Below are 57251 nucleotides of genomic sequence, written 5' to 3'. Positions count from 1 at the left end.
AAATTCAGCTGAAAAACTAAAAAAATCATTAATTAAGCGTTATCCACGTTTGGCTATTCCCGCGTTTATCTCTTGTATTATTGCCTACCTCGTGTGTTTCCTTCCTGTCGATGTTACGCATGTTTCTGAATGGGGGGCAGCTTTGGCAAATCCTCATCCAAAATTAAGTATAGCTTTGTATGAGGGTAGTATCGGAGCATTTTTATTTGGGGACTCAAGCTATAACTGGGTGTTGTGGACGATGCAGATTGAGCTGCTCGGTTCATTGGTAATTTATTTCGCCAGTTATTTTTATAGCAAACGACCGATGCTTGCAGGTCTGTTCTTGCTGTTGAGTATTGCGACAGCCTATACGATTTCACAAACTGTATTACTCGGTATCCTGAGTTTTATTTTAGGTATGGGTTTACTTCTATATGCATCAGAATTAGCAACAGGCCTATCTGTGTTGCTATTCACGCTGGGGCTATATTTCTGTGGTGCGCATAACGAGAGTTTGAGTTATCGGATTTTTGCTCAATTTTTAGGTGAGCAAACCTACGATTATCTGAATTTTATTGGCGGTTTTTGTATCGTGTATGCGGTATTAAAAGGCAAATGGTTAGCACAATTTTTTGATTCACCATTTTTAGTTTTCTTAGGCAAGATCTCATTTTCTATTTATTTAATTCATCTTGCTGTGATTTATGCTTTAGCAATTCCTTGTTTTAATCTATTTCATATTCAATTGGGTTTTTCGTATTGGGTAGCGGGTCTGTGGGCGAGTTTGTTTACAGTGATGATAAGTATTGTTTTAGCTACTCCCTATAGTCGCTATGTGGATGATATTGCAATTAAAGTCTCTAGTAGGCTTACAAAGATATTTTAATTTCACAGTATTCATTTCGTCCTCAAACGATTCGTGACGATCAACTGGATCAACTGAAAGCCTTGGATATTATTCCATCTTTCTTCTCATTGCATACGTTCTATTGGGGGATTGGCATCGTCAACAAAACTTAGGTGAGGCGAGAGCAGCACGCATTTCACCAACGGCAAGTGCTTTGAAGAAACAGCTTATTTTTACAGAGCATCATGATGCACCTGTTGTGCCGCCGAATAGTTTGATGATGTTAGATGCAACTGTAAATCGAGTGACACGCAGTAATTATGTATTAGGTGCAGATGAGTGCGTGAGTCCCTATATGGCTTTAAAATCGATGACGGATTGGGCAGCTTATCAATATTTTGAAGATGAACATAAGGGCACGATAACTTAAGGGAATCTGATTTATCAGAAACTGGGAAATTAGATAAACCAATAAAAAACCAGCTTAATCAGGCTGGTTTTTTATTAAGAACGGCGGCTTAAGGCTTAGATATTATCTAAGTTAATGCCTAAACGTGCAGCAACTTCTTCATAAGCCTCAACCACACCACCTAAACCTTGGCGGAAACGGTCTTTGTCTAATTTTTTCTTGGTGTCTTTATCCCATAAACGGCAACCGTCTGGAGAGAATTCATCACCCAATACGATACGATCGTGGAATACACCGAATTCAAGTTTGAAATCAACAAGAATCATATTACCTGCATCGAATAATGCTTTCAGTACATCATTCACTTGGTAAGTCAGTTCTTTCATTTTTTCAAGTTGAGGTGCTGTTGCCCAACCTAAAGCAATTGCTTGAGATTCATTGACCATTGGGTCGCCAAGCGCATCATCTTTGAAGAACAATTCAAATGTTGGTGGTGTTAACTCTTTACCTTCTTCAACACCTAAACGGCGGCATAATGAACCTGCTGCGTAGTTACGAATAACACATTCAACAGGGATCATTTGTAATTTCTTCACAAGCACTTCTGTTGGAGAAAGTAACTTTTCAAAATGAGTTTCGATACCCGCTTCAGCCAACTTTTCCATGATGAAGGCATTAAAACGGTTGTTCACCTTGCCTTTACGATCTAGTTGCTCGATTTTTTCGCCATTGAATGCTGATGCATCATCACGAAAGACTAAAATCAGGTGATCAGCATTATCTGTTTCATATACAGATTTTGCTTTACCAGTATAGAGCAAGGTTTGTTTTAACATGGGGGAACCTTTTGAAAAAGTATGCCTAGTAAACGACTAGGCTGGCCAATTTTGGTAAATCTGGGTTAACACTTCAGCTGCAACGGCAGGGTCTGCAAATGTTGTATCAAGTTTGAATAGCGCAACTGTATTGCTTGAGCCTACAGCCGATAATTTAAGTAGGTAATTTTGATCACCTACCTTAATCGTTGCTTCATAGCCATTTTCTGCTTGTGAAATAACTTTGTAGTTGAGGCTGCTCAAGGTTGCAAAAGTATATTGCCATGCACTTGCTGTCGGGCCATCAACTTTGAGTAATGGGTTTTTATTCCCATCAGTGACAAGCTGTGGACGACCCACTGTTGAAGCGGTTGCTGAAGTATTATCGGCTGAATTTTGCATCGCTTTTGGACGAGGCAATGCATAGCGGTTGCCACTTTCATTTTCAAGCTTTGGTGCATGCTCAATTGCAAGTGGATCAACCGTAGGCGCTGGATACAATGGCGTAAATGGTCTTGCCGTTATGCCCTCAGGAAATTTGAGTGGTTCAAGTGCTTGTGCTTTTTTATAATCTAAAGAATGATTATTGAGGGCAAAACGACCACAACCAGCCAAACTTAAAGCTGAAATGACTAGGACAACACCAAGACGTAATTGCATCATAAATTGCTCGTATTAAATAATTCCCGCAGCTTTTAAATCTGTGCGGAGCGGTTCACGATATTGTTGTGCTAGAGCGGTTAATGGTAGGCGAATACCTGTACCAATTGAGCCCATCTCATGCAATGCCCATTTCACAGGAATTGGGTTTGATTCGCAAAACAAAATATTGTGTAGATTTGCAATTTGTTGATTCAAGCTTTGTGCTTTTGCTTTATCTCCAGCTAACGCAGCTTCACAAATTTCGCTCATTTGCTTTGGTGCAACATTGGCTGTTACAGAGATATTACCTTTTGCACCCAGTAAAATCAGTTCCCAAGCAGTTTCATCATCACCTGAATAAACAGCGATTTTATTATTTAAACCTTCGATGAGGGCTTGACCACGTGGTACGTCGCCTGTTGCATCTTTAATACCAATAATGTTTTTAACATCAGCAAGACGAATAACGGTTTCGTTTTGCATATCGACACCAGTACGACCTGGTACATTATAAAGAATTTGTGGAATATCAACGGCTTCAGCAATTGCTTTGTAGTGTTGATATAAGCCTTCTTGTGTTGGTTTATTATAATATGGCGTAACGAGTAAGGCCGCATCAGCACCTAATTCTTTTGCAGCTTTAGTCAATTCAATCGCTTCACGCGTTGAATTTGCACCTGTGCCTGCGATAATTGGAATACGTTTGTTGGCTACACGAATCACTTCTTTGATGACTTGTGTGTGTTCTTCCATGCTTAATGTAGACGCTTCGCCCGTCGTGCCGACCGCAACAATACTATGTGTACCTTGTTGGATATGCCACTCAACGAGCTTCTCAAGACTCTTCCAATCTACGCTGCCATCTTCAAACATAGGGGTGACGATTGCGACAATTGAGCCTTGAATATTCTGTGCTAGCTGAGTCATTTTAAAAAACTATCCTATTTTCCCATCCGAGATTGAATTAGTTGAAACGAAATATTGGATGGTTGCAGTATTTTGATTGGTCATCCAACAATTCGATCGGGTCGAATGACAATTACGCAAATTATGACTGATCGGAGGCATAAGAACAATATGCTTTAGTCAAACTGTGGAAAACTTTAATTCATCTTTATCTTGAATCGTTTTCATCTTTTGTAAAAGTGAAAACATGAGTAGCCAGAACATAATCAGCAGGGTATTGTAAAAATACAAGCTTAAAACTGGAGCATGCTATGCAGACACAAACTCATCATGTCGCATTAATTGTTGTTGATGTCCAAAATGGATTTACTCCTGGGGGGAATTTGGCCGTTGCAAAAGCAGATCAAATTATTCCGATTATTAATCAACTTGCAAAAAAGTTTGAGCATATCGTGCTGACACAGGACTGGCATCCTGAGCAACATATTTCTTTTGCAGATAATCACGACGATAAAGTACCGTTTGAAACCATTGAATTGCCGTATGGTACCCAAGTGTTATGGCCGAAACATTGTGTTCAAGGCACTCACGATGCGGAATTTCATCCTGATCTGGATGTTCCAACTGCACAACTGATAATTCGTAAAGGCTTTCATGCCGATATTGATAGTTATTCTGCTTTTATGGAAGCAGATCGTAAAACTCCAACAGGTTTAAAGGGTTATTTAACAGAACATCAAATTGATACAGTATATATCGTAGGGATTGCCACAGACTTTTGCGTGGCGTGGACCGCCTTAGATGCTGCACAGATGGGCTTTAAAACTTATGTCATTGAAGATGCCTGTAAAGCGATTGATTTGGATGGTTCACTAGAAAGCGCATGGCAAAGAATGTTAGAGCAGGGGATTGAGCGTATTCAATCGACTACAATTTTGTCATAAGCTTGAGCCGCTTGATCCAAAGGCGTTAAACTTATAAAACTGATAAATCAATATCAGTTAAACTCTAACTTCAGACAGAATTGAGCGTTTTATGTCAGTCGAACTTGATGATTTTGATCAGAAAATTATTCATTATTTACAAATGAATGGAAGATTAGCTAATCAAGAATTAGCAGAATTGGTGGGATTATCAACTTCTCAATGTTCACGTCGTCGTATTCAGCTTGAACAAAATAAAATTATAACGGGTTACTATGCGCAAATCGCATTAAGTGCAGATCCGACACCGATCATGGGTATTATTGAAGTGAAATTGCAAAACTACAATGATGCGACACACGATCGCTTTGTTGAGTTTCTTTTAAATGAACCTGCGGTGAAAGATATTCATAAACTCACAGGAAGTTATGATTTTGCACTGAAGGTTGCAGTCAAAAGTTTAGATGAAATGGTCAAATTGATTGGGATTTTGTCATCTAGTAACTTTGGCGTCAGTAATTTAAATACATCGATTGTGTTGGAAAAATTAAAAGAAAATGGGATCGCGATTAAGTAAAAAATCTTTCTCTTAGATGAATACCATTCAAACTGAAGCATTCGACGTTGTTGCATAAAGATTATTCAAAAAAGGATATTTTGAGTATAAATTGCATTTATGGTGAAAATATAAGAATAAATTGCGAAATTTGAATAAAAATGATCAAATATACCATGTCTTTCTTTGAAAGATCTTTCTCCCTGCTGTTTTTCTCCTATTGAGTTGTATCCTTATGAATACCGATCAGAATATATCTTTGGTCAGTCCAGTCATGCCTGTGATTGACCAACACTCTAAGATTGAAGATGGATTGGCCATGTTAATTGGTACATTCATTCTATCGTTTGCCATGAATTTATTGCAGCAAGCAGGGATTATGACAGGTGGTACAGCGGGCTTATCGTTGTTGATCCACTATATTACCGACCTGAAGTTTGGCATCTTATTTTTCCTGATCAATATTCCATTTTATTATTTTGCTTATAAAAAAATGGGCATGGCATTGGTCGTCAAGACATTTATTGCCGTTGGATTATTAGCTGGTTTTACTGAAATTATTCCTCATTTTTTTCATTTATCTAGTGTAAATCCAATTTATGCTGCGATTTTTGCGAATGTGTTGATGGGGGTAAGCTTTTTGATTTTATTTCGCCATCGTTCAAGCTTAGGAGGCATCAACCTCTTGGTTCTATATTTACAAGAACGCTTTAACATTCCAGCAGGTAAAGTACAGATGGGAATTGATGTTACCATCTTATTAGTTTCGTTGTTTTTCGTAGATTGGAAATTGATTCTAATTTCAATTTTAGGGGCTGTTATTTTAAATTCAATTATTCTTTTGAACCACAAAAGCAGTCGTTATGTGGCTTAAATCTGATCATCAATGGCAATAAAAAAGGAGGGCTAACCCTCCTTTTTTTATTTTGTAATTATTCGACTGTTACGCTCTTGGCAAGGTTACGTGGTTGGTCAACGTCGGTACCACGTAATACAGCAACATGATACGAGAGCAATTGCACAGGAATACTGTACACAATTGGTGCTAACCATTCATTGACGGCTGGAACATGAACGACATGTTGGCGATCTTTACCATGAATACCACTGTTTTCATCAGCAAAAACAAATAATTCCCCACCACGAGCTTGAACTTCTTCCATATTCGATTTTAACTTATCGAGCATTTCATCTTGTGGAGCCAAGATCACGACAGGCATCTCATTGTCTACTAAAGCCAATGGACCATGCTTCAACTCGCCAGCCGCATATCCTTCAGCATGAATGTATGAAATTTCTTTCAGTTTCAATGCGCCTTCTAGAGCGATAGGGAAGTGTGTGCCACGTCCTAAGAACAAGCAGTGGTTTTTCTCAACGAAGAGTGCTGATAGACGCAGAATTTCAGTATTGCCTTGTAAAGTATCTAAAATTACTTTCGGGCAATGCCATAGCGCTTCTGTAATTTCCTTCAATTGAGCATCTGCAAGACGTTGTTTAACTTGACCAATTTTTAAGATCAACAACATCAATGCTGCAAGTTGAGTGGTAAAGGCTTTGGTTGATGCAACGCCGATTTCAGGACCTGCAAGCGTGAGTAAATGATGATCTGTTTCGCGAACCATTGATGAAGTGGCAACGTTACAAATCGTCATGGTGCTGATGTCAATATTGTTGGCTTTAGCACGTTTTTGGGTTTCACGTAACGCGGCTAAGGTATCGGCTGTTTCACCAGATTGAGAAATACAGATATACAGTGTATTTGCCACAATCACTGGGGTGCGATAACGGAATTCACTTGCAATCTCAACTTGGCAAGGGACGCCAATCAATTGCTCGAACCAGTATTTTGCAATCATTCCTGCATGGTAGCTGGTACCGCAGGCAATGATTTGTACTTGCTGAATTTTGTCAAAATCCGCATTGGCATGTTGAAGAAAATCTTCACGCAAATTATTGCCATTTAATGCTTGTGAAATCGTTTGCTGAATCGCTTCTGGTTGCTCATAAATTTCTTTGAGCATGAAATGCTTATATTCGCCTTTTGATGCATTGCTGACGGTTGCATCTAGTTCTTTGATTGGACGTTCAACACGGGTTCCATTGACAAAAACTTCAATACTCGTACGTGTTAAGCGCGCAATATCACCTTCTTCGAGATAGACGAAGCGATTAGTAACAGGTAATAAAGCCAATTGGTCTGAACTAATAAAGTTCTCGCCAATACCTACACCAATCACCAATGGTGAACCTTCACGCACAGTGATCAGTTCATCAGGGTGTGCGGTATGCACAATACCCAGTGCAAAAGCGCCTTTTAGGCGAGGAATAACGTTTTGTACAGCTTCAAGTAAGCTATCAGTTTGCTTTAAAGCATCGTTGACAAGATGAGCAACAACTTCAGTATCTGTTTGTGAGGTAAAGATATAACCTAGCGCTTGTAATTCATCTTTAAGCTCTTGGTAGTTTTCAATAATACCGTTATGTACAACAGCGACATCACCTGAAACATGTGGATGAGCATTATTTTCAGTCGGTTTACCATGGGTTGCCCAACGGGTATGTGCAATACCTACATTACCAGTCAAATGCTGCTCAGATACTGCTTCAGCTAAATTTGCAACTTTACCTACACGACGTTCGCGTAAGATTTGTTGATTATTCAATAACGCTAAACCCGCAGAGTCATAACCGCGATATTCCAGACGTTTTAATCCTTCAATCAGAATATCAGTTACACATCGTTCAGCAACGCCACCAACAATACCACACATAATTTTATCCTCTTATTTTTTCAGTTTTTGGGGGCGCTGATAATTTGCTTTTTCAAACTGTTTTGATCGTTCAACAGCTAAACTATGCTCTGCCACATCTCGAGTTAAAGTTGAGCCTGCACCTGTGGTTGCACCTTGAGCAATTTTAATTGGTGCAACCAATGAGTTATTGGTACCAATAAATACATTGTCTTCAATCACAGTACGATGTTTATTTGCGCCATCATAATTACAAGTGATGGTTCCTGCACCAATATTACAATCAGCACCTATATCTGCATCACCTAGATAAGTAAAGTGATTGGCTTTAGAGCCTACACCAATATTAGAATTTTTAACTTCGACGAAGTTGCCAATATGCACATCATTCGCAAGATTTGCGCCTGGACGAAGACGGGCGAAAGGACCGATTTGAGTGTTTTCTCCAACGATCGCATTTTCAAAAATGCTATAGGCTTGAACTTTAGTACCTGCCGCAATACGAGTATTTTTTAAAATACAGCCTGCGCCAAGTTGAACGTTGTCACCTAATTCGCAATCACCTTCAATAATGACATTAACATCAATTTGTACATCTTGACCACATTTCACAGTTCCACGTAGGTCAAAACGATTTGGATCAATTAAATGTACGCCTTGTTGCATCAATTCTTTTGCTTGCTGTTGCTGAAATTGACGTTCCAAAGTTGCAAGTTGTAGGCGGTCATTCACACCTTCAACTTCAAATTCAAGCTCAGGTTGAATTGAAGCAATTTCTAAGCCATCCGCAACAGCCATTGCCACGATATCCGTAAGGTAATATTCACCTTGAACATTGTTATTAGACAGTTTTGGCAACCATTGATGTAATTTGGCATTACTTACACAATAAATGCCCGTGTTGATTTCTTGTATTAGACGCTGTTCGTCATTGGCATCTTTATGCTCAACAATCGCTTGAATCTTATTTGCTTGACGAACGATACGACCATAGCCTGTTGGATTTTCAACATTTAGGGTGATCATACCAATACCAGATTGGCTAGAAGCTTCAAGCAACTGCTCAAGCGTGCTTTGACGAACGAGTGGAACATCCCCATATAAAATCAAAGAAATACCATCTTGAGGTAATACAGGGAGAGTCATTTGAACAGCATGACCTGTTCCTAACTGTTCTGCTTGTTCAACCCACTCTATTTGTTCAGCAGCAAAGCTTTGCTTAACGAGTTCACCACCATGACCATAAATCGTAATAATATTTTGGGCATGTAATTTTTTTGCAGTTTGAATCACATGTCCTAAAAGTGGACGACCTGCCAATGGTTGTAATACTTTTGGTAGTTGTGAACGCATTCGCGTTCCTTTCCCCGCTGCAAGAATAATAACAGTTGTTGACATAACTAACTCTAATATCAATGGTTTAAGTCAAAAAATAAAAATGAATCATAAAAATACAAAGCGCAGCCCAAAGACCTGCAATGATGTCATCAAGCATAATCCCTAGACCACCAGTAACTTTTTGGTCTGCCCAACTAATCGGAAATGGTTTCCAGATGTCAAATATACGGAAAAAAATAAAACCGACAATGACCCATAACCAATTTAATTGCTGTAGATAGAGCAAGGGTAGGAGCGTAATAGATTGTCCTGCAAATTCATCCCACACAATTCGACCATCATCGTGTACATGAATGACTTTCGCTGTTTGCCCACAGATGTATATGCCCACCAAAGACATGATAAAAATTGCTAAAACACTCAAATTAAAACCGAGATATAACCATAATGGTGTAAATAACAATGCAAATGCAGAACCAAATGTTCCCGGTGCTTTAGGACTGAGACCAGAACCAAATCCAACCCCGCAGAAAACGATGCAGCGATCGAACCAAGTCATCTGTTTGAAGTGAATGGGAGGCTTATGCAAAATGTTGGTATCCATGAATTTGTAGTGGGTAATTTTCACCCATATACTCAAATAACAATCCAGTTTGTTGGGTAATTTTGCCAATTATTGTAAGCGGAACATCTAATTGTTGTCGCCACAGTTTTTCAAAATTTTGCGGTGATATTGTAAAGCACAGCTCATAATCATCTCCACCTGCAAGCGCATAATGCAAAGCTTGTCTCAAATCTAATTGTTTTAGTGAATAATCTATCGGAAGCTGCTCAAGCTGTAATGTTGCACCTACTTTTGAGGCGTTCAGAATATGTCCTAAATCTTGTGCGAGTCCATCTGAAACATCAATCATACTTGAGGCTAAACCTTTTAGCTGCTGTCCCAAGTTACAACGTGGCGTTGGATAATCTAAGCGTTGTTGCAGAGGATGTCCTAAGTGTCGTAATCCAAACGCGGCATCACCAATCTGTCCACTAATACAGACATAGTCGCCGACTTGTGCACCTGATCGGGTAATGGCCTGACCTTGTTCAATCCAGCCTAAAGCGGTGACACTTATAGTGAGTTGGGTGCTTTGAGTAGTATCGCCACCGATTAGGCTAACACCAAATTGATCGCAACAATCAAAAAGACCCTGACTAAATCCAGCCAACCAGTCATGATCAACGGTAGGGAGGCTGAGTGCGAGTAAAATACTATGGGGTTTTGCACCCATTGCGGCGAGATCAGATAAATTGACCGCGACACTTTTCCAGCCAATGGCATGGGCAGAGGTATCTAAGGGAAAATGTCGACCAGCAACCAATGTATCTGCACAGATCACGAGTTGTTGTGAGGGAGGAGGGGTAACAATGGCTGAGTCATCACCGATACCTAAACTGACATCAGATTTTGATGTACGTTTAAAGTACCGCTCAATAATTGAAAACTCAGCCATGCAACATCAAGCCTATTATTTTGCTTGTTGTTTTTCAGCTTCACGAAGCTTTGATGAAAGACGGTCTAATACACCATTGATGTATTTATGGCTGTCTGCACCACCAAAGTGTTTTGCTAGCTCAATTGCTTCATCAAGTACAACGCGGTATGGAACTTCGAGATGATCTCGTAATTCATAAGCACCAAGTCGTAAGGTTGCAAGTTCTACACCATCTAGTGCAGTTAACTCACGATCAAGTACAGGGATGAGTAACTCATCTAAAGCTTCATGTTGAGCAACCACTTGAGTGAGTAATTCATGGTAATAGTTAAGGTCAACTTTGTGCATCGCATTTTCTACACGTGTACGTGCTTCAATTTCATGGACAGGGTTATGACTCATTTGCCATTCATAAATCCCTTGTACAGCAAAACGACGTGCTTTGCGTTTCGCTGCATAAGCGGCCTGAAGTGTTTGCGACATGCTTTAAATTGCCTTTAATAAGTTAACCATTTCGATTGCAGTCAATGCAGCTTCGCTACCTTTGTTTCCTGCTTTCGTACCTGAACGTTCGATTGCCTGTTCAATGCTGTCTGTGGTTAAGACACCATTGATCACAGGCATTGTGCTTTCAAGTGCAACTACACCTAAACCTTTCGCACATTCACCTGCAACAAAATCAAAATGTGGTGTACTACCACGGATCACTGCACCGAGTGCAATGATGGCATCAAATTTGTTTGAAGCCGCTAATTTTTTTGCAACGATAGGAAGTTCCCACGCACCTGGTGCGTGAATAACAGTAATCGCATCTTCTGAAACGCCATGACGTTTTAAAGTGTCGATCGCGCCTTCAAGTAAATGTTCAACTACGAAGCTGTTGAAACGTCCTACTAAGATCGCATAACGACCTTCGCTTGCGAGATGTAATAAACCTTCAATTCGGCGAATTGCCATAGCAACCTCGATTATTTTGCTGTGATTTGATCGGCAGTGATATATTCCACTACCTCTAAATGAAATCCTGATAAAGCATTGAAACGAAGTGGAGAACTCAACAACTTCATTTTCTCAACACCAAGATCACGTAAAATTTGTGCACCGACACCAATTGTTTGATATTGCTGCGATAGAGCTGCATTTGATTTCAGTGGTTTTGGTTGGTTCAAATGATGAATGGCATGACCTAAATCTTCCAAGTGATCTTGTCCAATCCAAACCAATACACCACGGTCACTTGCAGCAATCGTTTTCATTGCAAGATCAAGATTCCATGCTGGAGAACCATCGGCTTTATTAAGCTTTAAAAGATCACGAACAGGGTTGAAACCATGGACACGAACAGTGGTCACGCCTTCTTTCGGCTCACCTTTTACCAAAGCTAAATGGATATCTGGATTACCAATTTCACGATATTTATACAGTTCAAATGTACCGTATTCAGTATCAATGGTTTCTTGAGACAAACGTTCAACCGTTTGTTCATTGGTCATGCGGTAATGGATCAGATCCGCAATTGTACCGATTTTTAAACCATGTTTTTCTGCAAAAACTTCTAAGTCTGGACGGCGTGCCATGGTACCGTCTTCATTAATAATTTCACAGATAACAGAGGCAGGCTCTAGACCTGCTAAACGGGTGAGGTCGCACCCTGCTTCCGTATGACCTGCGCGGTGCAATACACCGCCTGGTTGAGCCATCAATGGAAAAATATGACCAGGTTGAACGATATCGCTTGGTTTAGCATGTGCTGCAACTGCGGTGCGAATTGTATGCGCGCGTTCAGCAGCGGAGATACCGGTACTGATCCCTTCAGCTGCTTCAATCGACAGCGTGAAGTTAGTGGCATGTTGTGCACCGTTTTGATCTACCATTAACGGTAAATTAAGCTGTTTACAGCGATCACGACTCAAAGTTAGGCAAACTAGGCCGCGCGCATGCGTAATCATGAAGTTAATATCTTCAGGGCGAACATGCGTTGCAGCGATGACTAAGTCACCTTCATTTTCACGATCTTCATCATCCATTAGGATGACCATTTTGCCTGCACGAATATCTGCGACAAGCTCTTCAACACGACTCAGCGGCATTCGCTTTCACCTTTTATGCTGCCTTTTAGGGCACTAGTATTCGATAAATCTGGTGTAGTTTACCGTATTTTAATAAATTTCGCCTGTGCTTCTTTATCAATTAAAAAAGTGAATCAAGCAAATAATAAAGCAACGCTTTATCCTAATGGGCATTTATAGCCCTGTAAGGGAGCGTTGCATTTTGAATTTGAACCGATACATTCGATCGAGCTAAGATTCAGTCGAAGCTTTTACTTTTTTACCCATCAAAATTTCAGTGCGCAGGTTTTGTGCTACGGTGGCACATTGCTCATTCATCCCATTAATCATAAAGGCATGACGAGTCATGATACTACTCGGATTTGGCATCACAACTAATTCATAACTATTTTGAACCGTTTTGAGTTGCTCATGATTGAGGTGTAAAGCTGCTTCCTTGGCATGTAAGTGTTGAGTTAAGCGCTTGGCTGCCTCAATCGCATCTAATTGCATCGCTTCTACAGCACTAGCAACAGCACCGCGCGTTTGTAGTGCAAAACGTTTATCTTCACGATAACGCTTATATAAAACATCTGCCAATAACTGGAAAACAGCACCAATCATCATCAGACATTCTAATGCATGGGGATGTTCTGATGTCGTCGACAAGGTTGCGCCTTCAGCATTAAATTCTTGAACGACGTTCATTTGTGCAGCGTCGAGTTGGTAATGCTTCGCACAGAGATCAATGCTTTTATCCAAGAATAATTGACAGAGTTTAAAATAAGGTACAGAAACGGATTGGTTGACACTGCTCAACAGTTGTTTTGGATCATAAAACTGGATATTCAGTGCGACGGTTTGATGATCTAAATTGACTTGTTGATCTGTTGTTGGAGCTTTTTCAATACGTGATTTTGGTTGAGCTTTTGCCTGTTGCTGTGCTTGTGCAACTAACGTGACTGTATTTTGCTTCTCAAGTGCGAGAGCCTGAGTTAAACGTTGAATTTCATGTTTAAGATGATTTTCCTGATTGATACGGGCTAAATATTCACTACGTGTTGGACGTGCAATGGCACGATACGCCAACCAGATCAACCCATGAATAAATAAAGATGCCAAAATCGCCAGCCACTGCGTGCGTAAGATTTCACCAATACTTGGTTGGATAAGCGTAATTTCAACCGTTCCAACTTTCTTTTCATTTTGTAGTGCATCTCGAACAAAGACCTCACCTTGACGCGTCTTTGCCATACCACTGGTTGCAAGGACTTGTTTATTGGCATCGAGGATACGAATGGATGCGACACTTGGGTTGGTTGCATAACGGTTGGCCACCAGTGCCAATGAGACCGTGTTGGCAGGTTCCAGTTCTGAAAGGCTATCTGCCACAAGCTGACTGGTCATCAGTTGTCCCTGACTGGTGCGGTTTTCATTGAGTTGATGTGTCGTTGCAATCACCAGTAAAAAGGTATGCAGTGCAAAACTTACGATCAGCAGGCTAGCAAATAGCCCTTGGCGTGGCGCATTCAAGTTAAACTTCCAAGATAAATAAGAGTCAAATAGATTCAGGTCAGGTTATGTTATGATTCTTACATACAATAGTTGTCGCTCAAACACGAGTCAATTCATGCGTGAAATCATTCTTATATCCTTTTTAGGACCAGATCAACCGAATCAGTTTACTCGATTAATGCAGGTACTTTCCGTGCATTCTTTGCAAATACTCGATGTGGGTCAGGCTGTTATCCATAATCAACTCACTTTAGGAATTGTTGTTGCTTCGGATAATGAGACTGCAACAGCATTAGCAATGAAAGAGATTTTGATTTTAGCACATGATATTGGCTTAACTGTGCGATTTAAACCAATCTCCAACGCAGAATATGATCAATGGGTGAGTGAAGGTGGGCGTACCCGTTATATCGTGACGGCACTTGCACCAGAGCTTACCGCTGCGCATTTGCAGGCAGTCACTAAAATTGTATCGAGTCAGGGCTTCAATATTGAAACAGTAACACGCTTATCTGGTCGTTTAGATCTCGATGCAGAAAGCCAATTTCCACGTCGTGCCTGTGTTCAGTTTGGTTTAAGTGGACAAATGTTGGATGCACAAGCGATGCGAGCTGCATGTTTGAGTTTGTCAGGTGAGCTGAATATTGATGTAGCGGTACAAGAAGATAATGCTTACCGTCGTAATCGTCGTTTGGTTTGTTTTGATATGGACTCAACCTTGATTGAACAAGAGGTGATTGATGAATTGGCGCTAGAAGCAGGTGTCGGTGAACAGGTCGCTGAAATTACTGAGCGTGCCATGCAAGGTGAACTCGATTTCCAACAAAGTTTTCGTGCACGTGTTGCATTGTTAAAAGGCTTGGATGCTTCTGTATTACCTAAAATTGCAGAACGTTTAACCGTGACGGAAGGGGCGGAACGTTTAATCTCGACACTGAAAGCATTGGGATATAAAACTGCAATCTTATCGGGTGGTTTCCAGTATTTTGCTGAATATTTACAAGCAAAGCTCGGTATTGATGAGGTACATGCCAATATTTTAGATGTACAAGACGGGTTGGTGACAGGTGAAGTCAAAGGTGCAATCGTGGATGGCGCACGTAAGGCTGAATTATTGCGTCAATTGGCAGACAAAATGGGAATCTCATTAGAGCAGGCGATGGCTGTTGGTGATGGTGCTAATGATCTACCTATGCTATCAATCGCAGGTTTAGGTGTGGCGTTCCGCGCTAAACCACTTGTTCGTCAAAATGCGAATCAAGCGATTTCGAGTGTAGGTTTAGATGGTGTTTTGTACTTATTGGGTATGCATGATAAAGATTTAAATCGTGCTTAACACGCGAGTTCTTAGATGTAAATAAAGCCGCTTTCGAAGCGGTTTTATTTATTCTACAAGCGTCATTAATTCGTCATATTTATGTCTAAATGTATAGAAAAACAACGATAAAAAAATTCTGAAAAAAGTTTCTGAATGATTAAAAAGAGCTATATTTTTTTGTAATGACACGCCGCAATTGATGCTATATAGCACTTTGAGGCTTTTGTAATTTAAAAAAATGTAATGACAAAAGCATATTGCGACACCTTGTGTCGTATGGTTAATTTCAAGCTCTTTTTTTCTATAAAAAACCCTCCATAATGCATAAAGACGTTAATGCAACACCGAATATTGTTTAGAGATTACAGAACAAATATGAGGTTTGGACACGATCCAAACCACCTTTTAAAGACGGAGGTTTCTATGGAAGCAGCGAATTTCACCATGTGGGTTGGATTTGGCTTAATCGCTGTCGCAGTTATTGCTGTTTTCTTTTCTCCTTATCGTCGTTGGTTAGGCTTTATGCTAGCGGGTATGTTGAGTTGGGGACTATTAGAAGTGGTGCGCTTTGGTATGCAAACCATGTTCGAAATGTCGGTCGCCTATAGTTATTTGACAGCCCTGAGCCTTGCGATGCTAACGGTTACATTCATACTTTTACGTGAAGACAAACAAACACAAAAGCAATTGGCGAAACGTCAGTATATTGAACATACGCCAGTCTACAAGGATGACCAACAACAATGTTCTAGCCGATAATTTATAATAATTTGAACTACATCAAAAGCATGCTCAGCATGCCTTTTTTGTGCTAACTTTCTGCAACAAAGCTTTTACAGACATATCGACAATTGTGCTAGGATACGGTTGTCTTAATTTTCATCATTATACTGTAGGCATAAATGTCATGAAGCTTTCTTCTTTACCTGTGATTCAGTTACCGATCGTTGATGTAAGCACTGACCCACTTGATCTATTAGTGGCAGGTTTGGCGTTACGTATGAAGCAATTGGCACGTACGAGCCCAAAGTTTATTGAATTGGTTCATGATCGTGAATTTCGTATTCAAATTGGTACAGATTTAGGTTTGGCACGTCAGATTATTGTTAATCGTGGCAAAATTGATACGGTTGCGGGTAGTCCTGAAAAAGCTGATTTTATTTTGCAATTTGCTTCAAGTGAGCAAGGCGTAAAAACTTTGGTGAAGGGTGATCCAACTGCATTCATGACAGGTATGCAAGATGGCAGCATTAAAATGGAAGGTGACTTCAGCTTGTTAGTTTGGTTTAACCAAGCAGCTAAATTGATTCCACCGAAAGTGCCAAAACCAGTAAAAGAAAAAATTCGCCAAGCACGTGCATTTATTAAAGAAAAAACAGGTAAATAAACTAACCTGAAAAAAACTCCCTAAAAGGGAGTTTTTTTATGTCTCATTTATTCAATTTCTAAATTAAAAGTCACAGGCCCATCATTAATTAAATGAACTTTCATATCAGCAGCAAAAATACCTGTTTGGACATGAGCAAATTGTTGACGTGCATACTCAACCAATTGCTCATACAAAGCTTTCGCTTCGGCTGGCGGCATGGCAGGTCCAAAGTCAGGGCGTAAGCCTTTTTGTGTTTGCGCCATCAAAGTAAATTGTGAAACCAATAAAAGTCCACCCTGAGCTTGGCTTAGATTCCACCCCATTTTGCCTTGTTCATCATCAAATATTCGATATTTTAGAATCTTATCAATGAGCTTTTGTCCTTGCTCTAAAGTATCGCTTTTACCTAGACCTAAGAATACGAGTAAGCCGTGCTGAATTTCGCCAGTGGTTTGACCCTCAACCACGACTTTCGCTTCTAAAACTCGTTGAATTAATGCGCGCATAAGATTAAAAAATAGGTGAAATAGAGTGAGGCAGTGTAACAGACACCGCATATAAAAATGAGTTGTGCAGCAAAAGTCTACTATTCAATATGAGTCAATTGATTGTATAACAATAGCTATTATGCAAAAGAATCGGTTATAACCATCCGCTATGTCTGCCATTATTCGATCTTTACTCGACACTGACTTATATAAATTCACCATGCTACAAGTGGTGTTGCATCAATTTCCACAGACGCATAGCGTGTATTTATTTCGCTGTCGAAACTTAGAAGATACGGTTTATCCTTTGGTTGAGATTTTAGAAGATCTAAATCATCAGCTTGATTTACTCTGTGAATTGCGTTTTTCTGAAGATGAGTTGCAATATCTTCGTTCTTTACGTTTCATCAAAAGTGATTTTGTTGATTACCTTGAATTATTCCAGCTAAAAAGACGTTTTATCCAAGCCAGTATTGATGAATCGGGTCGGTTGGATATTCGGATTGAAGGGCCGATGGTTCAGGCCATGATGTTTGAGATTTTTGTATTGGCGATCGTCAATGAGTTGTATTTCCGCCGTATCCGTAACGATGAGGTATTGGCGGAAGGTGAGCGTCGCTTACAACAGAAATTACTTCAGTTAGAACAATATGCAAAAGAACAAAAAGAGAGTGATCCACCATTTTTAGTTTCGGATTTTGGCACACGCCGTCGTTATAGTTTTGAATGGCAAAAACATGTGGTACAAGCCTTTTATGCGGTTGCACCAAAAGTGTTTCGTGGAACCAGTAATGTTCTACTTGCTAAAGAGCTGGGTATTAGCCCAATCGGGACGATGGCACATGAGTTTTTACAAGCGTTTCAAGCTTTAGATGTGCGATTACGTAATTTTCAAAAAGCGGCTCTAGAAGCATGGGTACAAGAATATCGTGGTGATTTAGGCATTGCTTTGACCGATGTGGTTGGAATGGATGCTTTTCTACGTGATTTTGATTTGTACTTTGCCAAACTCTTTGATGGCTTACGTCATGACAGTGGCGATCCCTATGAATGGGGGGATAAAGCGTATGCGCACTACCGCAAATTAAAGATTGATACCAAAACCAAAATGCTGACTTTTAGTGATGGTCTAAATTTAGAAAAAGCATGGCTATTGCATCAATATTTTAAAGATCGTTTTCAAGTTAGTTTTGGTATTGGGACAAATCTGACCAATGATATGGGGCAGACTCCACTCAATATCGTGTTAAAACTCGTGGAGTGTAATGGTCAATCGGTGGCCAAAATTTCCGATAGTTCAGGTAAAACCATGACTGACAATGAAACTTTCCTTGCATATTTAAGACAGGTGTTTGAGATCGAAGAGGTCAGCTAATCTATAGCTGATTTTCTGCTAATTGAAAGCAAAAAATCAGACAAAGATAAAAAGTCGGCTATGTTAAAATTGATTCAATGCGGATAGAAATAGCATAAAAATGACTGATGTAGATTTTAAACTGGGTTTACTGATTGAGCCTGAAGAACTTGTACCTTATTTAGGACATGAGCTGATTCGTGTCGTTGATTTAAGCCGAGCATCGGTTTATGAACAATTGCATATTCCTCATGCCATTCATTTACAACCTAAATTCTTGGTTGCACAGCATGAACAGGCGAATGGGGTGTTACCTGATCTAGCAGGTTTACAAGCTCTCGTCGAAAAATTAAATATTTCATCTCAACATCATATTGTCGTTTATGACGATGAAGGTGGGGCGTGGGCAGGGCGTTTAATCTGGAACTTACATTGTCTTGGTTTTAACCGCACCAGTTTGATTAATGGTGGGATTCATGCTTGGTTGGGGGCAGGCTTACCAACCACAGCAGATATAGATAAAGTCATCCCTGTGAGCGAGCTTGTACAAGTTAATTTGAATAGCGTGCAACAGTATCGAGTTGAATACAATGAATTGCTTCAGCAGGTTCAAGAACAGAATATTCAGCTCTGGGATTGTCGCACTAACGAAGAATATACTGGACTACGTTTAGCTGCGCGACGCGGTGGTCACATCCCAAATGCATTGCATTTTGAATGGAGTACTGCCCTAAACCGTGAAAATCATCTAAAATTACACCCGCTTGAACGCACTCAACAACGTTTAGAACAATTAGGCTTTAATTTACAACAACCTGTGGTGGTGTATTGTCAGTCACATCATCGTTCGGGTTTGGCGTATATATTGGCAAGATTGCTCAATTGGCAAGTCAGAGCCTACGATGGTGCGTGGAGTGAATGGGGCAATCGCCTCGATAGTCCTATTATTTCAGGGGAGTCACCGTCTTGAGTTTTTCAGCAGATTTAAAAAAACAACTTTTTATCAAAGCACAAAATTTAGTACCGCAACATCAACTGAGCCGTGTTATTGGCAAAGTTGCAGCAAGTGAAAACGTTTTGGTGAAAACTGCTGTGATTCAAGCATTCAAAGCAAAATACGGCATTGATATGAGCATTGCCGAACAAACGAATCCAAATCAATATAAATCATTTAATGAATTTTTCACTCGTGCATTAAAACAAGGTGTACGTGGTGTAGATGAACAAGCGGATAGTATCGTGTGTCCTGCGGATGGTGCGATTTCACAGTTGGGTAAAATTGAAGCAGGTGATATTTTTCAAGCCAAAGGTCAAAGCTTTTCTGTTGAGAAATTAATTGGTGATCCACAACTGGCAAAACCATTTATTGATGGTCAGTTTGCAACCGTTTATTTGTCACCGAAAGATTATCATCGTGTACATATGCCATTGGCTGGCACGTTGACTGAAACGTTATATATTCCAGGTGAGTTGTTCTCAGTCAACCAAACTACAGCTGAAAATGTACCAGGTTTGTTTGCGCGTAATGAGCGTATGGTATGTTTGTTTGATACAGAACTTGGTCGTATGGCGGTGGTCTTAGTCGGCGCAATGATTGTTGCAGGCATTGAAACTGTTGCAACGGGTAAAGTAAAACCAACAGGTCGTGTTGAATTACAACATCACCAAATGCAGTTAGATAAAGGGGCTGAGTTAGGTCGTTTCTACTTAGGTTCTACTGCTGTGGTTTTATTTGAAAAAGATAAAATGGTGTGGGAAGAGCAGTTTAAAGCGAACTCAACTGTGGTGATGGGTGAGCGTTTAGGTCATTCGATTTAATTAGTAAAATTATAAAAAGCCCCAAGATAGGGGCTTTTTTACGTATTTTGTATAAGGCGTATTCTGTTAATTTTAAGAGTTATTTATAATTATTACTATTGAAATTAGTACATTAAATTTATGGAGAAATAGATTTTGGTTTTATTGTTTACTTAATGAAAATTTAAATCAATTTTCATTACAATTTCTTGAAAAAGAATTAACAAGTTGTTTTTCAAAGACAACTGGATTTAATGTTCAATATGAAGAGGATTCATTTGACTCTTCTGAAAAGCATTTATTGCTTTCTTGGGCGAACTGGTGGATTAGAGTTTTTTTATGAAACTGGCCAACATATAATTGATGATTCAATGAAAATAGTAACATATGCTGAACCTAGTCGAGCGAAAGATTTTTTTAATATTAATAAGCGAATAGTAGTTAAGTTTGCTGATGATAAATCAAAAAATTATACAAACCACACAATTTTGATGCTGGATTATTTGGAAGATATTGAGAATATAATAATATTTAACCCTCAAAATAATACTTTTTTCGAAAGCTAATATATTTATAGCACTATGCCATTTAACAGAATGGCCGTTATTTAAAATCATATTTGAGAAATTATATTAAATCATTTGCTTAATGATTTTTACGCCACCCTAAAAAAGATAAAGAAACTGACTTAGACACAAGTCGGCTGCTTTTTAAGCATGTTTGATATTTCTGACCAAGCATAAAACTAATCCTGTAAGCCATTTCTTACACCGATTAACGTCAATGTCCCATTTGCAACTTTAATTGAATTGTCTAATATCAACTCATCAGGAACAGGAAGTTCCAAAACATAAAACAAGAATGATAAGTTTGAGCATCAGGACGTGAGGTAGAACAGGAGTTATACCTAAAGTGCGAAATACGAAAAAGCCCGACAGGATGTCGGGCTTTTTTTTATTCGATTTGAATTTGTTTTGCCCAAAACTCAATAAGAAATTGCAGAGATTGGCTGAGCGGTTTGTAGCTTGGCCAAATCGCATGAATTGGCATATCTAACCGATTGGTCGTATCACTAAATGCTAAACGAGCTAAACTTTGCTGGTTAAAATGCGGTTTCACAACAGAAAGGGGAAAATTTCCCCAACCCAATCCTTGCTCGACCATCTGAATTGCCATCTACAAATTATCAGTCATCCAATAAGTTTCAGAAACCAGAATGCGTGGATCGGGTAAAGCATAATGTTTACTCGCCACAATAACTTGTCTAGGATCATGCAGATCAGTTTAATAAAAGCATTTTTGTTAGATTTAAGCCTGATGGTTCTGATACCTTGTTATACCTTTGTTTATAATTATCTTTTCGACCATATTTTTGATTTACCCAGTCATTTGGTAGAGTCGAAACCTGTATCTGTTTAAGTCATTCCTTCATTTGAAATGTATTTTTATCTATGTGTTATTGATCTCAAAATCAAAGAATTATTTGAAAAAAGAGCGTATTTATATACGCTCTTTTTGATGGATTTTTAATCTAATTTGAAGGAAAGATTTCAAATTTAGAGACGAATCCACGTCATATTTCTAAACGTATTATTATTCGGGTTTTTCGCATTTATTGTGAGCATTTTACCTGTTTTGCTTAAACGCGCATTCAAAGTATATTTATATCCATCATAAGGATTGATCCATACACCTTGTCCAAACTCTTCATTTAGATTCAGCATTTTAAGATTACTCAGTACTTCCATACCAATAATCGGCTGATTTTTTAAAGCACCAGTACAAGGGGTGCATAGTGTAGGAATCGCCTCTTTGCCTTGAGGGTACATTTTCACAATGACAGCACTGTATTGTTCAGTTTTAGAATTACGTCTGATCACAATATCAGATAGATAAGAACCACTCCGTTCATCTACCACTTTCCAAGTACCGATCAATGGATCAGTAGGCATGGCGATTGCTGAAAATGAACTACTTAAGCCTAGGAGAAAGGCGAAACTACGAAAGAAATGAGAATTCATAAAATATATTACGTCTAAAGAGAAATGTGTGAGCGGTGAAATTAATCAAAATATTATTATATTATTATTGTAATTAAATTGTAATATCAAATATTTAGGGAGCAATTTTAGCTCCCTCTATTTTAACCTATACGATACAAACGTTCTTTGGGAAAGACAGCGGTAAAGGTTGAGCCTTCGTTTTCTTTGGAGCTAATTTCTAAATGGGCGCCATGTTGCATTAACACATGTTTGACAATTGCTAAGCCTAAACCTGTCCCCCCTGTCTGACGGCTACGTGCGCTGTCAACACGATAGAAGCGCTCAGTTAAACGGGGTAGATGTTTTGGATTAATGCCAATCCCATTATCTTGTACGGTAAAGTAAGCGTGATCGCCATCTTCATGCCAGCCAATCGTAATAATGCCACCTTTCGGTGTGTATTTAATTGCATTGGTGATTAAATTACTAAACGCACTGGCAATTTCCATATCAGAGCCGATTAAATCACAATGACTGTCGATATCTAAATTTAAAGTATGACCATAATCGAGATTATAAGCACGCGCATCATCAAATAATTGATTCATCAAATTTGCCATGTCAATAATTTGATTTTTAGCAACTTTTTTATTGTTCTCTAAATTGGATAAAAGCAATAAATCATTCACCAATGCATTCATGCGTTTGGTTTGTGATTGCATTTGAGTGAAAGCGCGTTTCCAGCGAGGAGTAATGTCATCTTGATCGATAAATGTTTCGATATAACCACTCAATACGGTGAGCGGTGTACGTAATTCATGAGAAATGTTGTCCACGAAGTCTTTACGCATTTGTTCAAGATTATGTACGCGAGTAGTGTCATATGCCACCAATAAGCGGCTTTCACCACCAAAACGAGTTAACTTGACTTGCACATATCGGTCTTCGTCCATTTGAGCCTGTAAACGGATACCATCAGGTGCTTGATCGATATGATTAAAATATTCAATAAAGCTGGGTTGACGCAAAATAGCCAGTAAATTACGTCCGCGATCTAAAGGATTGATGCCTAATAACTTTTCGGCAGCAGGGTTCCACCATTCAATCTGATGTTGGTCATCAATCAAAACGACAGCTTCCGCCAATGCAACCAGAGATGATTGAGCACGATCAATCAAACCTACCATTTCGGCTTGAACGATACGTTCTTGTCGCTGCGCTCGATAGACATTAAATAATAATGCACCCCAAATACCGCTTAGATTTGGGGGAACATCATAGGGACGATTTGAGATCCACTCATTGACTAAATACAGTGAGCGCAGTTGGAGTATAAAAAAAACGACAAACGCGACAAAAATACAGCTCCAAAAGTATCCAACCCCGAATCCAATTAAGCTCGCAATCAATAAGAAAAAAAGTAGCAGTCTTAGATCTTGTTTTGCAAACGTCCATAAATTGCTGTGACGGAAACGTTGATGTTCACGTGCCAATTCAGGGACGGGATAAGGTTCATACATAAAGGATTTTAACCTGCTGCTAAATCAGCTCGTGTAGAAAAACGATAGCCTGTGCCACGTACTGTTTGTACAAAACGATCTACGCCAAAAGGTTCTAAGACTTTGCGTAAACGACGGATATGCACGTCAATGGTACGATCTTCGATATAAACATTACCGCCCCAAACTTGATCCAGTAATTGTGCACGTGTATATGCACGTTCAGGGTGCGTCATAAAGAAAGCCAATAAACGATATTCGGTTGGACCCATATCGAGAATACTGTTCCCAAAGCTCACACGCTGGCTAACTGGATCAAGCATTAAGCCATTAGCATCAATGACTTTTTCTCCACTGAGCGCATTTGCACGACGTAATACGGCTTTGATACGAGAAACCAATTCACGTGTAGAGAATGGTTTGGTCATGTAATCATCTGCACCCGCATCTAGCCCTTGCACTTTATGGTCTTCTTCACCACGTGCTGTCAGCATGATGACAGGAATTTCAGCTAAGTTTTCATCACGTTTGAGACGACGGCATAGATCTACACCACTGACACCACCCGGTAGCATCCAATCCAGCAAAATAAGAGCAGGACGCTGATCGACGATAATCTGATGCGCTTGTTTTGCATCCTCAGCTTGTAAACATTGGAAGCCTGCCATATCCAAAGAGGTATGGATCATTTCGCGGATCGGTAGCTCATCATCGACAATTAAAATATAGTCATCTTTCACTGCGCAATACCCTTAAAATCTGTAACGGTGAACCGTTTTGTTGTTATGACAGGCTTATTACAAAGATTAATTATGACAATATCATTGCAAAAGAGTTAATAAAGTCGAATTTAGCAATAAATTGTGACAATTCTAAGGCAGAGTAGTGACCAAATAATGACAAGTTGTTTGCAAATAAAACAAATGAATTCATTTGTTTAATACCATCGAAACCTTTCTATTTTGTTCGTCACAAAACTGTAAAAGGATTTTAATTTTTTTGTGAGGTGGTTTCAATAAATGATAAAAACACAGCACAACAAGCAGATAACACATCTTCTAAGGGCTGTTTAAAACCTTCGGAAACCCAACGAATAATAATATGCGTCACATATCCATTTAAACCTGTTGCCATTAATGAAACTTCTTCATCACTTTGTGGCACATTTGGCATGGTAATCATCATGAATGCTTGAATAATACGATCAAATTGGGTCAAAGTTTCCTGAATCGTGGCTTGATTATGCAGGTCTTGAACCAACATGGCATCGATATAAATAATTCGTGCCATACGAGGGTCATCTTTAATTGCACTTAATAATGCGGATAAACCTGCCGTGACCATATTCTTAGGTTCAGGTGCAGCCATGAGCACAGCTTGGGTTAAACAATTTTGCATTTTGCCAATCATTTTTAAGAATACCGTTTGGAAAAGTTCCTCACTTTTCTTAAATGATTCATAAAAATAACGCTCAGTCAGCTTCGCCTCATTACAGACATCTTTGACAGTGACCGAAAAAAAACCCTGTGTACCATAGGTCGCAATGCCTGCTTCAATCAATTTTTCGCGGCGAGCTTCTTTGCGTTCAGTTAAAGAGAGACCTTTAAACTGGCGCTCTTTCGCTTCGGTATTATTTTTCTTGCGTGTCGCTAGATCTTCAGTTGCCATGGAAAAACCGTTCCCTAAAAAGTCTTTAAATCGTATGTCTAAGATTTATTTGCATTTTAAACAGGTCTTGCGAATTTATAATAACTAAATTTCGTAAAACTTATTTCATCGTGTCTAAACATCTTACGTCATGAAATGTAAATAGACCTAATATGACAAGCAATATGTTGGTTATTGCCATTTGTCTTAAAGCTGTAGTGTACTATATTGACAACCCGTATTGTCAAAATTATATTGGTTATAGCTTAAACTGCACATGATCAAGACAAATGTGTGCATATCATTCGAAATACAAAGGATAGGCAATGAAAAATTTTAAAAATAAAGTCGCAGCGATCACAGGTGCAGGTTCTGGGATTGGACAGCAATTGGCAATTTTATTGGCTAAACAAGGTTGCCATTTGTCATTGAGTGATATCAATGAGAAAGGATTAGCGCAAACTGTTGAGTTGGTAAAACAAAATCCAATCAAAGTAACGACCAAAGTTCTTGATGTTTCAAACCGTGAAGCGGTGAAGCAATGGGCGCAAGAAACTGTTCAAGATCATGGCTCAGTGAATATGATTTTTAATAACGCAGGTGTGGCACTTGGCTCAACTGTTGAAGGCGCAAGTTATGAAGATTTAGAGTGGATCGTCGGAATTAACTTCTGGGGCGTGGTTTACGGCACCAAAGAATTTTTACCATTCATTAAGCAAACCAAAGATGGTCATATCATCAATATCTCAAGTATTTTTGGTTTAACTTCGCAACCAACACAATCTGCATACAATGCAACAAAATTTGCGGTACGTGGTTTTACTGAATCATTACGTCAAGAACTTGATATTGAAAAGAGTGGCGTAAGTTCTCTTTGTGTACACCCAGGTGGTATCCGTACCAATATCGCAAAAGCGGCGAAAATGAATGACAGTTTAAAGAGCTTGGGCATGGATCCAAACAAATCGATCAAGCAGTTTGATAAATTCTTACGTACACCGCCAGAAGAAGCTGCACGTCAGATTTTAAATGCAGTGTTGAAAGATAAACGCCGTCTGTTAATTGGAACAGATGCGCGTATTGTGGATTCTTTCCAGCGTTTATTCCCAACGGGTTATCAACGTCTTGCAGCGATTGCAACGAAAATGATGTAAGTCTTGGCATCATGATAGAAAAAGCCATTCTTAGAGAATGGCTTTTTTATTTGAGGATCAAAGAAATTTTTAAATAAGGACTTTGATCTTGGTTTTCTTCCAAACGAACTGATAATAAGAGGCTTGTAATACACATAAGCACACAAAAGAAAGCGCGTAAGCAGTCCAAATGCCCGTTAAGCCCCATAACGAACTAAACCAATAGGCACAAGGAACTTCAATTAAAATAATAGTGAGAATATTAATCATCATTGGTACATTGACGGTTCCACTAGCTCGCATGATTGAAGCAAAAATAGCGCTCGCACCGAAGAATAAAATTGACCATAACACAATAAATAAGAGCTGCTGCCCAAGTTCAATGACGCTGTGATCGGTAATAAATAGAGCCATTAAATATTTGGAAAATAAGTAGGCTAAAGTGATCAAACTGCCCGTGAATATGACATTCATTCCCAAAGCGGTTCGTGTGACTTTGGCTAATAGTTCGGGTTTGCCTGCACCAATCGCTTGAGCGGCAAAAATAGAAGCCGCAATTGAAATAGAGAGGGCTGGAAATTGAATGTAGTTCAGAACTTGATTGACTGCGCCATATGCGGCAGTTGCGTGTGCGCCATAACGATTAACCAAACCAATAATGACTAAGCCTGCCAATGAAGTTGTCACCATTTGGATGCCTGTTGGGATACCAAGCTTTAAGATTAGTTTGCTTAGGTTGCTATCGTGACGAATACTTTTCAATAGACGGGCATCTATTTTCAGTGGATGGTTCTTATAATTGAGATAGAAGCTCAGAAAAATAAGGACTGCGGCATATCCCATGATTGTTGCAACAGCAGGCGCGACAATGCCTAGAGCAGGGAATCCAAAATAGCCTTTGAGCAAAACAGGCGTGACCGTCAAACCAATCAGACTGGTTAGGCTCAATGCAATTAGAGGGGTAACACTATCACCGACACCGCGTAAAATCGAAGTATAAATAATATAGACAAACAATAATGGACTACCCACCAGCATCCATCGAACATAGGGCAGAGAGAGGTGCATGACTTTAGGATCTGTACCTAATAATTGCAAAATATGCTCGGCAAAGCTCCAACCTAAAACAGCAATAATGCTGCCACCAATCAAGGTCATAAATAGGGTAGAGCCAATCACACTTCTGACTTTTTCAAGATTTTGCGCACCCCATGCCTGTCCAATCAGTACAGTCGTTCCCGCGGAGATCCCGATCACAAATGCCAATAAAAAGAAAAGAATTGGGAAGAATACAGACACCGCAGCAATCGCATCTACTCCCATCATTTGTCCGACAAAGATGGTATTAATCGTTCCTGATAAGTTCTGTAAAATGTTGGTGGCAATCAAGGGAACCAGAAAAACAAAAAATGTTTTCCAGAGATTGGGTTGCATGACCAAAGGTTGGCGGGGTGTCATTCTATTTCCTTCACGCTTCGCCCAGAAACGTTTCTATTTTTCCACCATACCATCATCGGTCATATTGACGTCATGATTGTTCGGTTTATTTTTGTTGATCAACACTCTGCAAGGATTGCTCCTGCACGTTGTAAAGTCTGATCAGTTTTGGCAAAGCAGAATCGAATCAGGCGTAGTGACTCGGGCGCTTGTTGATAAAAAACGGAAATAGGAATCGCGACAATTTTGTGTTGCTCTGCGAGGAATTGGCACATTTCCACATCATTCAAGTCAGGGCGAATCGCACTATAATCGAGATTTTGGAAATAAGTGCCTTGTGATGGAATAAATTGGAAACGTGAGTTTTGAATTTGGGTATTAAAAAGATCCCGTTTTGCCTGATAAAAGTTCGGGAGTTCCTGAACGTGCTCAGGATGTTGCTGCATATAGTTCGCTAATGCTATTTGGCAAGGTGTGGTGCCGCAGAAATTGGCAAATTGATATATTTGACGAAACAAACGCATTAAATGTGGTGCTGCAACGCAATAACCCGTTTTCCAACCTGTGACATGATAACTTTTGCCAAAAGAACCGATTACATAACTGCGTTCACGTAATTCGGGGAATTGCAGTGCACTAAAATGTTTTTGTCCATCAAAAACGAGATGTTCATAGACCTCATCAGAGAGCACAACGATATTTTTATCTTGAATGAGTTCAATCAGTTGATGCCAGTCTTGTTCTGACCAAATCGCACCAGTCGGATTATGCGGTGTATTGACGATAATCATGCGAGTTTTTGCATTGATACAATCTTTAACTTTTTGCCAATTCACCTGAAATGTTGGTACCTCTAAATGAATATGAACGGATTTCCCCCCTGCCAGTTGTACTGCAGGGGCATAGCTGTCATAGCTCGGGTCAAAAATAATAACTTCATCATCTGCATGGATACAGGCTTGAATGGCACAAAAAATCGCAATGGTTGCGCCAGGGGTAATGGTGATTTCGGTGACAGGATCGAGTTGCAGTTGATCTCGTTGTAAAAACTGTTTGGCCAGTTGTTCTCTGAGTACTAAAACACCATCTCCCGCAGGGTATTGGTTATAACCTGAAAGCGTGGCTTGGCTCAGCGCTTCAAGCAATGCAGGTGGAGCAGGGAAATCGGGGAAGCCTTGAGACAGATTCAGTGCATTCAGTCGTTGTGCGAGTTCAGTCATCACGCTAAAAATAGTCACGCCTTGGCTTGGAAGTTTTGACTGAAGCTGCAACATTGTTTTTAACCTGATTGACGTTTTGTTTTGCCGTGATTGTATAGTGAAAAGTGATGCCTGACCAAGTTATTGTGATTAAGGTAAATGTTGAATTTTGCCGTTAATCGACTGAAAAAGGTGTCTTATGTCAGGAAAAAGCAGGTAATTGTGTCTGAATAAAAACAATAGTGACGGAATTGGTCATTTTTTATTGAAAATTGTCTAAAAAATTGTTGTTTTTCATGATGATACGCTATTTTAGTTGCTGCTGTAAAGCGCTATAATTTCTATCGAGGGGTTCAATTAAATACCAATTATCGTGAAATGGGACATAGAGTAATGGACAGTTTCGATCTAAAAATACGCTACCCACATCATATTGATTTAAAAGATGTAGAGCAGCTTGAGGCACTGAATACCATTGGGGTATTAACTCGTTTTGATAAAATGGGCTGGAAAAAACAATTAAGCCGTTGGCTGCAGCTTGATGGTGCTAGCCCAACGTTTACCATTACCGATGAAAAGACAGAACAGACCATAGAAATCGTATTGAATACCTACGGATCATCTCAGGAACTTAACTTTATCGTCAAGACAGACATTCCAGTGGTTGTCCCTAAAAAACAAATATTTGGATTGGTTACACGACAGGCGAAAGAAAAAGTTCATTTTAAACAACTTTCATTGGTACAAGTGAAAGCCTATCTAACTGCATTTTTAAAACAAGATACAGATACTTTGATTCGTTATTATCAAGAAAGTAAACAGCAACTGGCGCAATCTGCATAACGATGAGGAGCAAATTCCCCCATCGTTCTGTTGCTATTTACAAAACATTTTCAACAATGGCACGAATGATACCCAGCGCCAAACCAATAAACGCCCCGACAATCACGCCATTGACACGGATCATGTGTAAGTCACCACCGACCTCACTTTCGATTTTGGCAATCATTTCGCGTGAATCCCACTCGTGGATACGTTCGCTGATATAACGGATGATCTTGTCGCTGTATTGCTCACTGAAATTAGTCGCTAAGCCGACCATTTTCTCATTCAATACTTGACGTACTTTTTCATTCTGAATCAGGCTTTCACCAAGCTGTTGTAATGCCGCCTGTAAATTCGTTGCAATACCAGAATCTGCCTGCATTAAATCCGTTTTAATCGCATCACATAAAATTGCCACAGCACCACTAATAAAGTTCAGCACCTGTGGACTGTCCAGCACATCATCCTTGCTCTGATTTAAGCGCTTGCTGGCTTCACTGTTGCTGTCCGCAAGCTGCAACATCAGATTATGCGTGGTGGTTTCAATGTCCTGCCGCCACGGATGTTCAGGGTTGGCCAACATCGATTCAACTTTTTCAATCAGTGAGTCAATTGTCCGTTGTTGCACATCAATCCCAATCCAGCTTGCGCCTTTGGCTAGTTTCCAAACACCTAATTCTTGGAACAGTTTACGTGATAGATCTCGTGCCTTTTCAGGATGAGAGACCATCCACTCATGCGCCAGATCAAGACCGCGTTGTAATACATCTTGATGGAAGTCATTTTCCAAAACAGCACGTAACATTTCACTGGCGAGTTTATTGATTTTGGTACTGCGTACCCATTGCACACTATTGTTTTGCACAAAGTGGGCAATTTGATCTTGGCTCACAAATTCAAAAATTTTCGGTACAGTATGTTGAATCATCTGTACGACTTGTTGGTTATTTTGAGGGTTGGCTAGCCATTGACCGACGGCCAAACTGAGGTCAGCATTTTTTAAACTGCGTTCAACAATTTGAGGAGATAAAAAGTTTTCTTGTACAAAACGCCCCATTGATTCTGCAATACGCGCTTTATTCCGTGGAATGATTTCGGTATGGTCACGCAATAGTTTGGGTAAAGGCATTTTTCCAAAAGGATTGCGGAAAAGTACAGTGACAGCGTACCAATCAGCCAGCCCACCAACTACACCTGCTTCCGCACCTAACATAAAAATATGAATGACCCATTTATATTCAGGTAAAAAATGCGCCGCGACCATTAAGCCAATCCATGCTACAACCGCAATGATCAATGCCATAGTGGCGAAGTACTTACTTCTTTGCAGGCTCGGTACGTGAATTTCTTCGACTGAATTCATTGAGTCATCCTTATCAATTTACTTTTTGTTTTGAGGTGGCGCAGGGGGCTGCAACACGTCTCCTGTTGGACTCAATCCGTATTTTTGCCCTAATGATTGCAAAATAAGCTGCGCATCAAAAGCATCAGGTGATTGCTGCTGAGTCTGAAAACACTCGATAGTATACGACACTTGGATTGGATCAAGATTGACCACTTGAGGCATATCATAGAATGGGTCAGGCCAAAAGGCAGGATGTCGGCGATAATAACCATATGGGTAATAAGAGGGTGTCGGATAAATCACGGCTTGGCGTTGCGTTTTATGTCGTGCGTTACTTGGATCATCAACAACAGTAAAATAACGGAAACCGTTTTTGACTGTAGTTTGTGCAGCTTTGAGTAAAGTAATTTCCTCTGCTGTACCATAACTCAAATTATTATCTGCTTGGAAACCAATGCGGTAAGTTTTGTTATTCAATGGATAAGCGGTGAATTGACCCAGTTGATCGAAGGTTTTGGGTTTTGATGGAACAGTTGCACATCCTGCCAGTGTTAATGTAACAAGGAGAGGGGCACATATGAATAAAGATTTCATTTTGCAATTCCTATGTTCAATATCTCAGGAGACGAGAGACTTAAAAGCTGCTATTCGGTTCTGTTAAAAAGGTCAGTTCTTCAGATGTCGAGCTTCGACCTAAGATGGCATTGCGATGTGGATAACGACCAAAACGGTCAATAATCACTTTATGCTTTTTTTCAAAGCTCAAATTAATTTCGTTCCCTAAACGTTGGAACAGTTTTAAAGCAAACTCGTGCATTAATTTAGATTCACTATGCATAAATGGCATATATAAAAATGAGCGTTGTTCGGGATTCAGTTGAGCATCGAGTTGTAAACTAATTGCTTCTTGAGCAAGCATCAATGCCATGCAGTCATAGGCAAAAGCTTGCGCTTGATCACGATATAGGTTGCGAGAAAATTGATCCAACACAATGATTTCGGCTAAACGACCTTCTGGTGTGTGTCGCCAAGACCAAAGCTCTGCTTGGGTCGCTTGATGGTGAATTATTTGAAATTGGTCGCGAATTTTTGCATCAAATTCATCACTTTTGGCAAACCAAAGCGAGCGATGCTCAGGGTCAAACCAGAAGTTAATAATGTCCTGCGCTTGCATAGTTCAGTATCCATCGGAAGATTTATTTTTTAATAAAATCACAATTTCAGCATGTCTTATATAACAAGATTGTGATAAAAATTGCCAAACTAAATCAGATGACTAGATCACAATTGTCGTTATAATTGGCAGAATAACCAAGTCGCGACCATTTATGTGGTTGGCTGATCTTAAATAAGCGAGCATATAAATTATGAATCAACCCAGCATACATTCTTCCTCTGTGATACCGACTTATGTAGATGCTTCGCTATTAAAGGGGATGCTACGCGGCATTGAACGCGAAAGTTTACGTATGCAAAGCAATGGATTTTTATCACAAAAAAATCATCCTGAAGCTTTAGGTTCTGCACTAACACATCCACATATTACGACAGATTATTCAGAAGCATTGATGGAGTTTATTACTACACCGAAAACAACCATCGCGGCTGCATTAGATGAATTAAGAGATATTCATAGCGTGGTACATCAGCAGCTAGAAGAAGGCGAAAGATTATGGCCACTGTCCATGCCGTGTATGTTGGATGATAATGAAGAAAATATTCGATTAGCACAGTACGGCACTTCTAATATTGGCCGCTTTAAAACCTTATACCGTCATGGTTTAGGTGTACGTTATGGCCGCCGTATGCAAACCATTTCTGGCGTGCATTACAACTTATCTTTCCCGGATCAATTGTTTGCAGTATTGCAACAACATGAAACCAAGCCAGAATTAAAACAACTCAGTTTGCAGGATTATCGTAGCCATCGTTATTTTGGCCTGATTCGGAACTTTATCCGACTTACCCCTTTAGTGATGTATCTGTTGGGTGCAAGCCCATCGGTCTGCCGCTGTTTCCTAACAGGCCGTGAACATCATCTACAGCCACTGGTCAAGGGCACTCTCTATTTACCTGAGGCAACTGCCTTACGCATGGGGCGTTTGGGCTACCAAAATTCAGCACAAAAAGAATTGGGCATTCATTATAACGATCTACACGATTATCTTGATGGATTGCAAAAAGCGGTACATACCCCTTATCCTGAATTTACCGATTTAGGTTTAAATGATGAACAGGGTGAGCCGATTCAAATCAATGATCACGTGCTCCAAATCGAAAATGAATACTACAGTCTAGTTCGTCCGAAACAAGTACCACAAGCAGGTGAAACCCCATCACAAGCATTGAAGAATCGTGGTGTTGGCTATGTAGAATTACGTGCCGTAGATGTGAACCCTTATAGTGCGATTGGAATTGATGAAATTTCAGCGGGTTTTCTTGAAAGTTTAGCATTGTATTGTTTATTAAATGACAGTCCTGATTTATTTGCCGATGAACAGGAACAGATTGATCATAATCAAACTGAAGTGGTCAATCGTGGACGTGCAGTAGATGCTAAAATTATAGAAGGTGAAACAATAGTTTCACTGCATGATTGGGCACAACGTCATTTAAATGCGATTCAAGACTGCGCTACTTTGTTAGATCAAATGGATGGTTCAGAGTTATATTCTGAGGCAATCCAAGTGATGCAGCAGCGTTTAGATCATGTTGAGAATACGCTTTCCGCGCATGTGATTAAAGATACTTTGGATAATGGTGGGACATGGAGCTTCGGGAGTGTCATGGCTCAACAACATGTCAATCGTTATGAACAACATCAATTGAGTGCAGAAAGAGAACAATATTTTGCAGAATTAGCGCAAACATCGTTGCAAAAACAGGCGCAACTTGAACAAGATAACGACATCAGCTTTGAACAATATCTTGCGCAATACCGTTAAAATTTTAGAGGACTTCCCATGCGATGGACTTACCGCTTAGTTAGTGCATTATTGGTACTAACGAGTATTATTGGTATCTCGTTTGCGTTGTATTTAGAACATGTGCAAGGTTTAGAGCCTTGCCCACTGTGTATTTTCCAACGTATTGGCTTAATTGGAATGGGATTGATTGCGTTAGTCGCATTTATTCATAATCCGATTTCAAATGGTTTTAAACGTTTTTATGCACTATTAGCAACCTTATCCATCGGTTGGTCAGTGGGCGTGGCATCTCGTCATGTTTGGCTACAGCATTTACCACCTGATAAGGTGCCAAGTTGTGGTCCAGGCTTGGACTATTTAGTTGATGCATTGCCAATGAAAGCGGTATTTCAGGAAGTGCTTTCAGGTTCAGGCGAATGTGCAGCAATAGATTGGACTTTCTTAGGACAATCTCTACCCGTGTGGTCGTTGCTGTATTTTAGTTTGATCTTATTGGTTTGTTTATGGCAGTTGTTTAGACATTATAGTGTTGCTAAATAATAAAAAAGCCAACGATACGTTGGCTTTTTTATTAGATCAAGAAGACTGACATCAGGTTTCTACGATGCCATCTAAATCATCAAAAGTATAATTATTCGGAACATTGATTAAATGTGTTTGAATACCTTCCTCAACGACTTCGTCAACATCGGGATATAACCAACGTGTAATCTGTTCAGCAACACTCGAATGGTACTGAATTTCAAAATGGTTTAAACCATAGAATACGGCTTTATGGGTTTCTGGTAATTTAAGTTGGAAGCGTGGATTTTGATGTTCACCTAGCGCACTTTCCACACTGACCAAATAATCGCCAATGACAGAGAGTGCTTTATTACGCAATTTCTCAAATTCTAAAGTACCTGCGATTAAGAAGGTATTGATATGAGAGGGTAATGGTGCAGGTTTACGATTATCATCAGCAAAGCCAATACGTGCATTATTATGTTCCCAATCGTCATCTCGAACACTGCCATGACGCAAATCTAAAATACCATTACTACGAATGTTGATCAGTTGACCAATTAAGCTAATAAAAGGGAACGCGCCCAATTTATCCTGCAAAATAAAACCAAAGCGTTCTAGCGCCGCACCATGATGTGGCGAACCAATACAAACTAAATTCTCAACCATATGCACCCATTGATAGAGATTCTGTTTGCCATAAAATAGGGCACTACGAGAAACCAAGCCACCCATACTATGTCCGATTAAATCAATGCTGGTGATTCTTGGATTTCGTTGTACTAAATCTTCAAGTACATTGGCAAAGCTTCGACCATTTGCAGAAATACGACGCCCTGTATTGTAGTTCAGATATAACATGGTGTTGTTGTCCCGTTGCGCAAGCAGACGTTCACCAATTCCACCATAACGGCTATTTGACCAGCTAAGATGATTCATACACAGACCATGTGTAAGAATGACAATACGACCAGTTAATTCACCTTGTTGTAATGATCCATAATGATCATAAAGCACCATAGGTAAAGCCATTGGGTTGTGTTGTTTTAAGAAAAAGTCTCCAAAAATCCCGTTTAATGCACCCACCACGAAATGCAGTGTTGGTGTCAGGGGTTTATCATGCAGCACAGGGAATTTTTCAATAATATGACGTAAACTTGGTGCAAGAAAACTGCTACCGTACTTCTGTAATGTGTCATAAGAAAATTGATAAAATTTTTGTAACTGTGGAAGTTTCTGTAAATTTTTAGCTTTTTGTGCGCTTAAACCAAGTGTTGTCCGTAACACTTCTGTTTGCACTAATTGCACCAATTCGTGAACACCACTTAAGCTCGTGCTCACAACTTGCGCCAAACCTTCCAAAACATCTGCCTGACTCGGGGGTGTACTGTCCCATTTGCAGTAGGTTTCATGCAGAGGCGTTAAACTTGGCATATTGATTTCCCCATCCTTGATATATACCGAAGGTTTGAAGTAATTGACTTAATATTCTTTAGATAAACTACAACAAACGCTTACATCTTATGTGTTTCATAAGTAATTTTTTTAGAATACTGATGAACGGAGTGCACTATCGTTTTTTGTGTCAGACAATATCAAGCTTAAATGTAATTTATATTGTTATTTATTTATCTATTAACCTAAATAATGTGATTTATTTGATAATAAGTCAAGCTGTTGTCTATTATGGTGCGTATGCAAATTATTTATTTACATGGCTTTCAAAGCAGCCCCATGTCAAAAAAGGGGCAACAATTAGAACAATATTGCACAAATGTTGAGCATGCTGATGTGCATTTACCTGATTTGAATAAACCGCCTGAACACGTTTTAAGAGATATTTCTAAGCTGATTGAAAGTTTACCAATCGATCAAGTGAGATTGGTTGGAAGTAGCTTAGGGGGATTCTATGCGACATATCTTGTCGCAAAATATGGATGCCCTGCTGTACTGATTAATCCTGCTATGCAACCATGGCAGTTATTCGAAGATTTATTCGGGATTGAACAAATCCCACTCAAAGTCACTGATTCATGGACACTCGATGCCGACCAATTGCAGCAATTACAATCAATTGCTGACACGAAGTTAAAGCATGCTGATAAAATTCTTGTACTGTTGCAACGAGGTGACGAAGTCTTGGATTATCGTCAAGCACAACGTTATTATAATGCAGCACAGCCATCTGCATTGATTTTAACCGACGCTGATGGTAATCATGCAATGGATGATTTTGAAGAAAAATTACCTTTCGTACTCCGATTTTTATCGACAGCCCTCTAATAAGGAAGTCAGACCCAGTGACACAATACACGGCACAATCCCTTGAAGTTCTTTCAGGTTTAGATCCTGTTCGTCGTCGTCCCGGTATGTATACCGATACCTCACGTCCAAACCATTTGGCGCAAGAGGTGATTGACAATGCGGTGGATGAAGCACTTGCAGGACATGCCAATCAAATTTGTGTCACGGTCTATGAAGATGGTTCATTGTCAGTCGAAGATAATGGACGAGGTATGCCAGTCGATATTCATCCTGAATATGGACAAAGTGGTATCGAAATTATTTTGACCAAATTACATGCAGGCGGAAAATTCAGTACCGATAATTACCAATTTTCTGGTGGTTTACATGGTGTCGGTATTTCTGTCGTGAATGCTTTATCAACACGCGTTGAGGTTGCGGTACAACGCCAAGGTAACTTGTATCAAATGGCGTTTGAACAAGGTGAACCTGTTGCACCATTATCGGTGTTAGAAGGTAAAGTTGCGAAACGTGCGACAGGAACAACCGTTCGCTTTTGGCCAGAAGCAAAATACTTTGATAGTCCAAAATTTGCACTAAAAGCATTGAAGCATAATTTGAAAGCTAAAGCCGTTTTAGCGGCGGGCTTAAAAATTATTTATGACGATAAAATCAATAATGAAAAAATTGAATGGCAGTTTGAAAATGGTCTAGTCGACTATTTAATGGATGAACTTGAGGATCGAGAGATTCTACCTGATCCTGCCTTTGTCAGTAGTGGACAAGCAGAGCGAGCAGCTTGTGAATTTGCGATCTGTTGGAATGTCGAGGGTGGTGAACAAATACAAGAAAGTTACGTCAACCTGATTCCAACTGCACAAGGTGGTACGCATGTCAATGGATTGCGTTCAGGGGTCACGGAGGCGTTACGAGAGTTCTGTGAATTACGTAATTTATTACCACGTAATATGAAACTTTCGGCAGAAGATGTTTGGGATGGGGTCAATTTCATTCTATCGCTGAAATTCCAAGAACCTCAATTTTCGGGGCAGACCAAAGAGCGCTTATCCAGTCGTGAAGCCTCCAATATTGTGCTGAATATTGCCAAAGATGCCTTTGCTTTATGGTTAAACCAACATGCTGAGATTGCAACGCAGTTAGCTGAAATGGCAATTGCTAAAGCTGGGCGTCGCTTAAAAGCAGCGAAAAAAGTGGAGCGTAAAAAGATCGTCTCTGGTCCTGCGTTACCTGGAAAACTGGCTGATTGTGTCGGTTTAACGCGTGAAGACAGTGAGTTGTTTATTGTCGAAGGGGATTCGGCAGGTGGAAGTGCTAAACAAGCGCGTGACAAGAATTTCCAAGCGATTATGCCGATTCGTGGAAAAATTCTAAATACATGGGAAGTATCTTCGGATGAGGTGCTCGCTTCTCAAGAGGTACATGATATTGCGATTGCCATAGGGGTTGATCCGGGTAGCGATGATCTCTCTGAATTGCGTTATGGGAAAATCTGTATTCTTGCCGACGCAGACTCTGATGGTCTACATATCGCGACATTACTCTGTGCCTTGTTTGTGAAACATTTCCCGACTTTAGTTGAAGATGGTCATTTGTTTGTCGCAATGCCACCACTGTATCGTATTGATATTGGTAAAGATGTTTATTATGCGCTAGATGATAGTGAACTCGAAAGCATTTTGAAAAAAGTGAAAGGTAATAAAAATCCGCAAATCACTCGATTTAAAGGATTGGGTGAGATGAATGCGAGTCAATTGCGTGAAACCACAATGGACCCAAATACGCGCCGTTTAGTCCAACTTGATTTGGATGATGCGCATTTTACCGCAGGGTTATTAGATAAATTGCTGGCAAAAAAACGTTCGAGTGATCGTAAGCATTGGTTAGAACAGAAAGGTAATTTAGCGGATATTGTGGTTTAAACGATTAGTTAAATGGATGAGTCAGCCAAGCTTGCATGCTTGGCTTTTCTTTATCTAGGGTCTAGCCATATTTAGGATAAATTAATCTGCATCATTTTAGTTCATCTCGTTCTTTTTGTATGCAATGTTGTATACAAGATTGGATTCTTATTTGTTTTATTTAATAAATATTAAAATAAAACAATAGCTTAAATTGTTGGCATAAAAATTGAATAACTCCACTCAGTAAAAATCAAAAGATCAATCTGTGGAGAACAAAGATGCAAAACAAATTAATGTCAATGTCCGTTCTTATGGCAGCGATGATGGGGGTAGGACTGGTCGGTTGTTCTAAACCAGCCGAAAAAACAGAAGCAGCAAAAACAGAAACCAAGGCGGCAGCACCAGCCGCAAGTGGTGACACCATTAAGGTGGGGATTTTACATTCACTCTCTGGCACGATGGCAATTTCTGAGACCTCTCTGAAAGATACTGCATTGATGACCATTAATGAAATCAATGCCAATGGCGGGGTGATGGGTAAAAAACTCGAACCTGTCATTGTTGACCCAGCATCAGATTGGCCGCTATTTGCTGAAAAAGCACGTCAGTTAATTACTCAGGACAAAGTTGCCGTTATTTTCGGTTGCTGGACATCAGTATCACGTAAGTCGGTGCTTCCTGTGGTTGAAGAGTTAAATGGTTTATTGTTCTATCCAGTGCAATATGAAGGTCAGGAACAATCAAAAAATATTTTCTATACAGGTGCAGCGCCGAACCAACAAGCCATTCCTGCGGTGGAATATTTAATGGGTGATGAGGGCGGTAAAGCACAACGTTTTGTTTTACTCGGTACAGATTACGTCTACCCACGCACCACCAATAAAATCCTGCGTGCTTTCCTGAAGTCTAAAGGTGTTGCCGATGCAGACATCATGGAAGAGTACACACCGTTTGGTCATAGCAACTACCAAACTATTGTTGCCAATATCAAGAAATTCTCCGCAGGTAAAAAGACTGCGGTGATCTCCACCATCAATGGCGATTCCAATGTTCCTTTCTATCGTGAGTTAGGCAACCAAGGTATTAAAGCGGCTGATATTCCAGTGATGGCTTTCTCAGTTGGTGAAGAAGAGTTACGTGGTATTGATACCAAGCCATTAGTAGGTCATTTAGCGGCATGGAACTATTTCATGTCAGTTAAAAATCCGAAAAACACCGAGTTTGTGAATAAATTCAAACAGTATGCAGTGGAATACAAGCTTCCAAATGCCGATAAAGTTGTGACCAACGATCCGATGGAAGCGACTTATGTTGGCATCAATATGTGGAAACAAGCGGTCGAAAAGGCAGGTACTACTGAGGTTGATAAAGTTCGTGATGCAATGGCAGGTCAAACATTTGCAGCACCATCGGGTTATACCCTCAAAATGGATGAAACCAATCACCATTTACATAAGCCTGTGATGATTGGGCAAATTCGTGGTGATGGGCAATTTGATGTGGTTTATAAAACGCCTCAAACCATCAAAGCTGAGCCTTGGAGCCCATACATTCCTAAATAATTTTCCTATGCAACTTGCTGTTTCGGCAGCAGGTTTTTCTTAGTTTTATTTCTGATTGATTGGTTTAAATAGAAAATATAAGGGGGAGTCTTATGGCGAAACACTATGTTTTGGCAATGCTCTGCATCATGGCACAGATCATGTTTAATCCTGCATGGGCAGAAGTTACCTCACCAACAACCGTGACGTCTACAACTTCTCAGGATGCCATCCAAACTTTTGTTAAATCCGACTTTACCGCTCGTCGTGCCATGTTGAATCAATGGCCAGCGAGTATTGAGCAACTGGATCAATTGGTCGCGTATATTGATCAAAATGAGTTATATACCGATAGTTCAGGTCATACTTACATTTTAAAAAACGATGAAAAATTATTAAGTTATCCGCAATTGCAAGCCATCGACACTTGGCCCTCAGATTTATCTCAAGTGACGCTGGTCAATACTTTACGTAAGGCACTGAACTTTGGACAAGCCAAAGTTAAATTGAATTCTGACGATGCAGCACAACGTTTAGCTGCGGTGGACATTTTAGAAAATAATTTAGATGAGCTCGATGTAGCAACGATCAAACAACTCTATCTCAATGAAAAAAGTGAAGCGGTTAAAGCACGTTTGGCACAACTGAAAGCACGTTTAGATTTTAATAGCTCAGATGAGTTTACTAAGATCGAAGCGACCAAAGTTTTAGGGGATTCGAATCGTCCCGATGTATTGGCGTTGATCAACCAAAGCTTAGAACAGCCACAAAGTAATCCTGCATTAAAAGCAGCTTTGCTTGAAGCACAAAATAAAATTAAAACGCGCATTCAAATCAGTGAATGGTCAGGGCATGTATTTTCAGGTCTCAGTACTGCCAGTATTTTACTTTTAGCAGCGCTTGGTCTTGCAATCACCTATGGTTTGCTTGGTGTCATCAATATGGCACATGGTGAACTCATCATGATCGGTGCTTATACCACTTACGTCATTCAAAGTTTTTTTAAAACGCACTTTGCAGGCTTGGTTGATTGGTATTTATTGGCAGCGATTCCTGCTGCATTTCTGGTGAGTGCACTGATTGGCATGTTGATTGAACGCACGGTGATTCGCCCGTTGTATGGTCGCCAACTAGAAACATTATTGGCAACCTTTGGTGTGAGCTTAATCTTGATGCAATCGGTTCGGATGATCTTTGGCGCACAGAATGTTGAGGTGTCGAATGTCGCATGGCTCAGTGGTGGTATTGCCCTGACGCCAAGCCTGATGTTGCCATATAACCGTATTGCGATTATTGGTTTTACTGTGGCGGTCTTACTGCTTCTAGTTTTCTTATTAAACAAAACCCGTTTTGGATTATTTGTTCGTGCTGTGACACAAAACCGTCAAATGGCGCGTGCCGTGGGCATTCGATCTGCACGTATCGATATGCTGGCATTTGGCTTAGGTTCAGGTTTGGCTGGATTGGCAGGTTGTGCGCTAGCACAAGTCGGCAATGTTGGCCCTGATCTCGGGCAAAACTACATTATTGATGCCTTCCTTGTTGTTGTGGTTGGCGGCGTGGGGCAAGTGTGGGGTGCGGTACTTGCAGCCTTAGGTTTAGGGATTAGCGGTACAGTTTTGGAGATTGGTTTAGGTGCGGTTTTAGCAAAAATTATTCTCTTGGTTCTTGTGATTTTGTTTATCCAAAAGCGTCCACAAGGTTTGTTTGCCATCAAAGGTCGTTTCGTGGAGTAAGCCAATGAAAATCACTTCTTTATTTGCAGATAAACCGTATAGCGCAATCGCGATTGCCATTTGTTTTGCGGTGTTACTGGCTTTGCCGTGGTTGCATTTGTTATCCCCTGATTCGGCATTTTATCTGTCAGCGTATTGGATTACGTTGATTGGCAAAATCATGTGCTTGGCTTTGGTCGCGTTGGCATTGGATTTAGTGTGGGGCTATGCGGGGATTTTAAGCTTGGGGCACGGTTTATATTTCGCCCTCGGTGGTTACGCCTTTGGCATGTATTTGATGCGCGAATCCGCAGGCGATGGCTTACCTGATTTTATGCGGTTCCTCAGTTGGACGGAACTCCCTTGGTATTGGGTGGGCACTGAGCATTTTGCTTGGGCGATGATTTTGGTTTTATCTGTGCCTGCCTTAGTTGCCTTTATTTTTGGTTTCTTTGCTTTCCGCTCCAAAATCAAGGGTGTGTATTTCTCAATTATTACCCAAGCCATGACCTTTGCAGCGGCACTCTTGTTCTTCCGCAATGAGACAGGTTTTGGTGGTAACAATGGCTTCACGGGTTTTAAAACCTTACTCGGTTTTGATATCACTTCTGCGCCGATGCGTGCCACTTTATGTTTTGTCACCGCTTTGGTTTTGATGCTGTGCTTTATCGGCTTACGTCAACTGATGAATCGTCCTTATGGTCGAGTTCTTGGCGCGATTCGTGATAGTGAAAACCGCTTGCAATATTTGGGCTATCGCACACTCTGGTACAAGCTTTCAGCATGGGTGCTATCGGCAGTGATTGCAGGTATCGCAGGGGCGTTGTATGTGCCACAGGTTGGCATTATTAACCCAAGTGAAATGAATCCAGTCAACTCGATTGAAATGGCAGTGTGGGTTGCCGCAGGTGGTCGTGGCACATTGATTGGACCGATTCTTGGTGCAGGTTTAATCAATGCTGTGAAGACTTATTTCACAGTTGCAGCACCAGAAGCATGGTTATTGATCTTAGGTGCTCTATTTATCGTGGTGACGATTTTCTTACCGAAAGGTGTGATTGGTTTATTTGACCGTTTTAAAAAGGAGAGCAATTAAATGAGTGATTTATTCGTAGACTCTGCTCAACATGGCGGTCAACTCGGCGAGGGTTATGGACGCGCCAAAACTGAGGGCGCAGACTTTAGTCATGGGATTGCCTTGTATTTAGAAAAAGTCAGTGTGTGGTTTGATTCGTTTCGCGCTCTCAATGATTTATCACTGTACATCGCTGAAGGTGAATTACGCTGCATCATTGGACCAAATGGTGCGGGTAAAACCACACTAATGGACGTGATCACAGGTAAAACTCGTCCGACTACTGGCACGGCATTTTTTGGACAAAACTATGATCTTGCCAAAATGGGCACAGAGGAAATTGCGGAAGCTGGGATTGGGCGCAAATTTCAGAAACCAACAGTATTTGAAAATTTTACAGTCATGGAGAATTTACTACTCGCTGCACCACGAGATAAGCGAGTGAAAAAGAGCTTGTTTAGCCGACTTGATCCAGAAGCACAATTGGCATTGGATGAAAGTTTAGAGCAAATCCGTTTAAAGGAATTTGTAAAAAAGCCCGCAGGATTATTGTCCCATGGTCAAAAGCAGTGGCTAGAAATCGGCATGCTATTGATGCAACGTCCGAAGCTGATTTTATTGGATGAACCTGTGGCAGGAATGACCGATGCAGAAACAGAACGCACGGCTGAACTGTGTTTGGAATTGAAAAAAAATCATACGCTTGTGGTCGTAGAACATGACATGAGCTTTATTGACACCATCAGCGAAAAAGTTACGGTATTAGCACAGGGTGCAATCTTGGCAGAAGGCACATTGGCAGAGGTACAAGCCAATGAAGATGTGATTGAAAAGTATTTGGGACGCTAGGAGACTGCCATGTTAGAAGTGAAAGAAGTTAACCAGTTTTATGGTGGCAGTCATATTCTGCGTGACGTGTCTTTATCTGCGCCTGTGGGGGAGTGCAGTGTTGTTTTAGGGCGTAATGGCGTCGGCAAAACCACTTTGCTGAAATGCTTGATGGGGATTCTCCCGATTAAATCAGGACAGATTTTGTTAGATGGTAAAGATATTGCCAAGATGTCGCCTGAACAACGGGTGCGTGCTGGCTTGGCCTATGTACCGCAAGGACGAGATATTTTTTCAACTTTGACGGTAGAGGAAAATATTTTAATTGGTATGGCGAAATTTTCAGGTGCAAAAACGCGGAAAGTACCGAGTCATCTCTACGAAATTTTTCCGGTCTTGGATGAAATGAAGCATCGCCGTGGTGGAGATTTGTCAGGTGGTCAGCAGCAGCAGCTTGCGATTGCTCGAGCGTTGGCTTCTGAGCCGAGTGTCCTGATTTTGGATGAGCCAACTGAGGGGATTCAGCCTTCGATCATCAAAGACATTGGTCGAGTGATTCGTAAATTGGCAGATCAAGGGGAAATGGCGATTGTCTTAGTCGAGCAGTTTTATGACTTTGCTGAAGAATTGGCAGATAACTATACGGTGATGGCGCGTGGTCAAGTGATTGCACATGGGCAAGGTGCAGAAATGCCTGAAAAGGGTATAAGGGAGTTGGTGGCGATTTAATAAAAGCCTCGTAAGAGGCTTTTTTATTGAGTAGTTGAAAGTTGTAGCTGCATCCAAACCAAGTCACGCCATTGTCCAAATTTTTGTCCGACTTGTGGCATATAACCTGTTTGTACAAAACCAAGCTGTTCATGTAGCACAATTGAACCCATATTTTCACTATCAATCGCAGCCACCATGATATGCATGTTTTGTTGTATCGCGAGATGGATCAGTTGTTGCATCAAAGCTTTGCCTAGACCTTGACGTGCGTAGCTTGGATCAACAAAAACAGAATGTTCGATACTCTGACGATAGCCGCTGATACTACGAAATGCAGCATAGTAGGCATAGCCAGCAACTTTATTATGGTGTTGGTCTTCAACCACAATCATTGGGAATTGCTGCTGTTGCATGTCTTGAAAACGTTGTTGATATTGTTCTAAAGCAACAGCTTGATGATTCCAGTTGGCTGTACCCGTCAGGATTTCATGATTATAAATCGTAAGAATCTGTTCCAAATCATTCAGTGTGGCAAAACGAATTTGATAAGGTGAATGCAAAGAACGCGCTACAAGCTTAAGTTTGAATGGCATGGATGAATTAATGAAAGTTCATATATTCTGAATATGCGTGATTGCAAAAAAAACAGCAAGACTAAGCTTGCTGTTTTTCAATTGATTGACTGATTAGAAGTGGTATTTAACCAAGGCGCTGACATTGTTTTCATCGCGGTTTTTCATACCAAACTTGTTATTCCAAACAGAATGTTCTACACCTAAATATAAGCGTGTTTCAGGTGAAATATGTTTGCCAACATTCCACTTATATTGTGTGGTCCAGTTGAGTTCACTTTCATGATGCTCCTTACTATCGTGGGCAGCACTTGACCAGTCAAGGAAACCATCGACCAAGAAATCTTCAGTTGATACTTTAAATGGCACTGCATAGGCAATCGTCATTTGATAGTCATCAGCAGTGTTTTCATTATTGGCACGGTAGAAGTTTACATTCGCATATTGGAAATATGGAATTGCTAAATCAAAGCCTACGCCGTACAAGAAGTTGTCAAAGTTACTGCCATTGGCACTATTGCTTTCCCATGTTGTTGAGATCAACACATCTTTGACTGGGCCGAAAGCAAGTTTTTGACCAGAAATTTCGCCTAAGCTCAAACGAGGAGAAAGTTCGAAATAGGTACTTTTGTTGTCGTCACCACCACGCATACGATCCATAAAGAAGAATACGTCGGCATATTGTACTTTTGCAGCGTATTCGACAGTTAAAGTCGTTTGTTTTTCATCGACAACTTCATAGTTCTCACCGTATAAACCAGTGAGGCTAAAATCTTGCCAAATAGGCTTTGCCTGAACGAAAGCTGCTGTAGATAACAATAAACAAGTCGCTGCAAGTTGCTTCAATTGCATTTAAAAAATCCCCCCAAAAATGGCGTGTCAAGCATACAAGGAATTAAGCAAAAATAAAGCCAAATTTGACCAGATGCTCAAAAGAATTGTATAGAACCGACCAAAAGAAAAAAGCCAATCAATTTAAAAATCTTTTTGATCAAGTTTTAATAAAAATGTCAAAAATCAGCTTGCATATTTGTTATGAAAGTCAGATATTGGAGTTATAGAAGATCTTCTTAACTACTGAAAAGCAACAGATGTGAAGCAAGGAGACCACAAGCATTTACATAATCAAAATATACAACTGCACTGAATGAATGCATGCTCAAAGCGTGCTAAATAAAAAAGTTTCGTAGAACCGTCTCACAGAAAAGAGAGGAAGATATTTATGAATATTGAAATCCGTACAGATAAAAACATTCAAGGTAGCGAACGTTTAATTAGTTATATCCGTGCAGAGCTTACACAAGAATTTCAACGTTATAGCGAACGTATTACACATTTTTCGGTTCATATTAGTGATGAAAATGGGGAAAAAACGGGAGATCATGACAAACGCTGTATGATCGAGGCTCGTCCAGCAGGCCTGAAACCTGTTGCTGTGACAAACAAGGCGGCAAATATTGATGCATCTATCCATGGTGCGATTGATAAACTAAAACGCAGCCTGGAACATTTATATGAGAAAAAAGACCATCACCGTGGTGGCTTGCCAGAATATGTTGACGTCGATGACGATGTAAAAGTTGATGATGAAGCGTAAAGATAAACGCGAAAAAAAAGTCCAGTTTTGGGCTTTTTTTTTGTGTATATCAAATTTATACATGATTTTTAGGTTGTTTTATAAAATCCTGTCGGGATATTCGGCATAATAGAAACATTAAATACATTGTGAGAATTGGTCATGTTAAGCAATCAGCAGCAGGCCTTGGTGCAAGCCATACAACAACTCGATTTAGACCAAGTGCAAGCATTACTTGCTGAAGGACTTGACCCAAACTTTATTGATCCAGAACAAGGACCACCTGTTTCAGTTCTTTGTGATGGTTTGTTTGCGTGGTGGGAAAAAATTTGTGAGGCTTATGAAGCTGGCAAGCCATTGAGTGAAGATGAAAAACAACAAGAACTTCACGTTTATCTTGCTATTTTAGACGCATTAATTCAAGCCAAAGCAAATCTACATTTGTGGGATGCCGAAGAATTTTATGGTCCGCTTTGGGACGCTGCAAGCTCGGCATGTGTCCCTGTGGTTCAATGCTTACTCGATGAAAAAGTCGATCCAAACACAAGAGATGAAGAGGGTCTAACGATTTTGTCTTCAATTAGCCAACTGTTTTTTGATTGTGATTTTGATGAAATTGATTGGTCAGAATCGCTGAAAGAAGAGCGAGAGACACTCGAATTATTGCGTCAGCATGGCGCGAAAATGTCAAAAGAGCTAACGGCATAAGTCTAGCCAACAAGATATAAAGGGGAGAACAATGAAAAAGTTTCAAGTATTAGGCTTGATTGCTGCATCAATCATGACAACTGCAACATTTGCAGCAGAATTTTCTTTTGACCGTCCAGGCTCAGGTATAGGTACGGGTATTACACCTGTAGGTCACTTGGCGTGGGAGCAAGGACTACCGAGCGTAAGCTATCAAGAAGGGACCGTCGATGGCGTAAAAGATAAAACGCTTACATTGAACGGTGACATGCTTTTACGCACAGGTTTAGCTGATGGTCTAGAACTGCAACTGGGTTGGCAAGGCCCTGTTTGGCAGCAATATAAACATGCTGGTACTAAGAAAGAAACCAATGGTTTAGGTGATGTCAGTATTGGTTTGAAAAAGGCGATTAATTTAAAAGATGATCGTTTAACAATGGCATTGTTAGCAGAAGCGATTATTGCGACTGGCAATGATGAATTCACGAATCAAGATGATATTTATAGCCTCACTTCAGCAGTTGCGTATAAGTTCAGCGATTTGGTGGGTACATCAATTACCATGCGTTATGAAGCACAAAATAGTGATTGGGCCGTGACTGCAATTCCAACCATTGATTATAAAATTGCGGGTAAATTATCTGGTTTTTCAGAGTTTGTTTATCGTAAAGCAGAAAGCCAAGACTATGAATATGGTTTAGGGACAGGTTTGGTCTATAGCTTAAATGATCGAGCTCAACTTGATGCCAGTATAGGTGTGGATTTGAATGGCGATCAAAAAAGCTATAACGGTGGTTTAGGTTTATCTGTTTTATTCTAGTCAAAATCTCCGCTAACTTTTGAAATCCTTCTGCAGGCAGAATGAGGTCTTAAGTTATCGGGAGAGTTACAGTGAGATGAACATGAAAATGTCTGTTCAGGGTGGGTACATTAGCCAATTAATGCGCTACTTTTTGGCTACTTTATTGTTGTTGTGTACGTCTTTGGTTTACGCTCAAGACAATCTATCAGCACCGTTACTGACTCCTGAACAGGCATTTGCATTTTCAGTTGAATCGACCAAAACCAATCAAGCGCGGTTACACTGGACCATTCAGCCTAATTATTATCTCTATCAACACAAATTTGAGGTTCAACAAGGCAATCAACCTGTTACGTTGAAATTACCCAAAGCAATTGAACAGTACGATGAAAACTATGGTCATAGCCAAGTTTATTATCAGCAAGCAGAGTTTGAGATTAGCACTCAAGCATCTCAACATTATCGTGTTACATGGCAGGGTTGTGCCAAAGACCGTATTTGCTATCCACCTCAAAATATTGAATTTCAAACCGATGCTGATGGGTTGGTTAGTGTCGAAAATGTCAGTTCTAATTCACAAAAACGTTTTTTAGATGTTGCTCGTTCTGCGAATAGCTTAAATGCTCAGACCGCAGAGAGGGATGAACTTACAACTGAAAAGTCTAATGATATAAAGCTGAATAATTCAGTCAATATGGCGCAAGACCAACAGTGGTCAAGCACATTGGCACAGCACTCTCTTGCTTATAGCTTGTTATTATTTCTAGGTTTAGGAATTTTATTGGCATTTACGCCGTGTTCTTTACCAATGTTGCCGATTTTGACCTCATTGATTGTTCGTGAACATAAAGGCGTTAAAGCGTGGACGATTGCACTTACTTTTGTATTTAGTATGGCAATGGTCTATGCCGTATTGGGTTTAATTGCCTCTGTGGCAGGGCTAAATTTCCAACGATGGTTACAGCAACCTGTGACATTAGTTGCATTTAGTCTATTGTTCGTTGTATTCGCTTTAAATCTGTTTGGTTTATTTGAATTGAAACTGCCACAGAAATGGGTGAATCGCCTCGACCAAATGCAGTCAGTGCAACAAGGAGGGACTTTGCTTGGTGCAAGTATCATGGGCATGATCTCCGCATTGTTAGTCGGTCCGTGTATGACTGCACCTTTAGCGGGTACATTACTCTTTATTTCACAAACGCAAAATCAGTGGCAAGGTGCTCTACTATTATTCACCTTGGGATTTGGTATGGGTATTCCATTACTGCTTGCCAGTGTTCTAGGTGCAAAGGCACTACCGAAAGCAGGGGAATGGATGCATCAAATTAAGGTTATTTTTGCCTTTTTGATGTTGGCGTTAAGTATTTATTTTATCCGTCCGTTATTACCTGAATTAGCGATTCAAATACTTAGTCTTGTATTGGGCATGGCATTTATTGGTTTCGCGATATATCGTCTGTTTGTGAAGAAAGGGCAATTACAGTGGTTATATGCATTGTTGCTGATGATCTCAGTTCCATTTTTAGCTTTTAACCAATATCAACATATTCAAAATTTAAGGGCAGTTCAGGCAGATAAATTAGCAGAGTGGCATGTCGCAACAACCGCTGCTGATTTTGAGCGGATTCTAGCCAACGCACCCAAAGATCGACAGATTGTCATTGATGTCTATGCCGACTGGTGTGTGGCTTGTCAGCCGATTGAGCATCGTGTATTAAAAGATGCAGAAGTTCAACAGGCATTATCTCATTATTATTTGATTAAACTTGATTTAAGTCATTACGATGCCTCACATCAGGCACTGCTCAATCAATGGGATATTTTAGGGCCACCAACCTATTTATTTTTAGATTCGCAACAACAAGAAATCCGTGCATTACGTTTAACGGGTGCATTTAAGAAAAGCGAGCTATTACAACAACTCACCTTGTTGAAAGGGAAATTATAATCATGTATCAATTGTTTATTGGCAATAAAAATTATTCAACTTGGTCGATGCGACCGTGGATTTTATTAAAACAACTTGGTATTCCATTTCAGGAGCATTTAATTCAATTTGATAGTTTTGAACCTAATAGCCAATTTAAAACTGAGATTTTAAAATTGAATTCAACGGGCAAAGTCCCAACACTCATGCATGATGATTTGATTATTTGGGATAGTCTGGCGATTTGTGAATATATTGCTGAACAAAATCCTGAGAAGAATGTGCTACCTCAAGATAGAAAGCAACGAGCCAGAGCACGATGCATTAGTGCAGAAATGCACAGTAGTTTTCAAAGTTTACGTAATTTGTGTCCAATGAATGTTAAGGCTGATTTGTCCCATATTGGAAAACAGCTTTGGGCTGACCACGAGCAACTAAGGAATGACGTAGCTCGAATTGATCAAATTTGGTCAGAGCGACCAAGTGAAGAGCAGTTTTTATGTGGTGAGTTTAGTCTAGCCGATGCATTTTATGCGCCTGTGGCTATGCGTTTTGAATGTTATAAATTACCCATCTCTACTTCTAGCCAAAGTTATATGCACAAGATATTGTCTTTAGCATCAGTTCAAGAGTGGATCGCAGAAGCCAAACAAGAACAGATGTTTGTACCCTTTGATGAGCCTTATCGTAATCATCGTGAAGAATATTTAAAAGACTAAACAACAGGTCAAAAATAAAGGCATCTTTGGATGCCTTTATTGGATTAATTTAAGAAAAGTTCAGTAAAAATTTTGACTTGATTTCGACCTGATGCTTTTACCGCATACAATGCTTGATCTGCCTGACTAATAATTGAGTGAGATTCATCGGCACTGAGTGTGCTGCTGATGCCAAAACTGGCACTGATAGAAAACTCTTGATGATCTTCTGAGGTAAATTTTAACTCACCAATCGCTAAGCGACAGCGCTCCGCCACATTTTGTGCTTGTGCAGGCGTAGTATTGGGCAATAATAAAATAAATTCCTCGCCCCCAAAGCGCCCAATCATATCTCGGTCACGTAAATTATTCGCCAAACATTTTGCAACATTGATCAACACTTGATCCCCAACGCTATGCCCAAAATGATCGTTAATATTTTTAAAATGATCTAAATCGAGTAATACAATCGAGTACAGTTGATTTGGTTGCTGATGTAAGCGCTCTAAGTGATTGCTAATACTGCGACGATTCATCACATTCGTGAGCGGATCTAAAAGACTGAGTACTTGAATAGCCGTTTCTCGAATTCGCCATTGTTTGAGCAGACTTTCAAATAGCAACAAACAAGCAATCAAAATTGGCAATAAGAAGAAAAACATACTGCCAACCCAAAAAGGATGCATTTGAGCTTGATTCAGGACTTCTAGCTTAAATATCGGTGCATATTGTAGGACACCATACACACTTAAAAAGTTGCAAAACAGCAGTGCGATTGTTGCTGGCACCAGTGCACAATAAATCATTTTGCGATCAAACAGAACCAGACCTACTCCCACAACACTGACATAGGCAACCATGGTTGCTGGACTAAAACTCCCAATCAGATAGCCTATATGACAGAGTAAAACAGTAACGACCTGTACGCTTAAAATCGGAATGATTTCTTGTACCCAAGATTTATCTTTATAAATAAAGCAGGGCATAATCAAACTTAAAAAGACAAAAAGCATGATTACATTGGTCCAAAGTTTAGATCGAACCAACGGTAAATTTACCCATTGCCATGTAAATGGATTTAGCAAGACAAAACTGTCCCAAATAATTCCAAATAGACTTATAAGTGAGGCTAAGATTAGCAACAAAATACATTTCTTTAACATGTTCCAATTAATTAATGGTTCATGTTCCCAGAACTGCGAGAAATTCCATTTTTCTCTGCCAACTAACCTCTTAAAATGAATCCTCATGATTGGCATGTTTCCTTATATGCAATGAGATTCCTAAGAAACGTTATTAGTGTAAATTCGTTATCAAAAATATTATTAAACGATTATTAAAATAACAATAGCACTTTTAGAATGAGAAGGAAGTCTAGCTATGTGCTTTTTAATGTAAATTAGGAGAGCAAAAATTCTTTAAAAAAGGAAGCTTAATCTAAATATTCGATCAGTTTGTTCTTATAATGACAAAAAGGAATTAAGAATGACAATGGTCAGACATAGCTGACCATTTTCTGCAAAATCATCACATTATGTTTTAATCACGATCAATTGCATGAGCAAAATCCGCAATATCTGCTAAAGCCTGTTTAGCTTCTGGAAACCAAGCATTAAACATTTGGAAGTTATGCCACATGCCTGTGTAAAGTTTAAAGTGTACTTTGACTCCAGCTTTTTCTGCTTTTTCTCTAAAGCGTTTTGAATCATCCAGTAAAATTTCTTTTGAGCCAACTTGCACCAGTGTTGGCGGTAAGCCTTTAAGATCATCAAATAGAGGTGAAACACGCGGATCATCCGCTTGTACACCATCTTTTAAGTAATGATTAATTCCTGCTTGTAAGGCTTCAATAGAGAGCAGCGCATCATGTTTTTGATTAAAGCGTAATGATTCACTGGTGAGGGTCAGGTCTAAATAGGGTGACATTAAAATTAAACCGCTTGGCATGAGGTCAGGTTGTGCTTTTAACCGTAAGCACAATGCTAAAGCGAGATTGGCACCACAAGAATCCCCCGAAATAATAATATCTTTGGGTTGGATACCTTGTACTAATAGTGCTTGATAAACGTCAAAAATCGCATCAATTGCTTCAGGGAAAGCATGTTCAGGAGCTAAAGGATAATCCACATGAACCACTTGCATTTGCGTGCGCGCAGCAATATCAGTCATGAGGGCACGATGAGTATTTAAACTCCCCAAGAAAAAAGCGCCGCCATGAATATGAAAAATAAGTTGTGTGGCAGAAACTTGTGCTTTGATTTCTTCACCACACACGCCTGCTAAGCGCAATGGTCGAATTTGTACTGTCGGATTTTGGGGGAATAGACGACAAAGTTGGTCTAATAAAGGTCGCAAAGCATTCGGGGCTAAATTAAACTGACTCGGCGTACGAATGGTCGCTTTTAGTAATGATTCAGTAAAATAATATTTCCAAACAGTACCAAATTTCATAATTTTTCCATATTGTTAGGGCAGTATATAACTAAGAGAATTTTGACTCGTGTGCCTTGCGCTGTCATTACAGCAATGTTTTGTTGTTGCTCAGGCTATACCCAATAGTCATAATCAAGAATTGCAATATTGATAGAAATTCTCAATACTCTTAGTCTTGAAAAGACCCCTTAAGGATATTACAAAAATGAAGAAAATTGCTTTAGCATTTGGATTGCTCTGTTTAACAACTTTTGCCAATGCTGCAGATGCATTAAATGGCTCAGTATGGCAAACCATTGATGATGAAACAAAACAACCAAAAGCGATCGTGAAATTTACGGAGCTGAAGGATGGCACGCTTACCGCATCTATTCAAAAATATTTAGTTCCAGGCCAAGAGAATGCATGTTCAAAATGCGAAGGAACATTTCATAATAAGACATTAAAAGGGGTAACGATTGTTCATAGCCTTAAAAATGTTGGTGGCGTAAATTATGATGGTGGTTCGATTCTCGATCCTAAGACTGGCAAAACTTATAAATTGAAAGCTGAAATCATCGAAGGTGGTAAAAAGCTTAAATTACGCGGTTATATTGGTGTAGCGGCGCTTGGTCGTAACCAAACTTGGATTCGTGCAAACTAATTACACTTTAAGCGTAAAAAAACCGAGTCCTGTGACTCGGTTTTTTATTTTATTTCTTTAAGCGGAGAGGTTTTGATAAGTCGCTTCATCAAAGCCAATGACAAAGCCTTCAGGCGTTTGTAAAACGGGACGTTTAATCAAACTCGGCTGATCAATTAAAGTTTCAATCAAATTTTCCTGATTACTTGTTGCATGAGCCTGTTCTGCTTCGGTTAATTTACGCCAAGTCGTACCTTTTTTATTTAGAACCTTATCTGCGCCAATCTCTTTTAGCCAAATTGCTAAAGTGTCGGCATCAATCCCTTGTTTTTTATAATCATGAAATTCGTAAGAAATTCCTTTTGCTTGTAGTGCATCAAAGGCTTTTTTCATCGAATTACAATTTTTAATTCCATAAATTTTAAACATACTGAAAACCATAACAACACAATGAAAGATATGCGTTAAAGCCTAACTTAAAAGGCAGGGAATGTACCAGTTGAAAATTTTTATCAAGTGAATCGATGTTATGTATTAAGCGTAGATTAAATGACTAAATCTTTCTAAGTTTTTGAACTAGATGGCTAAATACAAAGCAGAGGAAAAATATTTAATATCTAAAAAAGAGAAAACCCGCATCTAATCATCCTGATCATGCGGGTCTCATTTCAACGTCCAATGTCTCATCCTTGCAAATAAACTTAATCTAAGTTTATTTTGTCTTCCTACGGCGTCCTATCCTTTTTTGGTCATCCTGACCGCTTCCCTGTGCCGTGGTGCTATAATGCCGTTACAGCTGGTAAATAAAAATACACAAAAAACGACATAATATGTAAGCTAAAGAGACGGACAAAGTGAACAAGTGTTCACTTATTCGTGTATTTTATAATCAATAATCACAGGTGCATGGTCACTAAACCATTGTTCTTTATACACCCAAGCATTTGCAGTGCGTGCTTTCCAATCAGGAGAGCAGGCTTGATAGTCGATACGCCAACCGACATTTTTCGCACGTGCTTGACCACGATTTGACCACCATGAATACAATTCAGCTTCTTTTCGTACCTCACGGAAGGTATCTACATAGCCAAGTTCATCATAAATATGGTCGAGCCATGCACGTTCATGTGGCAAACAACCAGATGATTTCTGATTGCCTGACCAGTTTTTAATATCAATACGTTTATGCACGATATTGTAGTCACCACACACGATGATCGATTTATTTTCATCTCGCCATTGCTTGAGTATTTGGGCATATTCTTGAAGAAATAAATCTTTACGTGCTTGTGCTTCATCACCGCTTGAACCCGATGGCAAGTATAACGAAGCAATATGAACAGGGTGTGACAGTCCTAAATCAAACTCCGCCGTGATAAAACGCCCTTGCGAGTCAGCAAGTTCAAAGCCAAGTCCATTTTTCACTGTAATAAACGGCAAACGACTATAAATTGCCGTACCTGCATAGCCTGCACGTTCAGCTGGAAATAAATGCGTGTACCAACCCTCAGGTTTGAATTTATCAGTCCATTGTTCATGGGTGATGCGGCTTTCTTGCATACATACGACATCCGCATCGGACTGTTCTAACCATTCGAGTAGACCTTTGGTTACTGATGAACGTAGCCCATTTACGTTAATTGAGACCACTCGAAGAATTTTTACATCACTTGGATAGCTATCCTTTGGTATCATGCGTATGTTTAACCTCAATTGATGAATTTGGAGCACCTTATGACAACGCCTGTGTCATTTAATCCGCAAGCTTTTATTGAACTCGCATTATCACGTGGTGTGCTTAAATTTGGTGAGTTTACCTTAAAATCAGGTCGTGTCAGTCCTTATTTCTTTAACGCAGGTTTGTTAAATGATGGTGAAGCACTCTCTCTTTTAGCACAAGGCTATGCAGATAAATTGGTTCAGTGTGACAATGTCGGTGTGATTTTTGGTCCTGCGTACAAAGGTATTCCTTTTGTAGCAGCAACTGCGGTGGCCTTGTCTCAAGTCCATGGCAAGAGCGTTCCTTGGGGTTTTAACCGTAAAGAAGCCAAAGATCATGGTGAAGGAGGGGTGTTGGTTGGTGCATCGGTTGCAGGTCAAAAAGTCTGGATCATTGATGATGTGATCACTGCGGGGACTGCGATTCGTGAAGTTGTGACTATCTTAAAAAATGCTGGTGCGACGATTGCAGGGGTGTTGGTTGCGCTAGATCGTCAAGAGCGTGGTCAAAGTGAACTTTCTGCGATTCAGGAAGTACAAAAAGAACTCGAAATCCCAGTGCATGCTTTAATCACAATGAAAGATTTGATGGATTATTTGGATGCAAAAGGCGAGAAAGAAGCTTTATCAAATATGCAGGCTTATCGTGAAAAGTATGGTATCTAAGGTTTAGATATGGGAAAGGAAGCTTGAGCTTCCTTTTTTATTGAGTTTAACTCATCAATTATTGGAAATAATGATTGAAAAATAAGCATGGAACGTGAAAAATCATATTAAATCCGTTCCAGTGCGCTGAACCCTAGAACGGCTTAGACTAAGATATTGATGCAAAAGGAAAAGTTCAAGTTGTTATTCACCAATTAAAATGTCTATGCGATAAACCATTTAAAATGTCCTGTTTTTAACTGCAAGAGTCAAGAACAGGATTTAAATTCCTTTGTTCAATGATGGCTTTCTGAGCTTTACGACTCGGCATACTTTTCTTGAGACGGGAACGTTTATTCTGTTTCTCCAATTCCTCATGTTGCTGCTGGATATGGGCTAGAACCGAGCCTAATCGTTTATTCTCAACTACTTCATTCTGCTGTAGTCCAGCCAGTTTATTGAAGACACTATAGTTGATCTTCCGTCCTTCATGCATGA

The 57251-nt window shown here is 39.9% G+C and carries 57 protein-coding genes and 4 pseudogenes (1 of these 61 running past the window's edge); 31 read left to right on the top strand and 30 right to left on the bottom strand.

The window, feature by feature from the left end; all coding sequences use genetic code 11:
* A protein-coding gene (locus CDG56_RS08470) for an acyltransferase family protein (protein WP_087547584.1) crosses the window boundary here: on the top strand, positions 1-868 show its 3' portion. It extends 251 nt beyond the left edge of the window; 868 of the gene's 1119 nt are visible here — the last part of the coding sequence; its start codon lies beyond the left edge, outside the window; it ends in the stop codon at positions 866-868.
* 23 nt (positions 869-891) lie between these two features.
* Positions 892-1256, top strand: a pseudogene (locus CDG56_RS08465) (amidohydrolase family protein); the annotation flags it as partial.
* 98 nt (positions 1257-1354) lie between these two features.
* Here CDG56_RS08465 and purC read toward each other — a convergent pair.
* From purC to dapA, 3 genes are read right to left on the bottom strand one after another with little or no spacing between them, the layout of a single operon-like run.
* Positions 1355-2074 carry a phosphoribosylaminoimidazolesuccinocarboxamide synthase gene (gene purC / locus CDG56_RS08460; protein WP_004659747.1) on the bottom strand — a complete coding sequence of 240 codons (720 nt, stop codon included), beginning with the start codon at positions 2072-2074 and terminating at the stop codon, positions 1355-1357.
* A 36-nt stretch (positions 2075-2110) separates the two neighbouring features.
* The gene (locus tag CDG56_RS08455) at positions 2111-2713 is read right to left on the bottom strand and encodes a hypothetical protein (protein ID WP_034602567.1); all 603 of its coding nucleotides are present in this window, start codon (positions 2711-2713) and stop codon (positions 2111-2113) included.
* A 15-nt stretch (positions 2714-2728) separates the two neighbouring features.
* Positions 2729-3622 (bottom strand): 4-hydroxy-tetrahydrodipicolinate synthase, encoded by an 894-nt coding sequence (dapA, locus tag CDG56_RS08450; RefSeq protein ID WP_005157049.1) that lies wholly within the window; start codon positions 3620-3622, stop codon positions 2729-2731.
* A gap of 290 nt (positions 3623-3912) precedes the next feature.
* On the opposite strand from dapA, the gene pncA reads away from it, so the two are divergent.
* The 3 genes from pncA to CDG56_RS08435 all read left to right on the top strand — a co-directional run bounded on the left by pncA (position 3913) and on the right by CDG56_RS08435 (position 5954).
* Positions 3913-4545 carry a bifunctional nicotinamidase/pyrazinamidase gene (pncA, locus tag CDG56_RS08445; protein WP_087547583.1) on the top strand — a complete coding sequence of 211 codons (633 nt, stop codon included), beginning with the start codon at positions 3913-3915 and terminating at the stop codon, positions 4543-4545.
* Between the two features lie 91 nt (positions 4546-4636).
* Complete coding sequence (locus tag CDG56_RS08440) at positions 4637-5101, top strand: Lrp/AsnC family transcriptional regulator (RefSeq protein ID WP_087547582.1); 465 nt, start codon at positions 4637-4639, stop codon at positions 5099-5101.
* A gap of 214 nt (positions 5102-5315) precedes the next feature.
* Positions 5316-5954, top strand: coding sequence for a YitT family protein (locus tag CDG56_RS08435; RefSeq protein ID WP_005157043.1), 639 nt, complete (start codon positions 5316-5318; stop codon positions 5952-5954).
* Positions 5955-6012: 58 nt separating this feature from the next.
* Here the strand turns inward: CDG56_RS08435 and glmS are convergent, their stop codons facing one another.
* The 8 genes from glmS to CDG56_RS08395 all read right to left on the bottom strand — a co-directional run bounded on the left by glmS (position 6013) and on the right by CDG56_RS08395 (position 14230).
* A complete protein-coding gene (gene glmS / locus CDG56_RS08430; protein ID WP_087547581.1) occupies positions 6013-7851 on the bottom strand; it encodes a glutamine--fructose-6-phosphate transaminase (isomerizing) in 1839 nt (612 codons plus the stop codon).
* A 12-nt stretch (positions 7852-7863) separates the two neighbouring features.
* Entirely contained in the window at positions 7864-9228 is a 1365-nt protein-coding gene (gene glmU, locus CDG56_RS08425) for a bifunctional UDP-N-acetylglucosamine diphosphorylase/glucosamine-1-phosphate N-acetyltransferase GlmU (protein ID WP_087547580.1), read from the bottom strand.
* Positions 9229-9250: 22 nt separating this feature from the next.
* Complete coding sequence (locus CDG56_RS08420) at positions 9251-9772, bottom strand: phosphatidylglycerophosphatase A (RefSeq protein ID WP_004659761.1); 522 nt, start codon at positions 9770-9772, stop codon at positions 9251-9253.
* Positions 9750-10667 carry a thiamine-phosphate kinase gene (gene thiL / locus CDG56_RS08415; protein ID WP_087547579.1) on the bottom strand — a complete coding sequence of 306 codons (918 nt, stop codon included), beginning with the start codon at positions 10665-10667 and terminating at the stop codon, positions 9750-9752. The genes CDG56_RS08420 and thiL overlap by 23 nt, the downstream gene beginning before the upstream one ends.
* 15 nt (positions 10668-10682) lie before the next feature.
* Positions 10683-11132 (bottom strand): transcription antitermination factor NusB, encoded by a 450-nt coding sequence (nusB, locus tag CDG56_RS08410; protein ID WP_004659763.1) that lies wholly within the window; start codon positions 11130-11132, stop codon positions 10683-10685.
* A 3-nt stretch (positions 11133-11135) separates the two neighbouring features.
* Positions 11136-11606: a 6,7-dimethyl-8-ribityllumazine synthase gene (gene ribE / locus CDG56_RS08405; protein WP_004659764.1), complete on the bottom strand. Its 471-nt coding sequence runs from the start codon at positions 11604-11606 to the stop codon at positions 11136-11138.
* A gap of 11 nt (positions 11607-11617) precedes the next feature.
* Positions 11618-12739: a bifunctional 3,4-dihydroxy-2-butanone-4-phosphate synthase/GTP cyclohydrolase II gene (gene ribBA / locus CDG56_RS08400; protein WP_087547578.1), complete on the bottom strand. Its 1122-nt coding sequence runs from the start codon at positions 12737-12739 to the stop codon at positions 11618-11620.
* Between the two features lie 210 nt (positions 12740-12949).
* Positions 12950-14230, bottom strand: coding sequence for a hypothetical protein (locus CDG56_RS08395; RefSeq protein WP_087547577.1), 1281 nt, complete (start codon positions 14228-14230; stop codon positions 12950-12952).
* A gap of 97 nt (positions 14231-14327) precedes the next feature.
* Here CDG56_RS08395 and serB point away from each other — a divergent pair, with 97 nt between their 5' ends.
* The 3 genes from serB to CDG56_RS08380 all read left to right on the top strand — a co-directional run bounded on the left by serB (position 14328) and on the right by CDG56_RS08380 (position 16917).
* Positions 14328-15548 carry a phosphoserine phosphatase SerB gene (serB, locus tag CDG56_RS08390; RefSeq protein ID WP_004659767.1) on the top strand — a complete coding sequence of 407 codons (1221 nt, stop codon included), beginning with the start codon at positions 14328-14330 and terminating at the stop codon, positions 15546-15548.
* Positions 15549-15953: 405 nt separating this feature from the next.
* Positions 15954-16289: a ciprofloxacin tolerance protein AciT gene (gene aciT, locus CDG56_RS08385; protein ID WP_087547576.1), complete on the top strand. Its 336-nt coding sequence runs from the start codon at positions 15954-15956 to the stop codon at positions 16287-16289.
* Between the two features lie 148 nt (positions 16290-16437).
* Positions 16438-16917 (top strand): hypothetical protein, encoded by a 480-nt coding sequence (locus tag CDG56_RS08380; protein ID WP_004659770.1) that lies wholly within the window; start codon positions 16438-16440, stop codon positions 16915-16917.
* 47 nt (positions 16918-16964) lie between these two features.
* Here the strand turns inward: CDG56_RS08380 and dtd are convergent, their stop codons facing one another.
* A complete protein-coding gene (gene dtd / locus CDG56_RS08375; RefSeq protein WP_005157019.1) occupies positions 16965-17405 on the bottom strand; it encodes a D-aminoacyl-tRNA deacylase in 441 nt (146 codons plus the stop codon).
* Positions 17406-17556: 151 nt separating this feature from the next.
* On the opposite strand from dtd, the gene pncB reads away from it, so the two are divergent.
* The 4 genes from pncB (at position 17557) to CDG56_RS17295 (ending at position 21104) form a co-directional block, all read left to right on the top strand.
* A complete protein-coding gene (gene pncB, locus CDG56_RS08370; RefSeq protein WP_087547575.1) occupies positions 17557-18762 on the top strand; it encodes a nicotinate phosphoribosyltransferase in 1206 nt (401 codons plus the stop codon).
* 100 nt (positions 18763-18862) lie between these two features.
* The gene (locus CDG56_RS08365; protein ID WP_087547574.1) at positions 18863-19711 is read left to right on the top strand and encodes a sulfurtransferase; all 849 of its coding nucleotides are present in this window, start codon (positions 18863-18865) and stop codon (positions 19709-19711) included.
* The gene (asd, locus tag CDG56_RS08360) at positions 19708-20559 is read left to right on the top strand and encodes an archaetidylserine decarboxylase (RefSeq protein ID WP_087547573.1); all 852 of its coding nucleotides are present in this window, start codon (positions 19708-19710) and stop codon (positions 20557-20559) included. The genes CDG56_RS08365 and asd overlap by 4 nt, the downstream gene beginning before the upstream one ends.
* Positions 20560-20816: 257 nt before the next feature.
* Positions 20817-21104 (top strand): hypothetical protein, encoded by a 288-nt coding sequence (locus CDG56_RS17295; protein WP_227519053.1) that lies wholly within the window; start codon positions 20817-20819, stop codon positions 21102-21104.
* Positions 21105-21492: 388 nt separating this feature from the next.
* On the opposite strand, the pseudogene CDG56_RS08350 reads toward CDG56_RS17295, so the two are convergent.
* Positions 21493-21822, bottom strand: a pseudogene (locus CDG56_RS08350) (LysR substrate-binding domain-containing protein); the annotation flags it as partial.
* Here CDG56_RS08350 and CDG56_RS17525 point away from each other — a divergent pair.
* Positions 21811-21957: pseudogene (locus CDG56_RS17525) on the top strand (chlorhexidine efflux transporter); the annotation flags it as partial. The pseudogenes CDG56_RS08350 and CDG56_RS17525 sit on opposite strands and share 12 nt — an antisense overlap.
* A 137-nt stretch (positions 21958-22094) precedes the next feature.
* On the opposite strand, the gene CDG56_RS08340 reads toward CDG56_RS17525, so the two are convergent.
* The 4 genes from CDG56_RS08340 to CDG56_RS08325 all read right to left on the bottom strand — a co-directional run bounded on the left by CDG56_RS08340 (position 22095) and on the right by CDG56_RS08325 (position 25687).
* The gene (locus tag CDG56_RS08340; RefSeq protein WP_005156997.1) at positions 22095-22559 is read right to left on the bottom strand and encodes a DUF2147 domain-containing protein; all 465 of its coding nucleotides are present in this window, start codon (positions 22557-22559) and stop codon (positions 22095-22097) included.
* Between the two features lie 122 nt (positions 22560-22681).
* On the bottom strand, positions 22682-24040 hold the full coding sequence (gene phoR / locus CDG56_RS08335; RefSeq protein ID WP_004659791.1) for a phosphate regulon sensor histidine kinase PhoR: 1359 nt from the start codon (positions 24038-24040) through the stop codon (positions 22682-22684).
* An 8-nt stretch (positions 24041-24048) separates the two neighbouring features.
* Positions 24049-24759: a phosphate regulon transcriptional regulator PhoB gene (gene phoB / locus CDG56_RS08330; protein ID WP_004659793.1), complete on the bottom strand. Its 711-nt coding sequence runs from the start codon at positions 24757-24759 to the stop codon at positions 24049-24051.
* Positions 24760-25009: 250 nt separating this feature from the next.
* Positions 25010-25687, bottom strand: coding sequence for a TetR/AcrR family transcriptional regulator (locus tag CDG56_RS08325; protein WP_005156994.1), 678 nt, complete (start codon positions 25685-25687; stop codon positions 25010-25012).
* A gap of 305 nt (positions 25688-25992) precedes the next feature.
* Between CDG56_RS08325 and CDG56_RS08320 the strand changes: the two genes are divergently transcribed.
* Positions 25993-26820, top strand: coding sequence for an SDR family NAD(P)-dependent oxidoreductase (locus CDG56_RS08320; protein ID WP_005156992.1), 828 nt, complete (start codon positions 25993-25995; stop codon positions 26818-26820).
* A 69-nt stretch (positions 26821-26889) separates the two neighbouring features.
* On the opposite strand, the gene CDG56_RS08315 is transcribed toward CDG56_RS08320, so the two are convergent.
* On the bottom strand, positions 26890-28257 hold the full coding sequence (locus CDG56_RS08315; RefSeq protein ID WP_005156990.1) for an MATE family efflux transporter: 1368 nt from the start codon (positions 28255-28257) through the stop codon (positions 26890-26892).
* A gap of 98 nt (positions 28258-28355) precedes the next feature.
* Positions 28356-29510, bottom strand: coding sequence for a methionine aminotransferase (locus tag CDG56_RS08310; protein ID WP_087547572.1), 1155 nt, complete (start codon positions 29508-29510; stop codon positions 28356-28358).
* Between the two features lie 318 nt (positions 29511-29828).
* On the opposite strand from CDG56_RS08310, the gene CDG56_RS08305 reads away from it, so the two are divergent.
* Positions 29829-30278: a hypothetical protein gene (locus tag CDG56_RS08305; RefSeq protein ID WP_005156986.1), complete on the top strand. Its 450-nt coding sequence runs from the start codon at positions 29829-29831 to the stop codon at positions 30276-30278.
* Positions 30279-30315: 37 nt separating this feature from the next.
* On the opposite strand, the gene CDG56_RS08300 is transcribed toward CDG56_RS08305, so the two are convergent.
* The 3 genes from CDG56_RS08300 to CDG56_RS08290 are packed head-to-tail and all read right to left on the bottom strand — an operon-like array spanning position 30316 to position 32779.
* Entirely contained in the window at positions 30316-31623 is a 1308-nt protein-coding gene (locus tag CDG56_RS08300; RefSeq protein WP_087547571.1) for a DUF445 domain-containing protein, read from the bottom strand.
* Between the two features lie 18 nt (positions 31624-31641).
* Positions 31642-32199, bottom strand: a complete 558-nt coding sequence (locus CDG56_RS08295; protein WP_087547570.1) for a CC0125/CC1285 family lipoprotein — start codon at positions 32197-32199, stop codon at positions 31642-31644.
* Positions 32200-32239: 40 nt separating this feature from the next.
* Positions 32240-32779 (bottom strand): DUF924 family protein, encoded by a 540-nt coding sequence (locus CDG56_RS08290; protein ID WP_087547569.1) that lies wholly within the window; start codon positions 32777-32779, stop codon positions 32240-32242.
* Positions 32780-32972: 193 nt separating this feature from the next.
* Here CDG56_RS08290 and gshA point away from each other — a divergent pair, with 193 nt between their 5' ends.
* The gene (gene gshA, locus CDG56_RS08285; protein ID WP_087547568.1) at positions 32973-34550 is read left to right on the top strand and encodes a glutamate--cysteine ligase; all 1578 of its coding nucleotides are present in this window, start codon (positions 32973-32975) and stop codon (positions 34548-34550) included.
* A gap of 18 nt (positions 34551-34568) precedes the next feature.
* Positions 34569-35072 carry a disulfide bond formation protein B gene (locus tag CDG56_RS08280; RefSeq protein WP_005156976.1) on the top strand — a complete coding sequence of 168 codons (504 nt, stop codon included), beginning with the start codon at positions 34569-34571 and terminating at the stop codon, positions 35070-35072.
* A 51-nt stretch (positions 35073-35123) separates the two neighbouring features.
* Here CDG56_RS08280 and CDG56_RS08275 read toward each other — a convergent pair whose 3' ends face one another.
* The gene (locus CDG56_RS08275; RefSeq protein WP_005156973.1) at positions 35124-36470 is read right to left on the bottom strand and encodes a hypothetical protein; all 1347 of its coding nucleotides are present in this window, start codon (positions 36468-36470) and stop codon (positions 35124-35126) included.
* A gap of 261 nt (positions 36471-36731) precedes the next feature.
* On the opposite strand from CDG56_RS08275, the gene CDG56_RS08265 reads away from it, so the two are divergent.
* The 7 genes from CDG56_RS08265 to urtE all read left to right on the top strand — a co-directional run bounded on the left by CDG56_RS08265 (position 36732) and on the right by urtE (position 45090).
* Positions 36732-37319 (top strand): YqiA/YcfP family alpha/beta fold hydrolase, encoded by a 588-nt coding sequence (locus CDG56_RS08265; protein WP_087547567.1) that lies wholly within the window; start codon positions 36732-36734, stop codon positions 37317-37319.
* A gap of 17 nt (positions 37320-37336) precedes the next feature.
* Positions 37337-39220 (top strand): DNA topoisomerase IV subunit B, encoded by a 1884-nt coding sequence (gene parE / locus CDG56_RS08260; protein ID WP_004659820.1) that lies wholly within the window; start codon positions 37337-37339, stop codon positions 39218-39220.
* A 260-nt stretch (positions 39221-39480) separates the two neighbouring features.
* Positions 39481-40764 (top strand): urea ABC transporter substrate-binding protein, encoded by a 1284-nt coding sequence (urtA, locus tag CDG56_RS08255; RefSeq protein WP_087547566.1) that lies wholly within the window; start codon positions 39481-39483, stop codon positions 40762-40764.
* A gap of 92 nt (positions 40765-40856) precedes the next feature.
* Positions 40857-42479: an urea ABC transporter permease subunit UrtB gene (gene urtB / locus CDG56_RS08250; RefSeq protein WP_087547565.1), complete on the top strand. Its 1623-nt coding sequence runs from the start codon at positions 40857-40859 to the stop codon at positions 42477-42479.
* A 4-nt stretch (positions 42480-42483) separates the two neighbouring features.
* The gene (gene urtC / locus CDG56_RS08245) at positions 42484-43554 is read left to right on the top strand and encodes an urea ABC transporter permease subunit UrtC (protein ID WP_004909990.1); all 1071 of its coding nucleotides are present in this window, start codon (positions 42484-42486) and stop codon (positions 43552-43554) included.
* On the top strand, positions 43555-44382 hold the full coding sequence (urtD, locus tag CDG56_RS08240) for an urea ABC transporter ATP-binding protein UrtD (protein ID WP_087547564.1): 828 nt from the start codon (positions 43555-43557) through the stop codon (positions 44380-44382). It abuts the gene before it with no gap.
* Between the two features lie 9 nt (positions 44383-44391).
* The gene (gene urtE / locus CDG56_RS08235; protein ID WP_087547563.1) at positions 44392-45090 is read left to right on the top strand and encodes an urea ABC transporter ATP-binding subunit UrtE; all 699 of its coding nucleotides are present in this window, start codon (positions 44392-44394) and stop codon (positions 45088-45090) included.
* A 23-nt stretch (positions 45091-45113) separates the two neighbouring features.
* Here urtE and CDG56_RS08230 read toward each other — a convergent pair whose 3' ends face one another.
* Both CDG56_RS08230 and CDG56_RS08225 read right to left on the bottom strand, forming a co-directional pair.
* Positions 45114-45665, bottom strand: coding sequence for a GNAT family N-acetyltransferase (locus CDG56_RS08230; protein WP_087547562.1), 552 nt, complete (start codon positions 45663-45665; stop codon positions 45114-45116).
* 93 nt (positions 45666-45758) lie between these two features.
* The gene (locus tag CDG56_RS08225; RefSeq protein WP_087547561.1) at positions 45759-46496 is read right to left on the bottom strand and encodes an outer membrane protein OmpK; all 738 of its coding nucleotides are present in this window, start codon (positions 46494-46496) and stop codon (positions 45759-45761) included.
* A gap of 370 nt (positions 46497-46866) precedes the next feature.
* Between CDG56_RS08225 and CDG56_RS08220 the strand changes: the two genes are divergently transcribed.
* The 5 genes from CDG56_RS08220 to CDG56_RS08200 all read left to right on the top strand — a co-directional run bounded on the left by CDG56_RS08220 (position 46867) and on the right by CDG56_RS08200 (position 51355).
* Positions 46867-47241, top strand: coding sequence for an HPF/RaiA family ribosome-associated protein (locus tag CDG56_RS08220; protein ID WP_087547560.1), 375 nt, complete (start codon positions 46867-46869; stop codon positions 47239-47241).
* Between the two features lie 141 nt (positions 47242-47382).
* Positions 47383-47928 carry an ankyrin repeat domain-containing protein gene (locus CDG56_RS08215; RefSeq protein WP_087547559.1) on the top strand — a complete coding sequence of 182 codons (546 nt, stop codon included), beginning with the start codon at positions 47383-47385 and terminating at the stop codon, positions 47926-47928.
* A 31-nt stretch (positions 47929-47959) separates the two neighbouring features.
* Positions 47960-48727: a transporter gene (locus CDG56_RS08210; RefSeq protein WP_087547558.1), complete on the top strand. Its 768-nt coding sequence runs from the start codon at positions 47960-47962 to the stop codon at positions 48725-48727.
* 82 nt (positions 48728-48809) lie between these two features.
* Positions 48810-50657 carry a protein-disulfide reductase DsbD gene (gene dsbD, locus CDG56_RS08205; RefSeq protein WP_087547609.1) on the top strand — a complete coding sequence of 616 codons (1848 nt, stop codon included), beginning with the start codon at positions 48810-48812 and terminating at the stop codon, positions 50655-50657.
* 2 nt (positions 50658-50659) lie between these two features.
* The gene (locus CDG56_RS08200; protein ID WP_087547557.1) at positions 50660-51355 is read left to right on the top strand and encodes a glutathione S-transferase family protein; all 696 of its coding nucleotides are present in this window, start codon (positions 50660-50662) and stop codon (positions 51353-51355) included.
* Positions 51356-51399: 44 nt separating this feature from the next.
* Here the strand turns inward: CDG56_RS08200 and CDG56_RS08195 are convergent, their stop codons facing one another.
* Both CDG56_RS08195 and CDG56_RS08190 read right to left on the bottom strand, forming a co-directional pair.
* A complete protein-coding gene (locus tag CDG56_RS08195) occupies positions 51400-52584 on the bottom strand; it encodes a GGDEF domain-containing protein (protein WP_171295131.1) in 1185 nt (394 codons plus the stop codon).
* 289 nt (positions 52585-52873) lie between these two features.
* Positions 52874-53785: an alpha/beta hydrolase gene (locus CDG56_RS08190; RefSeq protein ID WP_087543571.1), complete on the bottom strand. Its 912-nt coding sequence runs from the start codon at positions 53783-53785 to the stop codon at positions 52874-52876.
* Positions 53786-53972: 187 nt separating this feature from the next.
* Between CDG56_RS08190 and CDG56_RS08185 the strand changes: the two genes are divergently transcribed.
* A complete protein-coding gene (locus tag CDG56_RS08185) occupies positions 53973-54410 on the top strand; it encodes a DUF2147 domain-containing protein (RefSeq protein ID WP_087547556.1) in 438 nt (145 codons plus the stop codon).
* Between the two features lie 57 nt (positions 54411-54467).
* Here the strand turns inward: CDG56_RS08185 and CDG56_RS08180 are convergent, their stop codons facing one another.
* Together CDG56_RS08180 and CDG56_RS08175 are read right to left on the bottom strand one after the other, a co-directional pair.
* Positions 54468-54818 (bottom strand): arsenate reductase, encoded by a 351-nt coding sequence (locus CDG56_RS08180; RefSeq protein ID WP_087547555.1) that lies wholly within the window; start codon positions 54816-54818, stop codon positions 54468-54470.
* A 441-nt stretch (positions 54819-55259) separates the two neighbouring features.
* Complete coding sequence (locus CDG56_RS08175; RefSeq protein WP_087547554.1) at positions 55260-56084, bottom strand: exodeoxyribonuclease III; 825 nt, start codon at positions 56082-56084, stop codon at positions 55260-55262.
* Between the two features lie 39 nt (positions 56085-56123).
* Here CDG56_RS08175 and pyrE point away from each other — a divergent pair, with 39 nt between their 5' ends.
* The gene (gene pyrE, locus CDG56_RS08170; protein ID WP_087547553.1) at positions 56124-56774 is read left to right on the top strand and encodes an orotate phosphoribosyltransferase; all 651 of its coding nucleotides are present in this window, start codon (positions 56124-56126) and stop codon (positions 56772-56774) included.
* A 235-nt stretch (positions 56775-57009) separates the two neighbouring features.
* On the opposite strand, the pseudogene CDG56_RS08165 reads toward pyrE, so the two are convergent.
* Positions 57010-57251 (bottom strand): annotated as a pseudogene (locus tag CDG56_RS08165) (ISNCY family transposase); the annotation flags it as partial.

The organism is Acinetobacter sp. WCHA39, assembly GCF_002165385.1.
In the GTDB taxonomy this organism is placed as follows: Bacteria; Pseudomonadota; Gammaproteobacteria; order Pseudomonadales; family Moraxellaceae; genus Acinetobacter.
This window is presented reverse-complemented; position numbering and strand designations above follow the sequence as displayed.

What these genes read in the sequence shown, in the direction of transcription:
- phoR (WP_004659791.1), bottom strand. Translation starts at nt 24,040, where the DNA reads ATGTATGAACCTTATCCCGTCCCTGAATTGGCACGTGAACATCAACGT.
- CDG56_RS08435 (WP_005157043.1), top strand. Translation starts at nt 5,316, where the DNA reads ATGAATACCGATCAGAATATATCTTTGGTCAGTCCAGTCATGCCTGTG.
- CDG56_RS08180 (WP_087547555.1), bottom strand. Translation starts at nt 54,818, where the DNA reads ATGTTTAAAATTTATGGAATTAAAAATTGTAATTCGATGAAAAAAGCC.
- CDG56_RS08275 (WP_005156973.1), bottom strand. Translation starts at nt 36,470, where the DNA reads ATGCCAAGTTTAACGCCTCTGCATGAAACCTACTGCAAATGGGACAGT.
- CDG56_RS08310 (WP_087547572.1), bottom strand. Translation starts at nt 29,510, where the DNA reads ATGTTGCAGCTTCAGTCAAAACTTCCAAGCCAAGGCGTGACTATTTTT.
- CDG56_RS08325 (WP_005156994.1), bottom strand. Translation starts at nt 25,687, where the DNA reads ATGGCAACTGAAGATCTAGCGACACGCAAGAAAAATAATACCGAAGCG.
- CDG56_RS08290 (WP_087547569.1), bottom strand. Translation starts at nt 32,779, where the DNA reads ATGCAAGCGCAGGACATTATTAACTTCTGGTTTGACCCTGAGCATCGC.
- dtd (WP_005157019.1), bottom strand. Translation starts at nt 17,405, where the DNA reads ATGCGCGCATTAATTCAACGAGTTTTAGAAGCGAAAGTCGTGGTTGAG.
- dsbD (WP_087547609.1), top strand. Translation starts at nt 48,810, where the DNA reads ATGAAAATGTCTGTTCAGGGTGGGTACATTAGCCAATTAATGCGCTAC.
- CDG56_RS08380 (WP_004659770.1), top strand. Translation starts at nt 16,438, where the DNA reads ATGAAGCTTTCTTCTTTACCTGTGATTCAGTTACCGATCGTTGATGTA.
- CDG56_RS08210 (WP_087547558.1), top strand. Translation starts at nt 47,960, where the DNA reads ATGAAAAAGTTTCAAGTATTAGGCTTGATTGCTGCATCAATCATGACA.
- nusB (WP_004659763.1), bottom strand. Translation starts at nt 11,132, where the DNA reads ATGTCGCAAACACTTCAGGCCGCTTATGCAGCGAAACGCAAAGCACGT.
- pncB (WP_087547575.1), top strand. Translation starts at nt 17,557, where the DNA reads ATGTCTGCCATTATTCGATCTTTACTCGACACTGACTTATATAAATTC.
- urtC (WP_004909990.1), top strand. Translation starts at nt 42,484, where the DNA reads ATGAAAATCACTTCTTTATTTGCAGATAAACCGTATAGCGCAATCGCG.
- urtE (WP_087547563.1), top strand. Translation starts at nt 44,392, where the DNA reads ATGTTAGAAGTGAAAGAAGTTAACCAGTTTTATGGTGGCAGTCATATT.
- CDG56_RS08280 (WP_005156976.1), top strand. Translation starts at nt 34,569, where the DNA reads ATGCGATGGACTTACCGCTTAGTTAGTGCATTATTGGTACTAACGAGT.
- CDG56_RS08440 (WP_087547582.1), top strand. Translation starts at nt 4,637, where the DNA reads ATGTCAGTCGAACTTGATGATTTTGATCAGAAAATTATTCATTATTTA.
- CDG56_RS08315 (WP_005156990.1), bottom strand. Translation starts at nt 28,257, where the DNA reads ATGACACCCCGCCAACCTTTGGTCATGCAACCCAATCTCTGGAAAACA.
- CDG56_RS08195 (WP_171295131.1), bottom strand. Translation starts at nt 52,584, where the DNA reads ATGAGGATTCATTTTAAGAGGTTAGTTGGCAGAGAAAAATGGAATTTC.
- CDG56_RS08320 (WP_005156992.1), top strand. Translation starts at nt 25,993, where the DNA reads ATGAAAAATTTTAAAAATAAAGTCGCAGCGATCACAGGTGCAGGTTCT.
- CDG56_RS08220 (WP_087547560.1), top strand. Translation starts at nt 46,867, where the DNA reads ATGAATATTGAAATCCGTACAGATAAAAACATTCAAGGTAGCGAACGT.
- pncA (WP_087547583.1), top strand. Translation starts at nt 3,913, where the DNA reads ATGCAGACACAAACTCATCATGTCGCATTAATTGTTGTTGATGTCCAA.
- CDG56_RS08340 (WP_005156997.1), bottom strand. Translation starts at nt 22,559, where the DNA reads ATGAATTCTCATTTCTTTCGTAGTTTCGCCTTTCTCCTAGGCTTAAGT.
- CDG56_RS08200 (WP_087547557.1), top strand. Translation starts at nt 50,660, where the DNA reads ATGTATCAATTGTTTATTGGCAATAAAAATTATTCAACTTGGTCGATG.
- CDG56_RS08420 (WP_004659761.1), bottom strand. Translation starts at nt 9,772, where the DNA reads ATGGATACCAACATTTTGCATAAGCCTCCCATTCACTTCAAACAGATG.
- CDG56_RS08455 (WP_034602567.1), bottom strand. Translation starts at nt 2,713, where the DNA reads ATGCAATTACGTCTTGGTGTTGTCCTAGTCATTTCAGCTTTAAGTTTG.
- aciT (WP_087547576.1), top strand. Translation starts at nt 15,954, where the DNA reads ATGGAAGCAGCGAATTTCACCATGTGGGTTGGATTTGGCTTAATCGCT.
- CDG56_RS08185 (WP_087547556.1), top strand. Translation starts at nt 53,973, where the DNA reads ATGAAGAAAATTGCTTTAGCATTTGGATTGCTCTGTTTAACAACTTTT.
- CDG56_RS08215 (WP_087547559.1), top strand. Translation starts at nt 47,383, where the DNA reads ATGTTAAGCAATCAGCAGCAGGCCTTGGTGCAAGCCATACAACAACTC.
- purC (WP_004659747.1), bottom strand. Translation starts at nt 2,074, where the DNA reads ATGTTAAAACAAACCTTGCTCTATACTGGTAAAGCAAAATCTGTATAT.
- dapA (WP_005157049.1), bottom strand. Translation starts at nt 3,622, where the DNA reads ATGACTCAGCTAGCACAGAATATTCAAGGCTCAATTGTCGCAATCGTC.
- CDG56_RS08265 (WP_087547567.1), top strand. Translation starts at nt 36,732, where the DNA reads ATGCAAATTATTTATTTACATGGCTTTCAAAGCAGCCCCATGTCAAAA.
- CDG56_RS08300 (WP_087547571.1), bottom strand. Translation starts at nt 31,623, where the DNA reads ATGAATTCAGTCGAAGAAATTCACGTACCGAGCCTGCAAAGAAGTAAG.
- gshA (WP_087547568.1), top strand. Translation starts at nt 32,973, where the DNA reads ATGAATCAACCCAGCATACATTCTTCCTCTGTGATACCGACTTATGTA.
- CDG56_RS08175 (WP_087547554.1), bottom strand. Translation starts at nt 56,084, where the DNA reads ATGATACCAAAGGATAGCTATCCAAGTGATGTAAAAATTCTTCGAGTG.
- urtB (WP_087547565.1), top strand. Translation starts at nt 40,857, where the DNA reads ATGGCGAAACACTATGTTTTGGCAATGCTCTGCATCATGGCACAGATC.
- pyrE (WP_087547553.1), top strand. Translation starts at nt 56,124, where the DNA reads ATGACAACGCCTGTGTCATTTAATCCGCAAGCTTTTATTGAACTCGCA.
- CDG56_RS08230 (WP_087547562.1), bottom strand. Translation starts at nt 45,665, where the DNA reads ATGCCATTCAAACTTAAGCTTGTAGCGCGTTCTTTGCATTCACCTTAT.
- CDG56_RS08365 (WP_087547574.1), top strand. Translation starts at nt 18,863, where the DNA reads ATGACTGATGTAGATTTTAAACTGGGTTTACTGATTGAGCCTGAAGAA.
- ribE (WP_004659764.1), bottom strand. Translation starts at nt 11,606, where the DNA reads ATGGCAATTCGCCGAATTGAAGGTTTATTACATCTCGCAAGCGAAGGT.
- ribBA (WP_087547578.1), bottom strand. Translation starts at nt 12,739, where the DNA reads ATGCCGCTGAGTCGTGTTGAAGAGCTTGTCGCAGATATTCGTGCAGGC.
- serB (WP_004659767.1), top strand. Translation starts at nt 14,328, where the DNA reads ATGCGTGAAATCATTCTTATATCCTTTTTAGGACCAGATCAACCGAAT.
- CDG56_RS08190 (WP_087543571.1), bottom strand. Translation starts at nt 53,785, where the DNA reads ATGAAATTTGGTACTGTTTGGAAATATTATTTTACTGAATCATTACTA.
- CDG56_RS08225 (WP_087547561.1), bottom strand. Translation starts at nt 46,496, where the DNA reads ATGCAATTGAAGCAACTTGCAGCGACTTGTTTATTGTTATCTACAGCA.
- glmS (WP_087547581.1), bottom strand. Translation starts at nt 7,851, where the DNA reads ATGTGTGGTATTGTTGGTGGCGTTGCTGAACGATGTGTAACTGATATT.
- thiL (WP_087547579.1), bottom strand. Translation starts at nt 10,667, where the DNA reads ATGGCTGAGTTTTCAATTATTGAGCGGTACTTTAAACGTACATCAAAA.
- CDG56_RS08295 (WP_087547570.1), bottom strand. Translation starts at nt 32,199, where the DNA reads ATGAAATCTTTATTCATATGTGCCCCTCTCCTTGTTACATTAACACTG.
- glmU (WP_087547580.1), bottom strand. Translation starts at nt 9,228, where the DNA reads ATGTCAACAACTGTTATTATTCTTGCAGCGGGGAAAGGAACGCGAATG.
- CDG56_RS08305 (WP_005156986.1), top strand. Translation starts at nt 29,829, where the DNA reads ATGGACAGTTTCGATCTAAAAATACGCTACCCACATCATATTGATTTA.
- urtA (WP_087547566.1), top strand. Translation starts at nt 39,481, where the DNA reads ATGCAAAACAAATTAATGTCAATGTCCGTTCTTATGGCAGCGATGATG.
- urtD (WP_087547564.1), top strand. Translation starts at nt 43,555, where the DNA reads ATGAGTGATTTATTCGTAGACTCTGCTCAACATGGCGGTCAACTCGGC.